We start from the raw sequence: 55,738 nt of genomic DNA, 5'->3' as shown, positions 1-55,738 counted from the left end.
GAACACCGGAGGGCCGGTGGCGGACCCGATCAGGCCGAGCACGTCGGATTCGGTCCAGACGTCCGACGAATCGTGGTAACCGGAGATCAGCACGACGGTGGGTTCGCCCGCCTCGGCAGTGCCGTGGCACGTCAGGTAGACGCTGCGCCCGCCGATGTCGACCGAGCGGGCGAAGTCAGCGGAGTCGCCGGCATCCGATGCGCAGGCCGCAACGACGGCCAGCACGGCCAACAGTGCCGCGCAAGAGCGCAGCAGCGCCATCGCTCGGCTCAGCTCCTGAACCCGGGACCGCGGCGGCGCAGGTAACGCTCGAACTCCGCGGCCAGCGCGTCACCGTCGATCTTGCCGAGCGCCTCGGTCATGTCGACCTCGGCGTCGCCGCGCTCCTCGAGCGACTGCACGTACTCGGCGATCTCCTCGTCCTCACCGGTCATCTCGGTGACCGCCAGCTCCCACTCCTCGGCCTCCGTCGGCAGGTTGGCGAGCGGCACCTCGATGTCGAGCACGTCCTCGACGCGCCGGAGCAGTGCGACGGTGGCCTTCGGGTTCGGCGGCTGCGACACGTAGTGCGGAACCGCGGCCCAGAACGTCACCGCGGGGATTCCGGCAGCCACGCAGGCGTCCTGGAACACCCCGGCGATGCCCGTCGGCCCTTCGTAGCGGGTTTCCTCAAGGCCGAAGAACTTGGCCGACTCGGGGGAGTAGGCGGCGCCGGAGACCGGAACGGGCCGGGTGTGCGGCGTGTCGGCCAGCAGTGCCCCGAGGATCACCACGGTGTCCACGTTCAGCTTGTCGGCGATCGCCAGCAGCTCCGCGCAGAACGTCCTCCACCGCATGTTGGGCTCGACGCCGTGCATCAACACGATGTCGCGCTCGCTGCCAGGCGGGCGGCAGTGCGATATGCGCATCGACGGCCACACCAGCTCACGGGTGACGCCGTCGATCTGACGGATCACGGGGCGGTTCACCTGATAGTCGTAATAGGCCTCGTCATCGATCTCCACGAGCGTCTCGGCCTCCCAGATGGCGTCGAGGTGCTCGAGCGCGTCACTGGCGGCGTCACCGGCGTCGTTCCAGCCCTCGAAGGCCGCCACGATGATCGTGTCGTGCAGTTTGGGCAGGTCTGTCACCAGGCCAGCGTAAGCCCTGCGTGGCACACGCGAGCGTCATCTCCACGCGGGTTGGGTTCCGCGGTCACTTGGTGGTGGGCGATGGCGCAATGGGTACCCAGCTGCACGATGCCGACCTCACCCTCGACGACAACCGGCGCTGACGCGGTTGAGACGAAACACGTTCGGCTGCAATCTCGTTAACCTTGGTAACTATGACATTGCCGACAAGATCCCCGAGCTGGTGCTCAAGGGCGCCGCGGTCGCCATGCGGGTCGGGTCGAGCTGGGCGTCCAGATGTCGGGTGACGACGTAGACTTTTCTGGTCGAGAGGCGTTGCAACGGTTAGTTGGGGGGGCCAGTCCCCTTCCGGTATCCGCCACGCTCGGCAGAGTTAAGGACGCCTTCCGTTATGGAAGGACGCACGTGGACGCCCCGGAGCCAAAGATCTTTGAGCCGAACATCCGCCCCGACTGCACCGATGAACTGACGGCTGTTCTCGGTCAGCGGATCATGGTGATCGACGGCGCGATGGGCACGGCGATCCAGCGGGATCGGCCGGACGAGGCCGGTTACCGCGGCGAACGGTTCATGGAATGGCCGACCGCCCTCCAGGGCAACAACGACCTGCTCAATCTGACGCAGCCGCAGATCATCGAGGGAATCCACAGGGAGTACCTCGAGGCGGGCGCCGACATCCTCGAGACCAACACGTTCAACGCCAACTCGGTCTCGCTCGCCGACTACGACTTGGCGGAGCTGGGCTACGAGCTGAACTACGCAGGCGCTGCCCTGGCCCGCACGGTCTGCGACGAGTTCAGCACCCCGGAGAAGCCCCGCTACGTGGCCGGCGCCATCGGGCCGACGACGCGGACTGCGTCGATCTCGCCGGAAGTCAACGACCCCGGAGCCCGCAACGTCTCCTACGACCAGCTGGTCGCCGCCTACCTCGAAGCTGCCAACGGCCTGGTCGACGGTGGTTCCGACCTCCTCATCATCGAGACGATCTTCGACTCGCTGAACGCCAAGGCGGCGGTGTTCGCCCTCGAGACGCTGTTCGAGGACCGCGGACGCCGCTGGCCGGTGATCATATCGGGCACCATCACCGATGCTTCAGGGCGGACGTTGTCCGGGCAGGTCACCGAAGCATTCTGGAACGCGATCAGGCACGCGAAGCCGATCGCGGTCGGCCTCAACTGCGCCCTTGGCGCGCCGGAGATGAGGCCCTACATCGCCGAGATGGCGCGGATCGCGGACACCTACGTCTCCTGCTACCCGAACGCCGGCCTGCCCAACGCCTTCGGCGAGTACGACGAGTCCCCGGAGGCTCAGGCCGGTTACATCGCCGAGTTCGCCGAGGCCGGCCTGGTGAACCTGGTCGGTGGTTGCTGCGGAACGACGCCGGAGCACATCGCCGAGATCGCCAAGGTCGTCGAGGGCGTGCCGCAGCGCGAGCTACCGGCGATCGCGGTGGCCACCCGGCTCTCGGGCCTGGAGCCGCTCAACATCACCGACGACTCCCTGTTCGTGAACATCGGTGAGCGCACCAACATCACCGGCTCCGCCCGGTTCCGCAACCTGATCAAGGCCGACGACTACGACACCGCGCTGTCGGTCGCCCTGCAGCAGGTCGAGGTCGGTGCGCAGGTCATCGACATCAACATGGACGAGGGCATGATCGACGGCATCGCCGCGATGGACCGGTTCACCAAGCTGATCGCGTCCGAGCCGGACATCAGCCGCGTCCCGGTGATGATCGACTCCTCCAAGTGGGACGTCATCGAGGCGGGCCTGAAGAACGTGCAGGGCAAGCCGATCGTCAACTCGATCTCCATGAAGGAGGGCGAGGAGAAGTTCATCCGCGAGGCACGGCTGTGCCGCAAGTACGGCGCCGCCGTCGTCGTGATGGCCTTCGACGAGCAGGGTCAGGCCGACAACCTGGAGCGCCGCAAGGAGATCTGCGGGCGCGCCTACCGGATCCTGACCGAAGAGGTCGGCTTCCCGGCCGAGGACATCATCTTCGACCCGAACTGCTTTGCGCTGGCGACCGGTATCGAGGAGCACGCGACGTACGGGATCGACTTCATCGAGGCCTGCGCCTGGATCAAGGAGAACCTGCCAGGGGTGCACATCTCCGGCGGTATCTCGAACGTGTCGTTCTCGTTCCGGGGCAACAACCCCGTCCGCGAGGCGATCCACGCGGTGTTCCTGTTCCACGCCATCAAGGCCGGCCTGGACATGGGCATCGTCAACGCGGGTGCACTGGTGCCCTACGACTCGATCGACCCCGAATTGCGGGACCGGATCGAGGACGTCGTCCTGAACCGTTGCGAGGACGCGGCCGAGAGGCTTTTGGAGATCGCCGAGCGGTTCAACAGCTCGGAAGGACCCGGTGACGCAAAGGTTGCGGAGTGGCGATCTCTCCCGGTCCGCGAGCGGATCACACACGCGCTGGTCAAGGGCATCGACGCCGACGTCGATGCGGACACCGAGGAGTTGCGGGCCGAGATCGAGGGTGCAGGTGGTCGTCCGATCGAGGTGATCGAGGGCCCGCTGATGGACGGCATGAACGTCGTCGGTGACCTCTTCGGCGCGGGCAAGATGTTCCTTCCCCAGGTCGTGAAGTCGGCTCGGGTGATGAAGAAGGCCGTTGCGTATCTGCTGCCGTTCATCGAGGCGGAGAAGGAAGAGTCTGGCGCTGCAGCTGGGAAAGAGACCAACGGCACGATCATCATGGCGACGGTGAAGGGCGACGTCCACGACATCGGCAAGAACATCGTCGGGGTCGTCTTGCAGTGCAACAACTACGAAGTGATCGACCTCGGGGTGATGGTGCCTGCCCAGAAGATCCTGGACGCGGCGAAGGAGCACGACGCCGACATCATCGGGCTGTCCGGCCTGATCACCCCGTCCCTGGACGAGATGGTCAACTTCGCCGTCGAGATGGAGCGTCAGGGGCTGGAGATCCCGCTGCTGATCGGTGGCGCGACCACCTCGCGCGCTCATACGGCAGTGAAGGTGTCGCCGCGTCGTACCGGTCCGGTGGTCTGGGTGAAGGATGCTTCCCGCTCGGTGCCGGTCGCTGCTGCACTCCTCGACGACAAGCAGCGGCCAGCCCTGCTGGAGGCCACCGAAAAGGACTACGCCGCCCTGCGCGAACGGCACGCCCAGAAGAGCGAGCGGCCGATGCTGACGCTGGAGAAGGCCCGCGCGAACCGGACGCCGATCGAGTGGGACGGCTACACACCGCCGGTGCCCGCGCAAGGTGCGGGAGTACGAGAATTTCTTGACTACGACTTTGCAGAGCTGCGCGAGTACATCGACTGGCAGCCGTTCTTCAACGCCTGGGAGATGAAGGGCCGCTTCCCCGACATCCTCAACAATCCGGTCTCGGGCGAGACTGCCCGCAAGCTGTACGACGACGCCCAGGAGATGCTCGACACGCTGATCAAGGAGAAGTGGCTGACTGCCAACGGCGTGATCGGGTTCTTCCCGGCGAACGCGGTCGGCGACGACGTCGAGGTCTACACCGACGAGACCCGTACCGCGGTGCTGACCAAGCTGCACAACCTGCGCCAGCAGGGCGAGCACCGGGCCGGCATCCCGAACCGGTCGCTCGGCGACTTCATCGCCCCCAAAGAAACGGGCCTCCGGGACTACGTCGGCGCCTTCGCCGTCACCACCGGGCTCGGCAGCCACGACAAGATCGTCGAGTACAAGGCAGCCAACGACGACTACAGCGCGATCCTGCTGGAATCGCTTGCCGACCGGCTGGCAGAGGCATTCGCCGAACGGATGCACCAACGGGTCCGCAAGGAGTTCTGGGGATTCCAACCCGACGAGCAGCTCGACAACGAGGCTCTCATCGGGGAGAAGTACGTGGGAATCCGCCCTGCCCCCGGTTACCCGGCCTGCCCGGAGCACACCGAGAAGACGACGATCTGGGAGTTGATGGACGTCCAAGAGCGGACCGGCATCGAGCTGACCGAGTCGATGGCGATGTGGCCCGGTGCCGCCGTCAGCGGCTGGTACTTCTCGCACCCGCAGTCGCAGTACTTCGTGGTCGGCCGGGTGTCCCAGGACCAGGTCGCCGACTACGCGAAGCGCAAGGGCTGGACCCTGAAGGAAGCCGAACGCTGGCTCGGCCCCAATCTCGCCTACAACCCGGAGGACTGAGCCGAGACGAAGAGCTCGGCGTTTCGCGCCGCCCACTGCGCCACGGACTGGGCCGGCGTCCCGGTCAGTTCGGTCACCAGTGAATTGGCCTGCTGCGGCGCGCTGACACCTTCGGCAAGCAGGTCGAGATACCAGGCCGCCTGCCCGCCCATCCTGGCTTGAAGCGCGGCCTCCGCATCGCCCCGGCTGCACACCTCGAAGGTGACGTCGACCCCGATGCCGACGCCGATCTGGACGGCGATCTGCGCGCGGGTCAGCGCCTGTGGGCCGGTGAGTTCGTAGGACTGGCCGTAGTGCGACGGGTCGGGCTCGACCAACAGCGCGGCGGCCACCCTGGCGATGTCGTCCATCGAGATCGGCGCCGCAACCACGTCCGGGTACGGCTCGCGGACCGTGTGGGTGGCCTTGATGGCCTCCGACCACATGGCGAAGTTCTCCAAGAACTCGCCTGGTCCGAGCTGGGTGTTGACCACGCCGGACGCGGTGATCGCGTCGGAGTGCTCCTGCCAGTGCGCGCTCCCTGAAAGCGCGACGACGTACTCCACGCCTGCCGTCTTGACCAGCTCTAGCGTGGCATCCAACGTCTGCGGCAACGGCGCCAGATACATCCGCTCCACGCCGGCCAGCGCCGCCCTCAGTGACTCCGGATCGCCGAGGTAACCGATCACGGGTGTCACGGTGTCGGGCAGGTTGGCCTTCGCGGGATTCCTGGTCAGAGCGCGGATGTCGTTGGCGCCCAGGTCGATGAGGTGATCGACCACGCGGCGGCCGATGTTCCCGGTGGCGCCGGTCACGAGAATCGTCATGATTTCACGCTAGCGCGGGCCCATGACAGAATTGGGGCGTGCAAGCGGTGCTCTGGGACATGGACGGCACGCTTGTCGACTCCGAAAAGCTCTGGGACGTATCGATGAACGCGCTCTGCGCGCGTCTCGGCGGCGTATTGAGCCCTGAGGCGCGCGAGGCGACGGTGGGCGGTTCGTCGGAGAGCGTCATGAGGGCCGTCTACGCCGAACTCGGTCTTGAGCCGGAGCCTGCGGCGATGGCCGAATCCGCCGACTGGCTGCACGACTACACCGGTGAGCTGTTCGAGACGGGGCTGCCGTGGCTGCCAGGCGCCCAGGAGCTTCTCGAGAAGCTCGTCGCGGCGGGCGTACCGCTGGCTCTGGTCACCAACACCCGGCGCGACCTCACCGAGCGTGCGCTGAACAGCATTGGCCGCCACTATTTCTCGGCGACCGTGTGTGGGGACGAGGTGGTGCATGCCAAGCCCGCGCCCGACCCGTACCTGCGCGCGGCAGAGTTGCTGGGCTTCGACGCGTCGCAGTGTCTTGCGATCGAGGACTCCGTGACGGGCACCGCTGCGGCCGAGGCGGCCGGGGCCCCGGTTCTGGTGGTACCCAACGACGTCGACGTGCCGGGAGGTCCGTACCGCAGGCACGTGAGTTCGCTGAGCGAACTCGACGTCGACGATCTGCGGGGCATCTTCGCGAGCCTCTCCGGCGAGCGCGACGAACAGCTGGCCTGACCCGGAAAACCACGGCCGGGATACGGCCCTACCGCTCCTTCGACTGTGCAATCGTAGGTGTGACACACGTCACGCAGCGCTGCGGAAGGAAGCCTCATGGCCGGTCAGGGTCCACCCGTCGACGACTCCTCGTCGGTAATCAGTGACGAGGACTTCTCGTCAGGCCGCACCGCCATCCGCATCGCCTCGGTTGCCGCACTCGGCGGCCTGCTGTTCGGGTATGACAGCGCGGTCATCAACGGGGCGGTTTCGTCGATTCAGGAAGAATTCGGCATCGGCAACGCCTCGCTCGGTTTCGCGGTGGCCTCGGCGCTGCTTGGCGCGGCCGCAGGCGCCATGACCGCCGGCCGGATCGCCGACCGCATCGGCCGTATCTCGGTCATGAAGATCGCCGCGGTGTTCTTTCTCATCAGTGCCATCGGGACGGGTTTGGCACCGAATGTGTGGTTGGTCGTCATCTTCCGGGTCGTCGGCGGTATCGGCGTCGGTATCGCGTCGGTGATCGCGCCTGCCTACATCGCCGAGACGTCACCACCACGCATCCGCGGCCGACTGGGCTCCTTGCAGCAGTTGGCGATCGTGTCCGGCATCTTCCTTTCGCTGGCCATCGACTACGTGTTGGCGCAGATCGCAGGCGGCGCAGGCGAGGAGCTGTGGCTTGGCATGGAGGCCTGGCGCTGGATGTTCCTGGTGATGGCGGTGCCCGCGCTGGTGTACGGCGGGTTGGCGTTCACCATTCCGGAGTCGCCGCGCTATCTGGTTGCCAGCCACAAGATTCCGGAAGCCCGCAGGGTGCTGAACATGCTGCTCGGCGAGAAGAACCTCGAGATCACTATCACCAGGATCCGGGAGACGCTGGAGCGCGAGGACAAGCCGTCCTGGCATGACCTCCGCAAGCCGACGGGTGGCCTGTACGGCATCGTCTGGGTGGGCGTGGGCCTGTCGGTCTTCCAGCAGTTCGTCGGTATCAACGTGATCTTCTACTACTCCAACGTCCTCTGGGAGGCCGTCGGATTCGACGAGAGCCAGTCGTTCGTCATCACGGTGATCACTTCGGTGGTCAACATCCTCACCACGCTGATCGCGATCGCACTGATCGACAAGGTGGGCCGTAAGCCGCTGCTGCTGGTCGGCTCGACCGGCATGGCGGTGTCGTTGGCGACGATGGCGGTCATCTTCGGTACCGCGGCGGTCGGCGCGGACGGCAAACCGTTCCTCGAGGGCGCCGCAGGACCGATCGCACTCGTCGCCGCCAACGTGTTCGTCGTCGCGTTCGGCATGTCGTGGGGTCCGGTGGTGTGGGTCCTGCTCGGCGAGATGTTCCCGAACCGGATCCGGGCGGCCGCGCTCGGCCTGGCGGCCGCTGGTCAGTGGGCGGCGAACTGGGCGATCACCGTGTCGTTCCCGCAACTGCGCAATCACCTGGGCCTGGCCTACGGGTTCTACGCGTTGTGCGCTGTCCTGTCGTTCGTGTTCGTCTGGCAGTGGGTGCGCGAAACCAAGGGCGTATCGCTTGAGGACATGCACGCCGAGATCCTGCACGACGAACTGCCAAAGGCCAGCACCTAGTCGCTGTGGCGAAACCGCCGTGACTTCGATGCACGGCACGTGGAACAATCGCCTGCCGTGAAGACCTTCGACGCCCTGTTCGCCGAACTGACCGAGCGGGCCCGCACCCGCCCGGAGGGAAGCGGCACCGTCGCCGCCCTCGATGGCGGGGTGCACGGGCTTGGCAAGAAGATCCTCGAAGAGGCCGGCGAGGTATGGCTGGCGGCCGAACACGAGGGCGATGAGGCGCTGGCCGACGAGATCAGCCAGTTGCTGTACTGGACTCAGGTGCTGATGATCTCGCGCGGGCTTTCACTCGACGACGTGTACGCGAAGCTATGAACGATTCTCTTCGCGCAAGCGGCTCATCGACGAACGGCATGCTGCGGGTCGCCGTCCCGAACAAGGGTGCACTGAGCGAATCGGCCGCCGAGATCCTGTCCGAGGCCGGCTACCGTCGCCGAAGCGACCCCAAGGACCTCACGGTCGTCGATCAGGCCAACAACGTCGAATTCTTCTTCCTGCGGCCCAAGGACATTGCGATCTACGTCGGTTCGGGGCAGCTCGACCTCGGGATCACCGGCCGCGATCTGGCGCAGGATTCCGATGCCCCGGTGACCGAACGGTTGGCGCTCGGGTTCGGCTCGGCGAGCTTCCGCTATGCCGCCCCGGCCGGGCAGAGCTGGACCGTCGAGGACCTGGCGGGCAAGCGGATCGCCACCGCGTATCCGCACCTGGTGCGAAAGGACCTGGCGACCCGCGGGATTGAGGCCAACGTCATCCGACTCGACGGGGCGGTGGAGATCTCCATCCAGCTGGGCGTCGCCGATGCCATCGCCGACGTGGTGGGTTCGGGGCGCACGCTGCGACTGCACGACCTGGTGGCGTTCGGTGACTCCCTGTGCGACTCGGAGGCGGTGCTCATCGAGCGGGCCGAGCCCGACCAGGATGGGGCGGCCGCGCGTGACCAACTCGTCGGACGCGTGCAAGGTGTCGTGTTCGGTCAGCAGTACCTGATGCTCGACTATGACTGTCCGCGAACGGTGCTCGACGCCGCGACCGAGGTCACCCCCGGACTCGAGTCGCCCACCATCGCCCCGCTAGCCGATCCGGCCTGGGTTGCGGTGCGGGCCCTGGTACCCCGCAGGGACGTCAACTCGATCATGGACGAGCTAGCGGCGATCGGCGCGAAGGCGATCCTGGCATCCGACATCAGGTTCTGTCGCTTCTGACCGGCTTGGGTGCTAACTTCCTGCCATGACGCAAGTGCTAGTCATCGTTCTCGCACTACTCATCGGTTTCGTGGCAGGTTTGCGGGCGCTGACCCCGCCTGCCGTGGTGGCGTGGGGCGCGATGCTGAACTGGCTTCCCGTCGACGGCACGTGGGCGGAGTGGGTCGGTCACCCGATCACGGTCACCGTCCTGACCATCCTGCTGGCGGTGGAGCTGGTCACCGATCAGCTGCCGTCCACGCCCAGCCGTACGGTGCCGCCGCAGTTCATCGCGCGGCTCGTCACTGGCGCATTCGCCGGCGCGGTGATCGGTGCCGGCTGGCATCACACCTTCAGCTCGACCGGCGCAGGCGTGGTCGGCGCGGTCCTCGGCACTCTGGCCGGTTACCGGGCGCGTAGCGGTCTCGTCGAACGCAACGGTGGACACGATCTGCCCGTCGCACTGACCGAGGACGCCGTCGCGGTGCTTGGTGGGTTCGCCGTCGTCGCCCTCGCCAGCATCATCTGACTTGCCCACCGTGACACGACAATTCGACGCCATCATCGTCGGTGCAGGCCAGGCAGGCCCGCCACTAGCCGGGCGGCTGACCGCGGCAGGACAGACCGTCGCCGTGATCGAGCGCAAGCTGGTCGGTGGCACCTGCGTCAACTACGGCTGCATTCCGACCAAGACACTGGTCGCCAGCGCGCACACGGCGCACGTCGCCCGCCGAGGAGCCGAGTACGGCATCAACATCGGGGGAGGCACCGGCGATGTCACCGTCGACATGGCAAAGGTCAAGGCGCGCAAGGACGCCATCATGCTCGACGACCGTCACGGCGTTGAGTCATGGCTCGAGGGAATGGACGGTTGCACTTTCATCCGTGGGCACGCCCGCTTCGAGGATCCGCACACCATCCGGGTCGACGACGAGGTGCTGACGGCCGACCGGATCTACCTCAACGTCGGTGGTCGCGCCGTCGTGCCGGACATTCCGGGCCTTGCCGACGTGGACTACCTGACCAACGTGGGCATCCTCGACCTCGACGTGCTGCCCGCGCATCTGGTGATCGTCGGCGGCAGCTACATCGCGCTGGAGTTCGCCCAGATGTACCGCCGGTTCGGCGCCAAGGTCAGTGTCGTCGAGAAGGGTCCGCGGCTGACCTCCCGCGAGGACGAGGACGTGTCGGCCGCGATCAAGGAGATCCTCGAGGCCGAGGGAATCGACATTCACGTCAACGCCACGTCGATGCGGATCGTCAAGCAGGACAACGGGTTCGACCTGTACCCCAGCGACGGAGCCGAACCCGTATCCGGCACGCATCTCCTCGTCGCGACGGGGCGCAGGCCCAACACCGACGACCTCGGCCTCGACGTCGCCGGGGTCGAGACCGACGCGCGGGGCTTCGTCACCGTCGACGACCAGTTGCAGACCAGCGTCGAACACATCTGGGCGATGGGGGACTGCAACGGCAAGGGTGCCTTCACGCACACGTCGTACAACGACTTCGAGATCGTGGCCGCCAACCTGCTCGACGACGATCCGCGCCGGGTCAGCGACCGGGTCACGACCTACGCGTTGTACACCGATCCGCCACTGGGCCGCGCGGGCATGACGGTCGACGAGGTCCGCAAGTCCGGCCGAAAGGCGTTGGTGGGCAAGCGCCCCATGACCCGCGTCGGTCGCGCGGTGGAGAAGGGCGAGACACAGGGGTTCATGAAGGTGGTGGTCGACGCCGACACCGAGGAGATCCTCGGCGCCGCGATCCTCGGCGTCGGCGGTGACGAGGTCATCCAGGACATCCTCGACGTGATGACCGCGAAACTGCCCTACACGGCGATCTCACGGACCATGCACATCCACCCGACCGTCAGCGAGTTGGTGCCGACGATGCTGCAAGAGATGAAGCCGCTGAAATAGGTTGCACCACAGCGCGTCCCGCGACCATCTGACGACTGACCACCGCAACCCGGTGTCCGAGATGCTCGCAGGTTGCGACGTCGGAGGGGTGCACCTGGTCGGGGTTGGCGTCCACGTCGGTCTGCGCGCCCGCACCCAGCCAGAACCCGAGCCGGTTCAGGTCGTTCTCGCTGCCCGCCGCGCTGTTCCAGCCCGCTCCCAAGCCGAGATTGACCCAGTGCATGTGGTGTTGGGCGGCGAACACCGCAAGTGACACCAGCGCGGACAACTTGTCGCCGCTCTTGGCTCCGGAGTTGGTGAAGCCGGCGGCCACCTTGTCCCGCCACGTCCCGTTCTGGCAGCGGCGCCCCGTCTGCTCGGCGAAGGACTGCCATCCGGCTGACACGTTGCCCATGTAGGTGGCGCTGCCGAAGATGATGCCGTCGGCCCGGTCGAGGACGTCCCAGTCGGCGTCGGTCATCGCGTCCACCGCGATCACGCTCACCTTGGCGCCGCCCGTCCCGGCGCCTGCCGCCACCGCAGCTGCGAGGGTGGACGTATGGCCGAAGCCGGAGTGATAGGCGACCGCCAGGACCGGTGTCGCGTGGGAGTGATTGCCGCTCATGTGTTTTCCTTCATCGGTCATAGGTGGGTGGGACACCGGCGATCTCGCGATAGCGTTCGGCCCAGTTGGGCAGCGGGTCGCCGGCGAGGTGGGCTTCCAGGCGGTCGAGGAAGGCCTGAGTACCGGGCCGGAAACCGGTGGCGTTGGGCACGCCGAGGCCGCGGTGGGTGAACCGCAGAAGAGTGCCCGCGTCGCCGTCCGGGTGAAGCTCGTAGCGGACCACGCCGGGCTCGACGATCTGCTGGTGCCATTCGTGTTCCAGCACGTGCGGCGGATCCCAGATCAGAATCCGGCCCGTCATCCGCTTCATGTCCGGCGGCAGTTGCGGGCCCGACGCCACCGTCTCGATGGCGCCGCCTTCGCGCGGCTCGATCGAGGACTTGCCCATCCAGCGGTCACGGTGACTGGGTTCGGTGAGCGCTGACCACACCGCTGCGGGCGGATACGGCAGTCGTCGTTCGAAGCGCAGCACCGCGCGGTCGCCCTCGATGCTGAGTTGCCCTTCGCGGCCGATCATTTCGTCTCCAGATGCGTCGATTGCAGGTGTTGCTCCAGCGCGTCGAGATGGCCTGCCCAGTAGCGGCGATACCGGGAGACCCATTCGTCCATCTCGGCGAGGCCGTCGGCCCGCAGCGCGTAGATGCGGCGCTGTGCGTCCGGCCGGACCTCGACGAGTCCGACCTCACGCAACACCCGCAGGTGCCGGGACACGGTGGGCTGAGTCAGGCCTGGCAGCGTGGAGACCAGTTCGCCTGCCGTGCGTTCGCCCTCGGTGAGCGCATCCAGCAGGGCGCGCCTGCTCGGTTCGGCCACGGCCTCGAAGACGTCCACTCCACTAATATTGCAGATCAGCTATATAGATGCAAGCAAATATAGCGTTTGAATCCCCCGTCGCTTCGCTCGCCCAGAAGATCAGACTTCTACTTGCGACCGGATCCATTCGAGGTTGGCCTGCATGTTCTGCTGCCATTCGGACAGCCGACGCGCAACGATCCTGGCCTCTTTGTCCGGTTGCGCGACGATCGCCGGCGTCAGACCGGACGGTCCGGGTCCCATCCGGCCCCACTGCCGAACCAGCGCGCCGTCGCTGGTCGGCTCCACCTCGAACCCCCAGGTCGCGCCGATGCCGTCGAGCCCGATGACGTTCCACACCCAGCGGCGCTGGTCTTCGACCTCGACGACCTCGCACACCGCCTCCCAGTCGCCGAACGCGTCGTGCTTGCTGCGGCCGCAGAAGCGTGCACCGACCTCGACGTGGTCGGAGCCATCGAGCCATTCGACTGTCTCCAGCTCCGTCGAGCAGCGCGCTGGCAGAGTGATGTCCGTGACGTGTTTCCACAGCGTGGCGACATCGCAGCGGACCCGCTGTGTCACTTCTATCGTTGGCTGATCGCGGTAGCGCACTGTTGCAGCATGCCAAGGATGCGAGTGGGTGCGACTGGAACGACACGAAAGTGAGGCAACCGTGAAGATCGGCGCCATGATCGAGCCGCGGGCGCCTGGCGCAGTGGAGTTCGCCGAGGCCGCAGAACGCATCGGTGTCGACTCGTTGTGGGTGCCCGAGGTGTGGGGCTACGACGCGCTGACCGGATTGGCGTACGTGGCGGCCAAGACGTCGACGATCAAGCTGGGAACGTTTGTGGTGCAGCTGGGTTCGCGCAGTCCCGCGATGCTGGCGACGTCCGCGCTGAGCCTGCAGGAGATGTCTGGCGGCAGATTCCTGTTGGGTGTCGGCACGTCGGGCCCGCGCGTGATGGAGGGCTGGCACGGTGTCCGGTTCCGCAAGCCCGTCGAGACGACCAGGGAGACGATCGAGATCATCCGGATCGTCAGCAGGGGGGACCGGCTCGAACACGACGGCGAGATCTATCCGCTGCCGCTGCCGGACAGCAGCGGCACCGCGCTGCGGCCGCTGGTGAATCCACGCCACGTGCCCGTCTACGTGGCGGCGATGGGGCCGCGCAACCTGCGACTCACCGGTGAGGCGGCCGACGGCTGGCTCGGCAACGCGTTCATCCCCGAGGCTGCAGAGGTGTTCTTCGGTCCGCTCCTCGAAGGCGCCGAGCGCGCAGGCCGCACGTTGGCCGATCTCGACCTCGTCGCGCCGGTCGCCGTCGAGATCCACGACGACGAGGCGTCCGCCGATGCCGCCGCGCGCAGGCACGCCGACGGGTACGCGTTCACCATCGGCGCGATGGGTTCGGGCGGCCGCAATTTCTACAACGACGCGTTCACCAGGCTGGGCTACGGCGACGACGTCGAGAAGGTCGCCTCGCTGTGGCAGGAAGGAAAACGCGACGAAGCCCGCCAAGCCGTGCCGATCGACCTCGGCAGGCTCACGAATCTCGTTGGCACACCGGACGGTATCGCCGAGCGGGTGGGTAAGTACCGCGACGCGGGGATCACGACGCTGCTGGCCAAGTTGGAGGGCGACTACCCGAGCCAGCTGGCGACGCTCGAGCGGCTGCTCGACATCACCGCCGCTGGACCAGCAGTGTCTGCGCCGACGTCCCGATGAAGCCGTCGCGGTCATAGATCTCGGCGGTGGTGACGCCGATGCCGTCCGGTCCGATGGATCCGCGGGAGCGTAGCCCGAAGTCGTTGCCGGACGGTGCCCGGTGCAGGTGCACCGCGGTGTCGGTGTTCATGAACACGAACTCGTCCGGATCCAACGCAGCGCCGACGCCGTTGGCGGTGTCGACCACCATCGTCAGCCGCTGCAGGTCGGTGAGCGGCTCATCGTCGACCAGGGAGACGAGCGGGCTGAGCCACGCCTCGTTGGACTCGCCGGAAGCGGTCACCTGGGTGCGCCAGCTGACCGTCTGCACGTAGCCCGGCGCGCCGAGCCAGTCATGCGCGTGCGGCTCCGCCGCGCCTTCGACCAGCGGGGGATGGCGGTCGGTGACGGCGTCGGCGGTGTCAGTGGTTGCCAACAACCACGCGCTCAACCGGGCCACCGCGCGGTCGGTGCCGTCGGGCCTGGTCGTGAGCATCTCGGCCGCCATCAGGGAAATGCGGGCGCCGGGCCGCTCCACCCAGGCCCGAACCTTCACGGGCGCAACGGGAATGGCGCCGAGGATGTCCAGGACCAAACGGCCTACCCGCTGCGAGGAGCCGCCGGCCAGCTCCTCGATCGCCTTGGTCAGCAACGCCAACGGCGGCGATCCGTGCTGGATCGTGGTGTCCCAGTTGCTGCCGGTGCCCTCGGCGGACGCGAACACCTGAAACTCGCCATCGGCGGGCAGCCGATGGTAGTAGGGGTCGATCACGCCGCCGGCTCCACGGGCTGTGGCCACCCCGGGTACGGCGGCGGCGTGCCACCGAAGACGGGGCAGTGCTCGTGGTGCGCGCACCAGTCGCACGACCGTGACGGCTTGGGCCGGAAGTCTCCCGTCACCCCTGCCGCCTGAATGGCCCGCCACATCGCCATCAACGTCTTCTCGAACCGCAGCAGCTCGTCCAGGTCGGGCGTGTAGTCCAGCACCTGACCGTCGGCCAGATACAGCAGCCGCAACCGGGCGGGCAACACCTCGCGGGACCGCAGCAGCGCCACCGCGTAGAACTTCATCTGGAACATCGCCTTGGCCTCGGCCAGTTCGCGCACTGCCGACGGCGCCCTGCCCGTCTTGTAGTCGACAACGCGCATTTCGCCTGTGGGCGCCACGTCGATCCGGTCGACAAACCCGCGAAGCAGCGTGCCGTCGGACAGCTCGACCTCGACCCGTTGCTCGCAGCTTTGCGGGTCGAACCGCCGCGGATCCTCCAGCCGGTAGTAACCGGAGAGCAGCTTGCGCGCCTCGTCGAGCAGTTCGGCCCGCAACTCCGGTGCGAACTCGGCGGCGAATTCGGGCCTCTCGGTGGCCACCCGCTCCCACGCAGGCTCGACGAGCGTCATCGCGGTCTCGGGTCCGCGGTCGGCGGCGGGCAGTGCGTACAGCTGTTCCAGTGCCGCGTGCACGACGGAGCCGCGCACCTGCGCCGTCGACGACGGCTCTGGCAACCGGTCGATGGCCCGGAACCGGTACAGCAGAGGGCACTGCTTGAAGTCGCTTGCCCGCGACGGCGACAACGCCGGGCGCCTGGCAGGCGCGGCCGGTTCGTCACTCATCGCACTGTCCCTTCCCGGGTCGCTTCGCTCCTGCCCTCCGAACCCAGCCTAGGAGCCTGCTCCGACAACCCGCGCACCCGCTCCGGCGCGTCGGCTGGCAGGCTGTCGTCCGTGCCAGTAACCGGTCCGTTCGTCGTGGGTGACCGCGTGCAGTTGACCGATGCCAAGGGCCGGCACTACACGATGGTGCTCCAGCCGGGCGCGGAGTTCCACACCCACCGAGGCGCGATCGCCGCCGACACCGTGATCGGACTGCCCGAGGGCAGCGTGGTGAAGTCGACCAACGGCGACCAGTTCCTGGTGCTGCGCCCGCTGCTCATCGACTACGTGTTGTCGATGCCACGCGGCGCCCAGGTGATCTACCCCAAGGACGCCGCGCAGATCGTGCACGAGGGCGACGTGTTCCCCGGTGCGCACGTCCTTGAGGCCGGCGCGGGCTCCGGTGCGCTGACGTGCTCGCTGCTTCGTGCGGTCGGTCCCGAGGGCACCGTGACGTCCTACGAGGTGCGCGACGACCACGCCCCGCATGCGGAGCGCAACGTCACCACGTTCTTCGGCGAGCATCCCGCCAACTGGAATCTGCGCATTGCCAACGTCGCCGACTATGACGGGCCGCAGGTGGATCGGGCGGTCCTTGACATGCTCGCGCCGTGGGAGGTGCTCGAGACCGTCGGCGCCGCGCTGGTCCCCGGCGGCGTGCTGATCATCTACGTCGCAACGGTCACGCAGTTGTCGCGGACCGTCGAGGCGCTGCGCGAGCAGCAGTGCTGGACCGAGCCGCGGTCGTGGGAGAGCCTGCAGCGCGGCTGGGACGTCGTCGGGTTGGCGGTGCGGCCGCAGCACTCCATGCGGGGCCACACCGCGTTCCTGATCAGTGTGCGCAAGCTGGCGCCAGGCGCGGTGACACCGACCCCGCTGCGGCGCAAGCGCCAAATACCCGGCGCTTAGTCGTCGGTGCTGCGGCGCAGACTTCAGTCGTCGGCGCTGCTCCGCAGACTTCAGTCGTCGGCGCTGCTCCGCAGACGGCGACGTACCGAGAGCAACTCCAACTCGGGCCGTTCTGCGACCAGTCGCTCGGCCGCATCGAGAACGTCGACGACGTGATTTCGGTCGGCGGCCACGACCCCAACCCCGAGGCCGGCCCTGCGGTGCAGATCCTGGTCGCCCGTCTCGGCGGCGGACACGTCGAACTTGCGCCGAAGTTCGGCGATCACGGGCCGGATCGCGGACCGCTTCTGCTTGAGCGATCGCACGTCACCGAGGAGCACGTCGAACTCCAGCCAGCCGATCCACACGGTGAATCAGCTCGACGGTTTGGGTGCGGTGGTGCCTGCCAGCGGCAGAAGTTGATCGGCGGTGCGCTGGGTCAACTGCCAGGCGTCGTGGAGCGGGGTGAATTCCATCGGATAGGTGAACGGCTTGACGGCCGGATCCGCGGTGCTGAGCGTGACGTTGGCCAACACGTTGCCGGGTTGGGCCGACCAGGCGAGGTCGGTCGCCGCAACGTTGAGCGGCACGAAGCCGTTGGCCTTGAGCGCTTCGCCGAAGTTGGTCAGTACGGGCTGGTCGTCGACCGTCGCGTACTGCACGAGGCCGACCTTCTGCTCAACCGGAATCGAAGTGTCGGCCAGGCGGTAGAGCACGCCGGTCAACGCATCCGGCGACGGCAGCGGGGCGGCCGACGGAGCGGCGGCGACCGTGGTCGGCTGGTGGCTCGGCGACTGCGCGGGTGGCGGGGTCTGCGCACACCCAGCAACCCCGAGCGCCGCCACGGTCGTGACGGCGCTCAGGATTACGGCTGGGGTGCTGCGCACCGGATGGGTTTAGCCCGCGGAGCTCAGCAGCGCCAAGGCGGACTGCTTGGAGATCTGATAGCCGCTGGGGCTCGGGCCTGCGACGAATGTCACTGGCTGCGAGTTGGTGCCGCCGGTGGCTGCCGTCGCGGTGACGTTCGCGGTCACGTTTACGCCGTCAGAGTCGATGTCGGCGATGACGAAGGTCAGCGGGAACTTGCCGTCTGCCGCGGCGTTTCGGTACGCGCGATCCGCGGCGATGCCTTCGATGCGGCCGATGCCACCCTCGATGTAGCTGGCCTTCGCTCCGGAGAACGAGCCGCCTGAGGCGAGGCCCTGAAGGGTTTGCAGCAGCTGGGGCTGCAGTTCCGGCGCAGGGGCCTGCGGGAACGGGATGTCCCACACGACCGGCTGGATCGCCGGAGCGGCCGGCGAGGCGCTCGCTGCAATGGAAGTCACACCACCCGCGGCTGCGGCTACCACAGCGGCTGCTGCCATGCCGGTAACGAGGGTTTTGAAGATCACGGCTGTCCTTTCAACGGGGCCAACTAAACACGAGGTTAACAGTGTTGCTGGTGTGTCGAATTCCTACACCGCACACAATGACTGAATCGCCGGTAGCGTTGAAGTTGTTACTGCACCAACTTCCGGTGCGGGAAGGGGCGCAACATGAGTGAGTCCGAACATTCGGGAGCCTACCGAGAAGATCGTGACACTCCAATGTCGAGCGATGACGCTGCCGAACTCGAGGAACTTCGCCGTGAGGCGGCGGCGCTGCGTGAACAGCTTGAGCAGGCAGTAGGTGCCAACAGCGGGCTGCGAACCGCCCGCGACGTGCACCAGCTCGAAGCCAGGATCGACTCGCTCGCGTCTCGCAACGCGAAGCTGATGGACACGCTGAAGGAGGCGCGCCAGCAGCTGCTCGCGCTCCGCGAGGAGGTCGACCGGCTCGGTCAGCCGCCCAGCGGTTACGGCGTGCTCCTCGGCACGCACGAGGACGACACGGTCGACGTGTTCACCTCTGGCCGAAAGATGCGCCTGACCTGCTCGCCGAACATCGAGGTCGGCGAACTCAAGCAGGGCCAGACCGTCCGCCTGAACGAAGCGCTGACCGTGGTCGAAGCCGGCAACTTCGAAGCCGTCGGCGAGATCAGCACGTTGCGCGAGATCCTCGCCGACGGTCATCGCGCGCTGGTCGTCGGGCACGCCGACGAGGAGCGCATCGTCTGGCTTGCCGAGCCCTTGGTCTTGGTCGAGGACACTCCGTCCCAGGTGGACGAAGGCGTCGACGACGACCTGCGGCCGCGCAAGCTGCGCCCAGGTGACTCGCTGCTGGTCGACACCAAGGCCGGGTACGCGTTCGAACGCATCCCCAAGGCCGAGGTCGAGGACCTGGTGCTCGAAGAGGTTCCCGACGTCAGCTACGAGGACATCGGCGGGCTGACGCGGCAGATCGAGCAGATCCGCGACGCCGTCGAACTGCCGTTCCTGCACAAGGACCTGTACCGCGAGTACTCGCTGCGGCCGCCGAAGGGTGTGCTGCTCTACGGTCCTCCCGGTTGCGGTAAGACATTGATCGCCAAGGCCGTGGCCAACTCACTGGCCAAGAAGATGGCCGAGGTTCGTGGCGAGGACGCCCGCGAGGCGAAGTCGTACTTCCTCAACATCAAGGGCCCGGAGCTGCTGAACAAGTTCGTCGGCGAGACGGAGCGCCACATCCGGCTGATCTTCCAGAGGGCGCGGGAGAAGGCCTCCGAGGGCACCCCCGTGATCGTGTTCTTCGACGAGATGGACTCGATCTTCCGTACCCGCGGGACTGGCGTCAGCTCCGACGTGGAGACCACCGTGGTCCCGCAGCTGCTTTCGGAGATCGACGGCGTCGAGGGCCTCGAGAACGTCATCGTCATCGGTGCCTCCAACCGCGAGGACATGATCGATCCGGCGATCCTGCGGCCCGGCCGCCTGGACGTCAAGATCAAGATCGAGCGACCGGATGCCGAGTCGGCACAGGACATCTTCAGCAAGTACCTCGTCGAGAACTTGCCCTTGCACTCCGATGATTTGGGCGAGTTCGGCGGTGACCGCGCGCTGACCATCAAGACGATGATCGAGAAGGTCGTCGACCGAATGTACGCCGAAATCGACGACAACCGGTTCCTGGAGGTCACCTACGCCAACGGTGACAAGGAAGTCATGTACTTCAAGGACTTCAACTCCGGTGCAATGATCCAGAACGTCGTCGACCGCGCGAAGAAGAACGCGATCAAGGCCGTCCTGGAAAGTGGTCAGCACGGTCTGCGCATCCAGCACCTGCTTGACTCGATCGTCGACGAATTCGCCGAGAACGAGGACCTGCCGAACACGACGAATCCCGATGACTGGGCTCGTATCTCGGGCAAGAAGGGCGAGCGGATCGTCTACATCCGCACGCTCGTCACCGGCAAGAGTTCGAGTGCCAGCCGGGCCATCGACACCGAGTCGAACCTGGGGCAGTACCTCTAAGCGGCTGCGACGGTGTCGCGGTTCGTGCGTGGGCGTGTGATGGCTTGATACGTGCTGTTCCACAGCCATTCGACGGGTCCGCGGGCGAAGCGCCGTAGCCACAGATGCGCGATCGTCATCGTCACAGCTGCGACGACGAGGTAGATCGCGACGGTGGCGGGCACCCGCTGTTCGGCGGGCACCATGGCGGCAAGGCCCAGGCCCCAGCCGTAGCACAGTGCCGAGGCGACCAGGTTCTGAAACACGTAGCACGACAACGCCATCCGGCCGACTTCCTTCAGTCGACGGCCGGATGCCGAGCTGGTGGCTGGGGCGGCGGGGGTAGAACTCGGCCACCACGGCAAGGATCGCCAGCGCGACGATCGGCGCGGCGCCGTACCGGGCGAGCAGCAGACCGCCGCCGCCTGCTCCGCTCACCTCGAGTGCGACGTCGATGGGCAACGCCACTCCGAAGCCGGCCAGCATCAGCCGCCGGCGCAGGCGCGTGCCCCGCTCCTCGAGCACACCGGCGTGAAAGAGCCCGGCTCCCACCAGGAACAGGGCGATCGACAACGGGAAGATGAACAAGGTCTCAAGACGGAACAGCAAGACGTGGTCCAGGCGGAAGAGCACCAGATCCCACCAAGAGCCGTCGGCATACGGATTGGGGTCGAGCGCCGCGGGAGAGCGGCGCCGCGGGGGAGCGTGAACAGCGTGACGGTGACCAGGGTCAGCAGCGTGACGTGCACCGCGGCCGCCCCGGCGATCACGCGCCGCTGCGTCCGCGGTGAGGTGACCAGCAGGTAGGACACGATCCAGCCCGTGATCGCGTAACCGACCAACACGTCGAACTCGGTCATCAGGACGAAGTGCACGATGCCGTCGAGCAGCAGCAGCATGGCGCGCCAGGGGTAGCTGCCCGGCCAGCGCTGTCCAGCACGGCGGGCCGAGCGCTGTTGCAGCGCAAGGCCTATGCCGAACATGACTGTGAGCAGCCCGAGGAACTTGCCCTGAGTCATCAACTGCAACCCGATCTCGACCCCTCGCCAACCCGAGTCGGGTGTGCCGTTGATGTACCCGATGAGCCCCTCGGGATGGGTGAAGATCCAGATGTTGGTGCCCAACGTGCCAAGGATCGCGATGCCGCGCAGCACGTCGAGCGACGCGAGTCGAGAGGAGCTCATGTTCGCCGACCGTACCAATACGATCGTATTGGTAGGGCTATCATGGGGTGATGGGCGAGTCGTATGAGCGCATGGCGGACGCGGTGTTGCGCGCTCTGGTCGCCGATGGTTTCGAGGGCGTCTCGGTGCGCAGAGTCGCTGCGCTGGCGGGAGTCTCGATCGGCGCAGTGCAACACCACTTCCCGACCAAGGACGCCATGCTCGCCGCGGCGATGGACCTCGCTGCCGACCGGTTCCGGGCCCGGCTCGCCGAGCGCATCGGCCCCGACATGCCAGCCGCCGAGCAGCTGGCCGAACTGGCTGCGGCACTGATCAGCGCCGACGACCGCGACATCAGCGTCACCTGGCTGCTACGGCTGGCGCGCGCGGCAGTCGACGAGCCCACGGCGGCACGGCACCGCGCCGACTGGCTGGCCATCGAGGACCTCTTGCGTCGCACCATCGCCGTCGCAGCACCTGATCTCGACGACCGCGCCGCGGCAGTCGAACTACTCGCGTTGCTCGACGGTCTCGCGTGCTCGGTGGCCGTCGAACCGGACCGGGTCAGCGGTGCCTACGCCGAGTCGATTGCGCGCACCCACGTCGCGCGGATGCTGGCGAGGCCCTAGGGCCTTCGAGTTTGGCGCATTAGCATGGGCACTGACTTTCGGTGATGGGACCGCCGTTTGTCCACAGTCCGGCTTTCATCCACAGGCGTGGATACGGCGGGTAGTCGCGGTCGGTGCGGGCCGGTAAATTCGAAAGCATGTTCGACCTTCTCGACGAGGCTTCCCGTACCTCCGGGGCCGCCGCGACCCTGGCGTGGGCACGGGTCGAGAACGCCGCCTGCGCACGCCGGCTGGCCGGGATGGTCGCCATGCTCGACGCCCTCCACGCCGCATCGGGATCGGCCAACCGGGACCAGTGGTTCCTGGACAACTGGGGTGCAGTCAGCGCCGAGATCGGTGCGACCCAACAACTCACGCCGGGATACGCCTCGCACCTGCTGTTGATCGGCACTGCACTGCGCGACCGGCTGCCCAAGATCGCCGCGCTGTTCGCCGACGGGCTGATCGGGTACCGCCTGGTCTCGACCATCGTGCACCGGACCGCACTGATCAAGGCTCCCGACGCGATGCGTGCCGTCGACGCGGCACTGGCCGTTCTGGTCCAGGGATGGGGGCCGATGTCGTTGGACCGGACCGACCAGGCCATCGACGCACTGATCGCCAAGCACGACCCGTACGCGGTGCGCCGCATGCAGGAGAGCGCCCGCGGTCGCGGCATCGACGTCTACCTCGACGACGCCTCCGGGCTGGCCACGCTATGGGGCACCCTGTTCGCCACCGACGCCGAGGCGCTCGACCAACGGCTGGACGCGCTGGCCTGCACGGTGTGCGACGACGATCCCCGCACGCGCGATCAACGCCGCTCCGACGCGATGGGGGCCCTGGCGCACGGGCAGGACCGCTTGGCCTGCCTGTGCGGCAATGAGCACTGCTTCGCGGGTGCAGCCGAGCCGAGCACGGTCGTCGTGTACGTCGTTGCGCACGCCGACTCCGTCACCTTGCCCCCGGCCGCCTCGCAGCCAGACCTGCCCCACGAGCCTTCCGGGCCACACCAGCCCGACCCGCCCGACCTGCCCGACGATGGTGTCACCCCAGCAGATCCGGCCACAGCACCTGACAACCCGCAGGCGGCTGCGGACGCGGCCGCGCAGCACGCTTCCCTGGACGGTGAGACACCGCCCATGTTCAGCAAGCCTCTGCGGGAGATGACGCTGGCCGAGGTCATCGCCGAGAGCAACGCCGACCCCGGCGAACCCCTGGCCACCCCGCCCGGTGTGATCATCGGCGGGCCGCTGCTGCCTGGACCCGTCGTGGCCCGCGCCGCCCTGCACGCCAAAGTCGTGCCGATCGTGCACCCGGGCAACGCCCCACCCGAACCCCGCTACACACCCTCCAGGGCGTTAGCCGACTTCGTCCGCTCGCGCGACCTGACGTGTCGCTTCCCGCACTGCAACGTGCCCGCGGACCGGTGCGACCTGGACCATACGATTCCGTATCCGCATGGGCCCACGTGCGCGTCGAACCTCAAGTGCCTGTGCAGGTTTCATCATTTGTTGAAAACCTTCTGGGGCGGGCCACGGGGTTGGCGTGACCGACAGCTACCCGACGGCGATGTCGTCTGGACCTCGCCATCGGGGCAGAGTGACACCACCCGGCCGGGCAGCCGATTGCTGTTCCCCAGCCTGTGTCTGCCCACCGCGCCAGTCACCGTCACCGACACCGATGCCCCCGTGGCGCACACCGCGGGGCTGACCATGCCGCGGCGCAAGACCACCCGCACCCAAGACCGCCGCCAACGGATCGACGACGAACGCCGACGCAACGAAGCCGAGAACGAAGCCGCGGCGCTCGACGCGATACCACCATTCTGAGCCGGCTAGGTGCTGACCCCGCGCTCCTCGAGGGTCAGGTAGGCGTCGCGGCCGGCCAGGCTCACCGCCACGTCGGCGATCAGCGGGTCGAAGAAGCGTTGCCGGTACAGCGGGTCGGTGCTGGTGCTGACCGTGAAGTAGAGGCCGGACAGCACGGCCACGATCAGCGACATGTGCACGATCGTCTGTGGCACCGGCACGTGAACGCCGAACCACGTTCCGGCGCAGGGTGGTTGGCCCACCGAACACACCTGCTCGGCCGACCACAGCACCGCGACGTCGTCGGGCACGGCGATCACGCCGAGCGCAAGGAAGAACGCAAACACGCCCGTGGTGAAGAACACCACCTGGATTGCTTGCGACACCACCATCACCGCGACGACGTTGAACTGCTCGCCCTTCGAAAGGGGAGTGCGGGCGGGTTCCTGGTCGACGCACCCGGCCAGTGGCGTACCGGCGAGCAGCGCTCGCGGATCGCTGCGCTCGGCCCGGTCCTCGCGCAGCGCGCGCACCTCGTCGCGGATGGTGGTCACGACGAAGAGCAGTGCGATCAATGCGAGGAATCCAATTACTTGCCACAGTCGTTGGCGCGTCATCCGCGCGGCCAACTGCCACAGCTCGCCGGTGAAGAAGACCACCACGGTCAACATCAGCAGGGGCAGCGCGCGGCTCATCATTGAACCCACCGCGCCGAGTTGTACCCACGCGAACCGGAACGCCCACAACGCGATCGAGCCGAAGCCGACGTAGGTCAGCCAGATCGCGAGCAGGGTGATGACCACGAAGATCGGCGCCTCCGCGGCCGCCGCGGCCGACCACCCGTCGACCGTCACCGGCGTCACCACCACGAAGATCGCCATCACCAGCAGGGCGGCGGTGCGGCGGCCCGCCTTGCCGAGTCGCGTTCCGCTGTGGTGCAGCACGTACAGCACGAAGGGCGCAACGGCCAGCACCGCGGCGATGACGCCCAAACGCACGGCGTACCCGTAGTCGGGGGCGTCACCGGTGATCTCCGCGAGCAGCATGGTCGCCGCGGTGAGCGCGCCGACGCCACTGACCACTGGTGCGGACCGGACGATCAGGTCGCGGGAGCGGACCCGTCGGGTCAGGACCAGCGGCAACCCACGACCGAGAAACCAGTCGTGGATCTGCTGCATGTCGGACACCGCTGACATTGTGGTGGACTTGAGCCGCTATGGCGAGGGGACGGACGTCGAGATGGGGCATATCGGCCCGCTCGGCATTCGTCGCGGCCAGTGTCGTGTTCGTCGTCCTCGCCGTCGCAGGCACCGGCCTTGCCGTCGTGCTCTACCGCACGATGCTGTCCGGAGTGGACAGCGCCGCAGCGGGCCGGATCAGTGACATCGCCGAGGCCGTCCAGACTGCGGGACCCGAAGGGGTCGAGCCCGAAATGCTGCAGACCGATCAGCGCATCGTCGCCATCCAGATCATCAAGGCCGACGGCAGCGTGGTGCGCCGGTCGTCGTCGGCGCCGGACTTCCCGCTGCTCCCGCTCGCAGGCGTCAGCGGCGGTCCGCACATCGGAATTCCGGAACAGACCTCGCCATTCGGCCGGATCAGGTTCAGCGCGCTCACCGTTGACCGCCCCGACGCCCCGTACACCATCCTGGTTGGCGAGGGCAGCGCGACGATCGCGTCAACGGTGCGCACCGTGGTTGCCGCGCTGGCATTGGCCGCACCCTTCGTCATCGCCGTATCCGGCGCTGCCACATACCTTTTGGTTCGGCGCTCGATGAGGTCGGTCGACGACATCCGGTCCCGCGTCGCCGACATCACCGCATCGGACCTCACCGAGCGGGTTCCAGTGCCCGACAGCCGCGACGAGATCGCGGCGCTCGCCGTGACCATGAACGAGATGCTGGCCAGGATCGAGGCGGGCCACGCCGCACGACAGCGCTTCGTCGGCGACGCATCACACGAACTGCGCAGCCCGTTGACCACGATCATCTCGGCACTCGAGGTCACGGTCACGCATCCCGAGCTACTCGGCGCGGACCTGGTCACCGGCACGCTGATCCCCGAGGCGCACCGGATGAAGGCGCTCATCGACGATCTGATGCTGCTCGCCCGTGCCGATGAGCGGGGGCTCACGGTGGCCACCGACGACGTCGACCTCGACGACGTCGCGTCCGCCGAGGTGGAACGACTGCGCCGCAAGACCTCGCTCGAGGTGCGCTCCGACATCACCCCGGCCCGCCTCACCGGGGACGCCGATGCGCTGTCCCGGGTGCTGCGCAACCTGCTCGACAACGCGGCGCGGCACGCGGGGTCGCGCGTCGAGGTCGACGTGCGCCCCGCGGGCGGCTTCGTCCGGGTCGGGGTTGCCGACGACGGGCCGGGCATCCCCGAGGTCGACCGTTCGCGGGTGTTCGACCGCTTCGTCAGGCTCGATCCAGACCGCTCGCGCGACGCGGGCGGTACCGGGCTGGGCCTTGCGATCGTGCGGGAGATCGTGGTGGCGCACGGCGGCACGGTGTCGATCGGCGATCGCGTCGGTGGCGGAACGGTGGTCAGGCTTCAGTTGCCGTTGGCGGCTGTTCCCGACTCGAGTCTGTAACCGATCCCTCGGACGGTCTGAATGGTGTTGGTGCCGAACGGAATGTCGATCTTGCGGCGCACGTAACCCACGTACACCTCGACCACGTTGTCGGCGCCCTCGTAGTGCGCGTCCCAGACGTTGTGCAGGATCTCGGTCTTGGTGACGACGGTGTCCTTGTTGCGCATCAGGTATTCGAGGAGGCCGTATTCGCGTGGGGTCAGCGTGATCGGCGTCGCGTCCCGTTCGACGATCCGGCGGCCGGGATCCAGTGACAACGAGCCCGCCGTCAGGAGCGGCGGGCGTTGCGGCGCTGGCCGGCGCACCAGGGCGCGCAGCCGGGCCACCAGCACGAGGAACGAGAACGGCTTGGTGAGGTAGTCGTCGGCGCCGAGATCAAAGGCATCGGTCTGGTCGTACTCGCCGTCCTTGGCGGTCAGCATGAGCACGGGGGTCCAGACGTCCCGGGCACGCATGCGGCGCAGGACCTCATAACCGCTCAGGCCGGGCAGCATGATGTCGAGCACGATCACGTCGAAGTCGTTCTCGACCGCCTGCGACAGCCCGTCGACACCGTTGGAAGACCCGACGACTGCGCAGCCCTCCGCGCGCAGACCGATGGCAAGGGTCGATGCGAGGAGGGGTTCGTCCTCGACTACCAGGACCTTCATGTCGGGACGATTCTTCCATCAAATCACTGCGGCAGCGTGCCCGCCCGGTAGCGGTCGCGCGCCAGCAGCGTCAGCTTGAGGTCGTCGATGAGCGGATCGAGGAACCGCCCGCGGTACTCGCCGTCGACGACGGCCCGTGCGCTGACGTACATGAACGTGAGCGCGGCGAGGAAGAGAGCGACCTGGATCAGTGCCTGCGGCACCGGGATCGTCATGCCGAGCAACGTCCCGTCGCTGGGGCCGTTGCGCGTCCACATCGCAAGGAGTTCCGGGCTGAGCACGATCAGACCGAGAACCAGGAAGATACCGGCGGTGACGATCGCGACCATCAGGATCTGCGTGATCTGCGACGCCGCAAGCACGAAGACGACGTTGAACCGCTCCAGCCGGGTCAGCGCGACCGATCCCGTCGCGGACTCCAGCGTCGACTCGACGCGTTTGAGCAGGCCGGAGACGACGAACGTGGCCGCGATCAGGATCAGGAACGCCAGCGCCAGCCACAGCCGTTCGCGGCTGATCGTCGACGCCATGGCCCAGACGGGGGCGTTGAAGAACACCAACACGGTCAGCAGCACCACCGGTAGCGCACCCACCAGCAGGTCGCCCACCGCCGCCAGCTGCGACAGCGTCAGCTTGGCGGCCCACCCGAGCACCGAGCCGACACCGGATGCCGTCGCCGCCAACACGATTGCGACGACCACGCCGGTGACGACGACGACCTCGAAGTCTCGCTGGATGACCGCGGACGCCACGTCGACGGCCACCGACACCGCTGCGCTGATCGTCTGCGCCCTGTTGGTCACCATCCTGGCGACGAACCATCCGGCGAGAACCGCCAGCGGTATCGCGAGGACGAGGATCACGAGCACCACCCACTCCTTGGCGGTGGGTTCGCCGTCGACGTCGATCCTCGCCGAGCCGGTCAGCAGGTAGATGGCCGTCGTGCAGAGCGCCACCGTCGCGAACCCCGCCAGTGCGGGCGCCGACCGGGGCCACACCGCCCGCAGCCGTGCGCGCTGCGTGACCACCGATGGCAGGCCGCGGTCGAGGAACCAGCGCTCGGCGGCGCGTCGCGCGGCTATTTCGGACGGGGTCATCGACGGTCCTCCACCAGGTTTCGCGGTCAATCGTGAAAGGCGCGCCGGTCGGGCGAGGCCGTCAGCTGAATGGCCGCGCGCCACAGCAGAAGTCCCGTTTGCACGCCGATCGCAATGGACATCATCGAGATCAGCGTGGCCGTGAACACCGCGGAGCTGTGCGTGCCGAGAAGCTGCGTGATGCCCATGAACCCCAATGACCCGGGAACCAGCAGCCAGAAACCGGGCACCACCAGCGACATCGTCGGCGGTGTGTTGGGGCGGTGGGATATCGCCAGCGCGAACAGGATTAGCGTCATGCCGCCGCCGAACCCGCTGGCGTAGCTGCCGAGCAGTTCATTGCCGACCCATTGGCCCCCGTAGGCGACGTAGAGCATCAGCACCATCCACGGCAGGAACTTCGCAGGGGGAGCGAAGTTCAGCCAAATGCCGAGTCCGTACACCAGCACCCCGAGGAACGGCGCCCACGGGCCGAGCCGGTTCAACTGGGTCGTGACGAGGCTGGCATCGGGGATGCCCGCGATCTGCGCCGCGATGAGGATGCCGAAGGCCAACTGGGCGATCTGCATGAAGCCCGCCACCAACCGGCTGGCCCCGGAAACCACGTGGTTGGTCGCCAGCTCGATGACCGCAAGCGTGATCGCGGCGCCAGGGAGGAAGGTGGCGAGCGGCGCCGCGAGCGCGCGCAGGCTGTCGGTCCCGACGTGCCATCGGCTCTCGAACCTGAACACGATGTACGCGACAAGGAACGCGCAGACGGTCGGGAGCATGTAGCCGATGGCCTCGTTGCGTCGGCCGATCACGCTCAGGACGCCGACGAGCAGGCCAAGGGCCGCGGCACCGTAGAGACTCCACGGTGTCGGTTGCAGGATCAGTGCAAGCCCGACGCTCTGCACCGCATAGCCGATGACCGTGATCCACACCGGAAATCGCTTGTCCACATTACGAATTCGGTCGATCTCTGCCATGCCATCCGCGGGGCTGACCGTTCCCGACGGTGCTCGTGCCACCAACTTGGCCAGCGGGAAGGACTGGTCGTAGCGCACGTTGAAATCGGGGTTGGCGATGTAGATGCCCTCGCCAGAGGCGCTGCCGACCTGCACGTAGTTGGGGAGCGCCAGGAACTCGTGGTCGAGGCCGTACGCGCGCGCCGTCTGTTCCATCACCCGGTGCACCATCGTGACCGGATAGTTCGCCGCGGACATGGCAGCACCGAGCGCGGCCACGAACTGGGGCGCGGCTACGTCGGGTTGCTCGGACGGCACGGTCGCAGGCTACTGCGGTGCGTCGCCTAGGCTGACCATATGCAACGGATCATCGGAACGGAGGTCGAGTACGGCATCTCCTCGCCGTCCGACCCGACCGCGAATCCGATCCTCACGTCGACCCAAGCCGTGCTGGCGTACGCGGCGGCCGCGGGGATCCAGCGCGCCAAGCGCACCAGGTGGGACTACGAGGTCGAGTCGCCGCTGCGTGACGCCCGCGGGTTCGATCTGAGCCGGGCGACGGGCCCGCCGCCGGTCGTCGACGCCGACGAGGTCGGTGCGGCCAACATGATCCTCACCAACGGGGCGCGGCTCTACGTCGACCACGCCCACCCGGAGTACTCCGCGCCCGAGGTCACCGACCCGATCGACGCCGTGATCTGGGACAAGGCAGGCGAACGCGTCATGGAGGCCGCGGCGCGCCACGTCGCGAGCGTGCCCGGTGCCGTCAAACTGCAGCTGTACAAGAACAACGTCGACGGCAAGGGCGCCTCGTACGGGACGCACGAGAACTACCTGATGTCGCGTCAGACCCCGTTCTCGTCGATCATCGCCGGCCTGACGCCGTTCCTGGTGTCGCGCCAGGTGATCACGGGGTCGGGGCGGGTCGGCATCGGCCCCGGGGGCGACGAGCCCGGATTCCAGCTGTCGCAGCGCGCGGACTACATCGAGGTCGAGGTCGGCCTGGAGACCACGCTGAAACGCGGCATCATCAACACCCGCGACGAGCCGCATGCCGACGCCGACAAGTACCGTCGACTGCACGTCATCATCGGCGACGCCAACCTCGCTGAGACGTCGACCTACCTCAAGGTGGGCACCACGGCCCTGGTGCTCGACCTCATCGAGGAGGGCTTCGACCTCGCGGATCTGGCATTGGCACGGCCGGTGCACGCCGTTCACGTGGTGAGCCGGGATCCGTCGCTTCGAGCGACGGTGGCGATGGCCGACGGACGTGAGCTGACTGCGCTTGCGCTGCAACGCATTTACCTCGACCGGGTGGCCAAGCTCGTCGACAGCCGTGACCCGGATCCTGCCGCCGCCAGGGTGGTCGAGACGTGGGCGGAAGTGCTCGACCTGCTCGAGCGCGACCCGATGGAGTGCGCCGAGATCCTCGACTGGCCTGCCAAGCTGCGATTGCTCGAGGGCTTCCGGCGTCGGGAGAACCTGAGTTGGTCGGCGCCACGCCTGCACCTGGTCGACCTGCAGTACTCCGACGTCCGGCTGGACAAGGGCCTCTACAACCGCCTGGTGGCGCGCGGCTCGATGAAGCGGCTCGTCACCGAACAACAGGTGCTGGATGCGGTCGACAACCCGCCGACCGACACGCGTGCGTACTTCCGCGGTGAATGCCTCCGGCGGTTCGGCGCGGACATCGCCGCGGCGAGTTGGGACTCGGTGATCTTCGACCTCGGCGGCGACTCGCTGGTGCGGATTCCCACGCTGGAACCGCTGCGGGGAAGCAAGGCCCACGTCGGTGCGTTGCTCGATTCGGTGCACAGCGCCGCGGAACTCGTGGAACAGCTGACGAACTGACGCTCCGGGGGCGAGCGAAGCGACGGGGGATCGCTCCCGGGGGCGAGCGAAGCGACGGGGGATGGCAGACGCCGATCCCAGGCAATTCGGCCCTCGAACGGTAGTGTGGAACCAACCGGCGGGCTGTTAGTCCACCGATGACGAGCAGGAGGCGGCGATGGCTCAGGAGCAGACTCACCGTGGCGGTGGTGGCGGCGACGACGACGATCCCACCGGCACCACTGCGGCTGGGCAGGAGCGTCGCGAGAAGCTCACGGAGGAGACCGACGATCTGCTCGACGAGATCGACGACGTACTCGAGGAGAATGCCGAGGACTTCGTGCGTGCATACGTCCAAAAGGGCGGACAGTGATCTGGCCGCATAGCGACAAGCTGGCCTTCAACCAATCGATTTCCCCGACGTCTGCGATGGATTCCTCGTCCTTCTCGGAGATGCTGCGCCGACAGGCGCCGCACCTGCTCCCGGCAGGTAGCACGGTCGGGTCCGATGGCGTGCCGCCGAGTCCGACGAATGCGCTGCCGCACGGCACCACGATCGTGGCGGTCAAGTTCCCCGGCGGCGTGCTGATCGCCGGTGACCGCCGGTCGACGCAGGGCAACATGATCGCCGGCCGCGACGTCCAGAAGGTCTACGTCACGGACGACTACACGGCCACCGGCATCGCAGGGACGGCCGCGATCGCCGTCGAGTTCGCCCGGCTGTACGCCGTCGAGCTCGAGCACTACGAAAAGCTCGAAGGCGTGCCACTGACGTTCGCAGGCAAGGTGAACCGGCTGGCCATCATGGTGCGCGGCAACCTCGGGGCGGCGCTGCAGGGTTTCATCGCATTGCCGCTGCTGGTGGGTTATGACCTCGATGATTCCGACTCGCAGGCCGCGGGACGGATCGTGTCGTTCGATGCCGCTGGCGGCTGGAACCTCGAGGTCGAGGGCTATCAGTCGGTCGGATCGGGTTCCATCTTCGCGAAGTCGTCGATCAAGAAGCTGTACAGCCGGGTGACCGACGCCGAGTCTGCGCTGCGGGTGGCCGTCGAAGCGCTCTACGACGCGGCGGACGACGACTCGGCCACAGGCGGTCCGGATCTGGTCCGCGGGATCTATCCGACGGCCGTGGTCATCGGTGCCGAGGGGGCTGAGGAGATCCCCGAACAGCGCATCGCCGCATTGGCCCGCGAGGTCATCGAAACTCGTTCGCGCGCTGATACGTCCGGTCCGCACGACGGGAAGGCCGAGCTGTGAGCTTCCCGTACTTCATCTCGCCCGAGCAGGCGATGCGCGAGCGTTCGGAGCTCGCACGCAAGGGCATCGCCAGGGGGCGCAGCGTCGTCGCCCTCGCATACGCCGACGGCGTGCTGTTCGTCGCAGAGAACCCATCGCGTTCACTGCAGAAGGTCAGCGAGATCTACGACCGGATCGGCTTCGCGGCCGTCGGCCGGTTCAACGAGTTCGACAACCTGCGCCGCGGCGGCATCCAGTACGCCGACACCCGCGGCTACGCCTACGACCGCCGCGACGTCAGCGGTCGCCAATTGGCCAACCAGTACGCGCAGGCTCTCGGCACGATCTTCACCGAGCAGGCCAAGCCCTACGAGGTCGAGTTGTGCGTGGCCGAGGTGGCCCACTTCGGCGAGGTCAAGTCGCCCGAGCTGTACCGCATCACGTATGACGGGTCGATCGCCGACGAGCCGCACTTCGTGGTGATGGGTGGCACCACCGAGCCGATCATCACTGCGCTCAACGACTCCTTCACGGAGAACGCCAGCCTGAGCGAGGCGGTGAAGATCGCCGTGGACGCGCTCCGGGTCGGCATCGCCAGCAATGGATCGGCGCCAGGTACCGAACTTCGGACGTTGGACACCTCGACGCTCGAGGTCGCCATCCTCGATGCCAGTAGGCCGCGGCGCGCCTTCCGGCGGATCCCGGCGTCCGCGCTGGAATCGCTTCTGCCGGTGGTGGAGTCGGAGTCCAAGCCGGAATCGGACGCCGGCTAGTACCGCGGGCGTCCGCGAATACCCGAAGTCGCGGTGTCCGAGGTGGGACCATCTTCCGATGGACCACGTCGACCCCGAGAGCGTCGCCTTCTCTGACGCGTCCCGCGGCCGCGGTTACCACCGAGGCGAAGTTGATGCGTTCGTCGACCGCGTCGAGGCATCGCTGCGAAATCCGACGGCACCGGGTGGGGTCACGCCAGCGGATCTTCGCGGTGTGGCGTTCTCAAAGCCGCCGATTGGACAGCTGGGTTACCACGAAGGCGAGGTCGATGCGTTTCTGGACCGGGTCAAGACGGAACTGAGCGGCCGCGTACCGGGCAAGGGCCCGGAGGAATCGTTCCGTTGTCTGCTCTATCGGTTTGCCAGCTCAGACCAGCAGACACCGGTCCTCGCGATCGACGTGGGCACGGATTCGATCCGGGTGACCGACCTGAACGGCGATGCGCTGATCGCCTCGGCTTTCCTCGCGGAGGTGACCGCAAAACCGGCACAGTACGGCGGGATTGCCGGTTTGGTCCTGGACGGACCCGGTTTGCAAGGTTTGACCATTCAGCCGCACCCGGCACCGGGTGAATGGCGTAAGCCGCCCAAGTCGAGGAAGCCCGCTTACCTTGCCCAAGAGGCGGACTGGCTCTTGCTCGCCGAGAAATTCGGTTTGGCGTCGGATCTGGTCGAAGAATGGGCGCCGCAGACCTTCCTCGAACACGTCGGCCGCTTTTCCGAGGAGATCGGGACGCGCGCCCCCACGACCTGGCGAACGCCTCTGATGCTTGGGGTGATCCTGGTCGTGCCCGGGTGCATTTACTGGATTCCCGTCGTCATCCTGATCGGCGTTCTCGCGCTGATCGTGGCGGCGGTGGCTTGGCGCTTGAAGTGGGAGATTTGACGTGCGGCTCAGGCAATCAGGGCGTTGACTCAGGCAATAAGAGCGTTGACTCAGCCAATCAGGGCATTGACGACGGCCTCCGGCTCGGTGCGGTCGCGGAACAACGTCCACAGCAGGTCCGCCAACTCGTCCGGGTTCAGGATCGACACCGATAGGTTCCCGAACCGATCGGGGTCCTCGACCAGCGCGCTATGGAGGTCGCCCCGGTCGATGAGCCCGCCGATGGTCACCGTGCCTGCGTAGACCCCGATCGGCGCCAATGCGGTATGCAAGGTCAGCGCGTAGTTGCGCAGTACCGCCGACGCCAGCGCCAGGCCGCCCAGCGGGGGCATCGGGACCACGCTGCTCAAACCGCCCGCGAACAACAGCCCGCCGTCGCCCCGTTCCCGCAGTTCGGGTAGGAGCAGCGAGGCGAAGTCCACTGCGGGCACCACGTCGTGCAGCGCGGTCTCGGCACCCGCGGCGTCGAGGTCGAGGATGTCGGCCAATGGAAGGCCTGCGGCAGGTCCGTAGTAACCGACGTCGATGCGGCCGAAGCGGTCACGGACCGCGTCGACCGCCGATCGCAGCGCACCGGGATCGGCGGCGTCGGCGACGAATGCCGCGGCCTCCACGCCCGCGTCGGCCAGCGATTTCAGGTAGTCGGCGTGCCGCGTTGAGCTGCGGGAGACCACTGCGACGGCATAGCCCTCGGAGCCGAACCGGTGAGCGACCGACATGCCGAGGCCGGGGCCGACGCCGATGACGAGGAGGACGGGACGAGGAGAAGTTGAGGTCATACTCAACTTAGTACCAGAACTTGAGGTTGAGCTCAACTTAGGTAGGATCGGGCCATGCCACAGGCCATGCGTGCCGACGCCGCGCGCAACCGCGATCGCCTGGTCGCGGCGGCTGCCGAGCTGTTCGGCGAGCGTGGCGTGGACGTGCCCCTCGACGAGGTCGCGCGCAGCGCCGGCGTCAGCATCGGCACGCTGTACAACCACTTCCCGAATCGCGGAGCGCTTCTCGACGCGGTGTTGCCGGAGCGGTTGGCGGAATTCGACCGGCTTGCGACAACGGCCCTGGCCGACCCCGACGCGTGGCGCGGCTTCACGGGGTTCCTCGACGGCATGTTCGTCATGCAGGCGCGCGACCGTGCATTCAACGACGCGATCTCGCGTAGCCCCGTCGGCGTGGTCGACGTGGCCGCCGAGTGCGGGCGTGCAGGGGGAGTGATGGACGCCGTGACGGAACGCGCCAGGCACGCAGGGGTGCTGCGGCGCGACTTCGGGCCCAACGACCTGGCCACGCTGGTCTGGGCGATGTCGAAGGTGATCTCGATGTCCGACGGCGACGACGCAGTGTGGCGCCGTCACCTCGGGTTCGTGCTGGACGGGCTGCGCACCACCTGACGGCGCGCCGCTTGGCTACTCCGGTTGCTCCGCTTCGTCGTCGTCCCTGCCGGTGACGATCTCCTTGACCTTCTCGACCGAGTGGGTGGCGATGTCGATCGAGCTCTGGACGATGCCGCTTACGCCGCCGCTGACGTCCCCCGTGATGATGTGACCAGCGCTTTCGACGATGTCCGCTGAGCGCTCGACGGCGTTCGTCGCGATGTCCCTTGCCGATTCGACGGCATCCTTCGGGTTGAAGCCCATGAGATTCCCCTTGTGTCGGTCCCTACGGCGACTCTATCCCCCAGAGATCATCCCGCGACCTGGATGTGCTCGCGGTCGCCGGTGATGACGGCCAGGATGGTGCGCCACGAATCGGAGTCTGGACGGTCGATGACGTCGGTGTGCGCCCGCGGTCCTGCCATCGGTCTGCCGTCGTCGTAATGACCGGTGGCCAAACGGATCACACCGGGCATCTCGTCGGGGTCGGCGCCGTGCGGTCCACCGGGCAGGCCTTGGACGAGTTCGATGACGTCGCCGGGCGCCGTCATGGAGAACCGCAGCACGTTCGGGTTGCGGTTGTGCCAATCACCGGGACCGTCGACGCCGACACCTGCGCCCGCGGCAGCGACGTAGAGCGTGCGGTCGGCGGTCATACCAAGCGCCTCGGCCGTGCCGAGGATGGAGCCGCCGTAGGAATGTCCGACGTACGTCACGGCCACCTGACGGCCGGTTGCGTCGACCGTGCGGTCGACGTCGACACTGAACTCCGCCAACCTCGGCGCCATCTCCAGCGCGAAGTGCGGATCGGCGGCCTCGGCGAGTGCGGCAACCACGTTGCCGCCGTGCGGGAACGGACCCCCGAGGTAGGTGATGGCCGCCACCTCGCCGTGGGTCGCCGCGACGAAGCGCCTCGCGGTGTCGGTGTTCGCGGCCGACCCCTCGACGGTGGTGTTCATGCCGGGTACCAGTACTGCGACGCTCCTTGCGGTTTCGAGGTCTCCGTTCAGTTCCACCAGCGTGGACCGGGCCGGATCGAACGCCAGGATCTGCCGATCGACGCGCTGTCCGCTGCCTGCCGGGTCGTCGACCTCGCGCAGCAGATCGAGGTAGAAGCCGATGCGACGCAAGGCGTCTGGACCGGTGCCGGTCTCGTCCCTGACGGCCTGTGCGATGTTCATGCGGTTGGCCGCGAACCGCATGTCCCACGGCACTCCGTTGGTGTTACCGACGATCGATGGCGCCTCCTCGATCAGACGGGTGCGCTGGGATGCCGTCATCGCCGCGATCTGGTCGGCAATCCGGTCACCGTCCATCGTCGGCCAGTCGGCCACCACGTCGGCCTCCATGGAAGCACCAGCGTCGATGTCCCGCGCGGCGTCGGCATCCGCCTCGCCCAACCGGTCCAGCGCCGCGCCGATCTCCTCGGCCAGGGCCGCCACGCCTACCGCCGCATGATCGGCTACGGGCGCTACGGAGCCATCGTCGGCGACGACGAACCCCAGATCGTTGGCGTCTGCCACCCTGGCCAGCAGCTCGGCCCGTGCCGCGGCGATGCGGTCGCAGCCGGCGCGGGCCGCCGCCGCGGCCGTGCCAAGCGTGCCCGCGACCGCGTCGGCCTCTTCGACCAGGCTGCGCATCCGCACCGATGCCGCGTCGGCCGTGCGCCCGCGCCAGTCCGGTGGCGATGAGGCCGTCGAGGCTTTGGCGCGCACCGTGTCTGCCGCGGCGTCCCACCCGGCAGCGAGCTCGCGCAAGGCCTCGGGACGCCACGCCAGCGCCTGTGCGATGGTCGGGCGGGTCACGGCGGGTCGATGCGCCCGGCGTTGCGGTGCTCCGCGCGCTCGAAGGCGTCGGCGGACAGGTGCGCCGCCATCGCCCATCCGCGCATGTTGGCAACGACGTCGTCGAGCCTCGCGGCGATGAGAACCGGTGCCGCGATGCCGCCGACTGCCGACCCACGCAGTTCGTCGGCATCTAGTGCGGGCCAACGCATCTCAGCCGCCGAGTCGGCCGCTGACATGACATGATCGGCGACCCCGCGTAGCTGGGTCAGATCAACCTCGAGAATTTCCCCCATGCCTCACGCTGACAGAGTCGCGGGCAGGCGCGCTGAATTCATCCACAGGCTTCGGGGGTCGCCAGCCGACGAACGCAAGCCACAGACCCATCACCGTCAGCAGCCCGAAGAAGATCCGCGCAGCGATCAGTAGCGCGGAGTTGGTCGTGGTCGCGTCCGCACCGGTCTGGATTGCCGAAGGAAATGCCATCAGCGTCAATCCGCGCAGGGCCACGAACCAACCGAACAACGAGATGAGGACGGCGGCGACACTCGACCAGTACTGGTGGAAGGCGATGACGAGGAGCCCGCAGACCAGCATCACGGCGCCGAGGATCCAGGGCAGCACCGCGTTGGCGAAGAGGTCGTTCACCAGGCCCGTCAGATCAGGCAAGCGGATCGCGACGATCACAGTGGCCAGCGCGACGAAAGGTCCTATCACGCGGGCGAATGCCCGCGTGCGCTGCAACGATTCTGGGGTGGGGTCGGGCATCTCGTCACTCTCCTATTAATAAACCGACGGACGGTCTATTGAATAAGGTAAGCTCGGCGACGAACGGATGTCAACGGCAGGAGGTATGAGACCTTGGCGCGTCAGGTCAAGCCCGATGAGTACGCCGCACGCCGCCGCGAGATTCTCGACGCCGCCATTGAGTTGTTGCGCGACAAGGGCTACGAGCGGATGACGATCGAGGACGTCCTGGTGAAGACGGGCATGTCCAAGGGCGCGCTGTATCACTACTTTCGGTCGAAGTACGCCCTGTTGGAGGGCGTCGTCGCAGCGATGGGCGACGGCGCCCTGCGAGAGCTGCGGGCCGTCGTCGAGGATCCGAAGCTCAGTGCGATCGACAAGCTGCACGCCTACTTCCGGACCGAACACGCGTGGAAGTCCGAGAACGTCACCACGGTGTCGACGGTCATGCGACTGCCCCGCGAGGACGATGCTCTGCTGCGGCAGAAGCTGTCGAAGGAGTCGATGCGGACCACCGCACCCCTGCTGGAAGCGATCATCCGGCAGGGCTGCGACGAGGGCGTCTTCGACACCGGCCATCCGCACGAGGCGTCGCTGATCATCACCGGAATGGGCATTCACCTGGCCGATGCATTCATCGATGCGATCGCGGCCGACGGCAACGTCGGCGCGGACATCAGCGGGCCGCACATCCGACGCGTGCTCGCCGCGTACGTCGACTCCTTCGAACGGATCCTGGGCGCACCGTCGGGCTCGTTGAACGTCAATTGAATTGGGCAGGTCACCGCGCTTGACCCAGAACGCCACCGCCGCCACCGCGGCCACCACGACGAACGCCAGCCCGAGGTCCCGGCGACAAACATTTGCGGAGTGCCTTGCGGGTGTCAATACGTGGGGACGAGGCAACCCGTAAGCTCGTTGACGTGCAGCGACGAATCATGGGCATCGAGACCGAATTCGGTGTGACGTGCACGTTCCATGGCCACCGGCGGTTGAGCCCGGACGAGGTCGCCCGCTACCTGTTCCGTCGGGTGGTGTCGTGGGGCCGCAGCTCCAACGTGTTCCTCCGCAACGGTGCGCGGCTCTACCTGGACGTCGGATCACACCCCGAGTACGCGACGGCCGAGTGCGACAGCCTCGTTCAGTTGGTCACCCACGACCGCGCAGGCGAGCGCGTTCTCGAGGACCTGCTGATCGACGCTGAGCAGAGGCTGGCCGACGAGGGCATCGGCGGCGACATCTACCTGTTCAAGAACAACACCGACTCGGCGGGCAACTCCTACGGCTGCCACGAGAACTACCTCATCGTGCGGGCCGGCGAGTTCTCCCGGATCTCCGACGTGCTGCTGCCGTTCCTGGTCACCCGCCAGTTGATCTGCGGCGCTGGCAAGGTGCTGCAGACGCCCAAGGCCGCGACGTTCTGCCTGAGTCAGCGGGCCGAACACATCTGGGAGGGCGTGTCGTCGGCGACGACGCGATCGCGTCCCATCATCAACACCCGCGACGAACCGCACGCCGACGCCGAGAAGTACCGGCGCCTGCACGTCATCGTCGGTGACTCGAACATGTGCGAGTCCAGCACGATGCTGAAGGTTGGCACCGCCGCACTGGTGCTGGAGATGATCGAAGCGGGTGTCCCGTTCCGCGACTTCTCACTGGACAACCCGATCCGCGCCATCCGCGAGGTCAGCCACGATCTGACCGGCCGCCGTCCCGTGCGGCTGGCTGGCGGGCGGCAGGCCAGCGCCCTCGACATTCAACGCGAGTACTACAGCCGGGCCGTCGAACATCTGCAGACCAGGGAGCCCAACGCGCAGATCGAGCAGGTCGTCGATCTGTGGGGCCGCCAGCTCGACGCCGTGGAGGCCCAGGACTTCGCCAAGGTCGACACCGAGATCGACTGGGTGATCAAGCGCAAGCTGTTCCAGCGCTACCAGGATCGCTACGACATGGAGTTGTCCGACCCCAAGATCGCCCAGCTCGATCTCGCATACCACGACATCAAGCGTGGCCGCGGTGTGTTCGACCTGCTTCAGCGCAAGGGGTTGGCCGCACGCATCACTACCGACGAGGAGATCGAGGCCGCGGTCAACGAGCCGCCGCAGACGACCCGCGCCAAGCTGCGTGGCGAGTTCATCAGTGCTGCGCAGGCGGCGGGCCGTGACTTCACCGTCGATTGGGTGCACCTCAAGCTCAACGACCAGGCTCAGCGAACGGTGTTGTGCAAGGACCCGTTCCGGTCGGTGGACGAAAGGGTCAAGCGGCTCATCGCGAGCATGTGAGCCGTCCGGTCATCCCGAATCGCGGATTACCAGCGTCGGGCTGAGCCGCTCCGATTCGGGACTTCCGCCACCGAGCACGTCGATGAGCAGATCGACGCCGCGCCTGCCCATCTCGTGCATGGGGGAGTGCACCGTGGTCAACGGCGTCGGCAGCTCGGCAGCGAGCGGGGTGTCGTTGTAACCGATCAGGGATATGTCGTCGGGTACCCGCAGGCCCCGGTCGCGGAGCACGCCGAGCGCCCCGATCGCGGCGAAGTCGTTGGTCGCGAAGATCGCATCCGGATACGGCTCGGTGGCCAGAAGCTTCTCGGCGCCTTCACGACCGCCTGCGGCGTCGAACGGGCCCCACGCGATGCGTTCTTCAGGCACGTGAAACCCCGCCTCGGCGAATGCGTCGACCGCGCCCTTGGTGCGCTCGATGGCGGTCGACGCGAAGGGCAGGCCGGCGAGTATGGCGAGGTCGCGCCTGCCCGTATCGAGCAGGCGGCGCCCGACGAGCTGCCCACCGAGTAAGTCGTCGCAGGTGACCGATACGTAGTTGGCGCTGCGGCGCGAAACCAGCACGAACGGAACGCCGCGGGCTGAGATGTCCGCGAGCAGTGGGTCGTCGTGGTGGGCATCGCCGAAGATGATCCCCTCGACGCGACGCTGCAGCATCATCTCCGTGCGGAGCGCCTTGTTGGCGGGGTCGTCGAGCGAGTTCGTGACGAACGTCGAGTACCCGTTCTCGGTCGCCGCCTCCTCGATCCCCTCGTAGATGGTCGCGAGCACGAAGTCCTGCAGTCGCGGCACCAGCACGCCGACCAGCCCGGACCTGGCAGTGCGCAGGCTGGCGGCGTGCGGATTGGGGCGATACGCCCTCGATGCCGCGTACTCCCTGATCCGCGCGACCGTCTGCGCCGACGCCCATCGCAGGGCCTCGGCGTCCCCGGCGTTCAACACGCGCGACACCGTCGACACGCTGACCCCGACTCCGTCGGCGATCATCCGCAACGTCACGGGGGCCAGGCGGCCCTCGGCTGCTGCGCCCGTGTCCGTCATCGCCCCTCCTCGAACTTCGGCGGGTCTGCTCTGACGCTCCCGTAGCGAAACCCTATCGGCGCGCGTCTGCCGAAACATCAACGTTCCGCAGATTTTACCCAATCGTTTGACCCAAAGGTTTGCGTCAAACGATTGGGAGATGTCTACTGACGTGAGAGCTGCACCACGTTCGCGGCCACTGCGAATCGAAATGACCCCTGCAGAACGGTTGAGCTGATGCCTCGCGTCGTTGTCCTCGCCACCGGCGGCACGATCTCGTCGCGGCGCACCAACGGTTCGGTCACGGCCGTCGATGACGCCGCCACCCTCGTGGCCGGCGTCGAGGTGCGCGACGACATTGCCGTCGAGCACCACGACGTGCTGCGGATCGGCTCCTATCGGATGTCGTTCGCCGATCAACGGACGCTCGCCGACGAGGTGACCCGCCAGCTGGATCGTGGTGACGTCGACGGCGTGGTGATCACCCACGGCACCGACACCATGGAAGAGACGGCGATCCTGCTCGACCTCATCCACGAGGATGCCAAACCCGTCGTGCTCACCGGCGCGCAGCGTGCAGCCGACATCGCCGACACCGACGGCCCGCGCAACCTGCGCGACGCGATCACGGTCGCCGCCGACCCAGCCGCCCGCGGGCACGGCACGATGGTGGTGTTCGGTGGTGCGATTCTCGCGGCTCGCGGGGTACGCAAGTCGCACACCGTCGAGCTCGCGGCGTTCACCAACCCGGCGGGCACCATCGGCGACGTCTTCACGGGATCGGCGCGCCTGCACGGTCTCCCAGTCCGGCCTACGGCGCTGGCTCTTCCCGATGCCCGATTCGACGCGGTCCGGATCGACGTCGTCGCCGCGTATCCCGGTGGCGACGACGCGCTGCTGCGGGCCGCCGTCGCGGCCGGGGCCCGTGGAATCGTGCTTGCCGCAATGGGAATCGGCAACGCATCGCCGGGAGTCGCCGAAGGCATCGCCGAAATCACCAGTGCCGGGGTGGTGGTCGCGCTGTCGACCCGCGTCGCGGCCGGACCGATTCTGCCGGTCTACGGCGACGGCGGCGGCGCCGATCTGGTGGCGGCGGGCGCGGTTCCGGTCACCCTGCCCGCATCGCAAGCCCGTATCGCGTTGGCGCTGCTGCTGTCATCGGACCGGCCGCCGGGCGACGTCGCCGCCGCCCTCGACGTGTACGCGTAACCCGCAATATCCGCTGTTCGGAACGAATCTCGAGAGGAATGATCCACGTGACCAAGGCAAACGGCAAGGAAATCTTCGTGGCCTTCGGCGTCGACGTCGACGCGGTTGGCGGCTGGCTGGGCTCCTACGGGGGCGAGGACTCGCCGGGTGACATCAGCCGCGGAGTGTTCGCAGGTGAGGTCGGAGTGCCACGGATCAACCGGCTCTTCGACCGCTATGGGCTGACCACCACGTGGTTCTGGCCTGGGCACTCCGTCGAGACGTTCCCCGAGCAGTTCGAACAGGTGGTCGCCGCGGGACACGAGATCGGTGTGCACGGCTACAGCCACGAGAATCCGATCGCGATGAGCCGCGAGCAGGAATCCGAGATCCTGGACCACTGCATCGATCTCATCTCGACGAAGACGGGTCGGCGGCCCACCGGATATGTCGCGCCGTGGTGGGAGTTCAGCAGGGTCACCAACGAGCTGCTGATCGAGCGGGGGATCAAGTACGACCACTCGCTGATGCACCGCGACTTCGAGCCCTACTACGTCCGGGTCGGCGACTCTTGGACACCGATCAACTACGACCAGCCGGCGGCCACCTGGATGAAGCCGCTGATCCGAGGCCAGGAAACCGATCTGGTGGAGATCCCGGCGAGCTGGTACCTCGACGACCTGCCGCCGATGATGTTCATCAAGACCAGCCCGAACAGCCACGGCTTCGTCAACCCGAGGCACATCGAGGAGATGTGGCGCGATCAGTTCGACTGGGTCTACCGCGAAAGCGATTACGCGGTATTCACGTTCACGATCCACCCGGACGTGTCGGGACGGCCACAGGTGCTGCTGATGCTCGAGCGTCTCATCGAGCACATCAACAAGCACGAGGGCGTCACCTGGACCACCTTCGACGCAATCGCCGACGACTTCCTGGCGCGCCGGCCGCGCACCCCGAAGGCGTAGGGGACTCGGTCATGACCACCTCACCAGATCCGCTCTCCGACACCGACGATTCCCCGTCGCTACGCTCGCCCCGAGAGACCCCGTCGCTCCGGCGAGTGAGCGTCCGCGAAACCCGGCGCGCCACCAGCATTGCGTTCTTCGCGTGGACCATCGCCGTGTACGACTTCATCCTCTTCGGCACCCTGCTGCCGCGGATCGGCGAAGCGTTCCACTGGAGCACCAGCCATGCCCTGCTCGTCTCCACGTTGGTCAGCGTCGGCACCGCGATCGTGGTGCTCGGCGTCGGTCCCATGGTCGACCGGCTGGGCCGCCGCAAGGGGATGATCATCTCGGTGGCGGGCACCGCGGCGTCATCGGCGGCCACTGCGGCAACGACCGGGGCGGCCTCCCTCATCGGGGTCCGCTCGATCAGCGGTCTCGGCCTTGCCGAGCAGTCCGTCAACGCCACCTATCTCAACGAGCTGTATGCCGTCACCGAGGACGAAAAGATCCGCCGCAACCGCGGTTTCGTGTACTCGATGGTGCAGACCGGCTGGCCGATCGGCGCGCTGCTTGCCGCCGCGTTCGTCGCCGTCGTCACCGCGATCTTCGGTGCCGACTCGTGGCGGCTGGCGTTCCTGCTGGCCACCATTCCTGCCGTGCTCGTTGCGCTGCTGTGCCGAACCCTGCGGGAGAGTCCGCAATTCGAGCTGCAGCAACGGGTCCGGGCGCTTCGCAAGAGCGGTGACGTCGCCGGTGCCGCCAGCCTGGCTGCCGCATACGACGTCGACAACCACACCGCGGCACCGTTCAAGCGGATCTTCCACGGCGTGCACCTGCGCAACACGATCGTGCTTTCGGTGGCGTGGTTGTTCAATTGGTTTGCGATCCAGACATTTTCGGTGCTCGGTACCACCGTGCTGGAGACCGGCAAGGGTATCGACGCGTCCAACACCCTGTTGATGGTGGTGGTGTCCAACCTGGTGGGTGCGATGGGATATCTGGCCCACGGCTGGGCCGGTGATCGGTTCGGCAGACGTAACACCATCGCGGTCGGCTGGCTGGCCTCCGGGGTGTTCTTCGCCGCGATGCTGCTCGGCCCCGCCAACCCGGCCTACGTCATCGTCACCTACATGATGGGCCTGTTCTTCCTGCTCGGTCCGTACGCCGCGATCATGTTCTTCCAGGCCGAGTGCTTCAGCGTCGACTGCCGGGCCACCGGCAGCTCGTTCATCGGCGCGATGAGCCAACCGGGTGCCATCATCGCCGGTTTCATCCTCACCGGGCTGACTGCGGCGTCGGTGGGTTACTCGACTGCCGCATTGCTGGTCGGGGCGGTCGGTGCCGTCGTCTCGGCCGTCGTGGTGATGTTCGCGCACACCGTGAGCTCCGAAGTTGCCCCGGCATGACCCCCGTCGCGATCGTCACCGGCGCGGCGTCCGGCATCGGCGCCGCCACGGCGGTTGCGTTGGCGCGCGCCGGCTACCGCGTCGGCATCGGCAGCTACTCCGGTGATCCGCACGACCCCGGCAAAACCCTTGCCGCCGTTGAAGAGAGCGGCGGTGAGGCGGTGGTGATCGAGGTGGACGTGCGCGACACCGCTTCGGTGGCGGCGTTCGTCGACGCGGCGGTGACGCGCTGGGGCCGGCTGGACACCGCGATCGCCAACGCGGGCATCCTGCGCGCGGCACCGTTCGCGGCGATGACCGACGAGCAGTGGGACGACGTACTGCAGGTCGATTTGCACGGGGTGATGCGCACCGCACGCGCGGCGGTGCCGCACCTCGGTTCAGGCGGCTCGATCGTCGCGGTGTCCTCGATCGCAGGCGGTGTGTACGGGTGGGGTGAGCACGCGCACTACGCCACCGCGAAGGCCGGCGTGATCGGCCTGGTGCGCAGTCTGGCCGTCGAGTTCGGGCCCTGCGGCATCCGCGCGAACGCGATCATCCCCGGCCTCATCGAGACCCCGCAGTCGCTGGATGAGGTGAACTCACTGGGCCCGGATGGTCTGCGGGCCGCCGGTGACTACATTCCGGCGGGACGAGTCGGGCGTCCGGAGGAAATCGCCTCGGTGGCAGCGTTTTTGGCCAGTGACGGCGCGTCCTACGTCAATGGCCAGGCGATCATCGTCGATGGCGCGTTGACCGTTGCGATGCGGGACTGACCGATGAGCATCCCGCAGAGCACCCTGCTCGCAGGCCGCACCGCGCTGGTCACCGGCGCGGCCAGCGGTATCGGCCGGACGATCGCCGTGCACTTCCTGGCCGCAGGTGCCCGGGTGGTTTTGGCCGACCGGGCCGAATCGGTCGTCGGCGCCGCAGCCGACATCGGTGCCGCGGCGGGACTGTTGTTCGACGCCACCGACGAGCAGCAGGTGGCCGACACCGTCGCCGAGGCCGCCGCGGTACTTGGTCGCATCGACGTCCTCGTCACCTCGCACGGCATCCTCACCCAATCGCGGCTGGTACAGATGCCGCTGGCGCAGTGGCGGGAGACGCTCGACGTCGACCTGGCCAGCGTGTTCCTGCTGAACCGCGCGGTGCTGCCGGGAATGCTGGCGGCAGGCGATGGGCGCATCATCAACGTCGCATCACAGCTCGGAATCAAGGGAGGGGCGTCACTGGCGCACTACGCAGCAGCCAAGGCCGGTGTCATCGCGATGTCCAAGTCGCTTGCGCTCGAGGTTTCTTCGCAGGGAGTGCTGGTCAACGCGATCGCCCCCGGGCCCATCGAAACGCCGCTGCTTGACGGGATCGAGGAGGACTGGAAGGTCGCGAAGCGCGCCGAGCTCCCGCTGGGGAGGTTCGGTACCGCCGACGAAGTCGCACCCACCGCCGTCCTGCTGGCATCCAAGCCAGGCGGCAACCTGTTCGTCGGGCAGGTCCTCGGGCCCAACTCCGGTGACGTGATGCCCTGATGTGCGGAGCGTGTGGCGCGGGTCCCGACGAGCCGATGGCAGCGCAGGTCGCCGGGCCGCGTCGTCGCGCCGCCATCGCTGCGGCCGCGACGCAACTAAGTCCCCGGCTGCGGATCCGGGTCGCCTCGCGAGCCTGGACCGTGGCCGAACGCACCGGACGCGTCACGGTCTGCCGCACCTTCGGAGAACTGCTCGACGTGCTTGCCCGGTCCGGGGTGCCGCGCGCGGTCGCCGAACCCGATCTGCTGGGCGCCGCTGCGGCGACCGCCCTCAACTCATGATCGGTAGCCGGTCCGTCGGTGTGTGCTCGTCGGTATGACCAGGTTGTTCGCGCCACGAGAGGCGTGCCCGTCCGTGCGCTGGGTGCAGGCCGCCACGCTGCACAGCGCAACGGCCACCACACAGATGTGCACGATTCGGTGGATGCGAGTGCCCTCCTGTTCGGGGGCAGATGCGTCGCACGCGGACGGTGGTTTCAGCTTGCCACGCTCGCCGGCCCACTCGGTGCGCATGTTTCGACCCCCTTGGCCCTACGCTGTTTCGGTGGGGATCTCCAAAGTCGAACGCTTGATGAACCTCGTCATTGCACTCCTGTCCACCCGCACCTTCATCACCGCCGAACGGATCCGCGCGACGGTCTACGGGTACGCCGACAGCCCCAGTGACGAGGCTTTCTCGCGGATGTTCGAACGCGACAAGAACGAGTTGCGCGATCTCGGCATCCCGCTCGAGACCGGTCGGGTGTCGTCGCTGGACCCAACCGAGGGCTACCGGATCAACCAGGAGTCCTACGCGCTGCCGCCGGTCGAGTTGACGGCCGACGAGGCCGCTGCGGTAGCGGTGGCCACCCAACTGTGGCAGTCCCCTGAGCTCGTCACCGCCACCCAGGGAGCGCTGCTCAAGCTGCGGGCGGCGGGTGTCGACGTCGACACTCCCGAGGCGGGCGCGACCATCTCGACGGCTGCGGCCATGCCAGGCCTTCGCGGCTCGGAGGAGGTGTTGGGAATTCTGTTGGCGGCCATCGACTCCGGGCAGGCCGTGCAGTTCCAGCACCGCCCGTCGCGCAGCGACCCGTTCATCACCAGGACCGTCGAGCCGTGGGGTGTGGTCACCCACCGCGGCCGGTGGTACCTCGTCGGCCATGACCGCGACCGCAACGCCACCCGCACCTTCAGGCTGTCGCGGATCGGTTCGGAGGTGGCCACGGTCGGTCCGCGCGACGCGGTGCGGCGCCCCGACGGCGTCGACCTCCGCGAGATCGTGCATGGGGCAGTGGCCGAGTGGCCGCCAAGCGCGCAGGCCAGGGTGTGGGTGGCCGAGGGTCGCGCCACCGCACTGCGGCGGCAGGCGGCGGTCACGGTGTCGCGCACGCTGGCAGGCCGGGCGGGCGACGAGATCGCCGTCGACATCGGCAGGCAGGACCGACTGGCCCGCGAAATCGCCGGGTACGGCGCCGACGCGCTGGTGCTCGACCCGCAGTCGTTGCGTGACGACGTGGTGTCCAGGCTCCGCGCACAGGCGGACGGAGCAAGCGCATGAGTAGCGTTTCCACGCGGTTGGTCCGGCTGCTCAACATGGTGCCATACTTCCAGGCCAACCCCAGGATCACGTTCGACGAGGCAGCCACCGACCTCGGCGTCAGCGTCAAGCAATTGCGCGAAGACCTCGAACAGCTGTGGCTGTGCGGACTTCCGGGATACAGCCCAGGCGACCTGATCGACTTCGAAATGTCCGGCAAGACAATCGAAGTGACCTTCTCGGCGGGCATGGACCACCCGCTGCGGCTGACGTCGCCCGAGGCGACGGGCATCTCGGTGGCGTTGCGGGCATTGCTCGACGTGCCGGGCATGGTCGATCCCGAAGCCGCAAGGAGTGCGATCGCCAAGATCGAGTCGGCCGCGGGAACGGCCAAGGAGGGCGCAGGGACGGCGGTCGACGAACCCGCGCCCGTGGAGAGCCACGCGGCCGCAGCGGTGCGGGCCGCGGTGCGCGACGGCCGGGCGCTGAGCATCGACTACTACTCCGCATCGCACGACACGCTGTCGACCAGGATCGTCGACCCGATCCGGGTGGTGTTGGTCGGCGACAACAGCTACCTCGAGGCGTGGTGCCGCTCGGCCGAGGCGGTGCGACTGTTCCGGTTCGACCGCATCGTCGACGCGCACGTGCTCGACGAACCGTCGACGCCCCCCGAGCCGGCCGTGCAGGCCGGACCGGACACCTCACTGTTCGACGCCGATCCGTCGCTTCCCTCGGCGACGCTCCTGATCGACCGGAGCGCGTCCTGGATGTTCGACTACTACCCGCTGCGCGTCGTGCGGGAACTGGCCGACGGCGCGTGCGAAGCGGCCATGACCTTCGCCTCCGACGAGTGGATGGCGCGTTTCGTGCTGGGCTTCGGCTCCGCGGTGCGGGTTCTTGAGCCGCAATCGCTGGCAGATCGGGTGCGTGACGTGGCCGTGGCGGCACTTGCGGCCTACGAGGGCAGCGCCGTCGAAGTCGACGGGTAGACTTCTCACTGACTTCTGGAGGTGACCGAATTGGGTGGTCTACAACCCTGGCATTGGTTGATCGTGATCGCCGTGTTCGTGCTGTTGTTCGGGGCCAAGAAGCTCCCGGACGCGGCGCGCTCATTGGGCAAGTCGATGCGCATCTTCAAGTCCGAGATCAAGGAGATGCAGGCCGACTCGAAGCCGGAAGAGGCGGCACCGGCCAAGCCGATCGCCTCGGAGCGAGTCGATACGGCACCCCCGGCGCCCGCGCCGGAGCAGTCCTCCGACAAGCACCCCGCCTGACACACGCCTCCACCGACCGCGGCACGCTGCCGCGTCGCTGAGTGGCGTCCACTGACGAGCCCGTGCAGACCCCCGGAATCTTCAAGAAGTTCGACCCGCGCCGTCGACGGTCGCGGGCCAATCCCGACGGCACGATGTCGCTGGTCGACCATCTGCAAGAGCTCCGCAATCGGCTGCTGATCGCGGTCGCCGCGATCGTCGTCACCACGACGCTCGGCTTCTTCTGGTACACGCACGGCGCATTTGGCTTTCCCAGCCTCGGCGACTGGCTGCGCGGTCCGTACTGCTCGTTGCCTGCCTCGGCGCGGGCCACAATCGCCCCTGACGGGGAATGCCGGCTGCTGGCCACGGCGCCTTTCGACCAGTTCATGCTGCGGCTCAAGGTCGCGCTCACCGCGGGCGTCGTGCTGGCCTGCCCGGTCTGGCTGCATCAGCTGTGGGCGTTCATCACCCCGGGCCTGTACAAGAAGGAACGCCGGTTCGCGTCGGTGTTCGTCGGCTTCGGGGCGATCTTGTTCATCGGCGGCACCGTGCTGGCCTACGTGGTGATGGCGAAGGCGTTGAGCTTCCTGCTGACGGTTGGCAGCGACGTCCAGATCACCGCGCTCTCGGGCGATCAGTACTTCGGTTTCCTGATCAACCTGCTGCTGGTGTTCGGTATCAGCTTCGAGTTCCCGCTGCTGATCATCATGCTGAATCTGGTCGGCATGCTCTCCTACGAGCGGCTGAAGGGCTGGCGGCGCGGGCTGATCTTCGGCCTCTTCGTGTTCGCCGCGCTGGCGACTCCCGGCTCGGACCCGTTCTCGATGCTGGCGCTGTCGCTCGCGCTGACACTGCTGCTGGAGCTGGCCATCCAGGTGGCGAGGTTCAACGACCGACGCAAGGCCCGCCGCGCCGCGCTAGACGTGCCGGACGACGAGGCCGCCCCGATCGGTGAGGCCGAGCCCGTCGATGCGCCGACCGCGGTACCCACTCCGTCTCGGCTGACGGTCGATGACCAAGCCACCTGACCTGACACCCGAGCTGAGCCGCTTCGCCGGAGAGCTACCGTTCGCCCTCGACGGATTCCAGCTGCGGGCGTGCACGGCACTCGAGGCCGGGCACGGTGTGTTGGTCTGCGCGCCGACGGGAGCGGGAAAGACGGTGGTCGGCGAGTTCGCCGTGCACCTGGCTCTTGCCGCAGGCCGAAAGTGCTTCTACACCACACCGATCAAGGCCTTGAGCAATCAGAAGCACACCGACCTGGTGCGCCGTTACGGTGCCGAGAGCGTCGGTCTGCTCACCGGTGACCAGTCGATCAACGGAGGCGCGCCCGTCGTGGTCATGACCACCGAGGTGTTGCGCAACATGCTGTACGCGAATTCATCTGCCTTGCAGGGGCTTTCACACGTGGTGATGGACGAGGTGCACTTTCTGGCCGACCGCATGCGCGGCGCGGTGTGGGAGGAGGTGATCCTGCACCTGTCCGAAGAGGTGCGGCTGGTCAGCCTTTCGGCGACGGTGAGCAACGCCGAGGAGTTCGGCGGCTGGATCCAGACCGTGCGGGGCGATACCACCGTCGTGGTCGACGAGCACCGGCCGGTGCCGCTGTGGCAGCACATGATGGTCGGCAACCGGCTGTTCGACCTGTTCGAGGGCGATCAGACGGTGGGCAGTCCCGTGCTGGTGGATGCCGAACTGCTGCGCCACATCTCACTGCGCAAGGAGGCCGACCGGCTGTCCGACTGGCAGCCGCGTGGGCGGGGTCGGCCCGGCCGTCGGGATCATGGGGGCGGCAGGCCGACGATGTACCGGCCGCCCGCCCGCCCCGAGGTGATCGGCACGTTGGACCGGGAGGGTCTGCTTCCCGCGATCACGTTCATCTTCTCGCGGGCCGGTTGCGACGCCGCGGTCAAGCAATGCCTGCGCTCGCCCCTGCGGCTGACCAACGACGAGGAACGGGCCCGCATCGCCGAGGTGATCGACCGGCGCTGCGCGGAGTTGCCGGAGGCCGACCTCGTCGTGCTTGGCTACTACGAATGGCGCGAGGGTCTGCTGCGCGGGTTGGCCGCCCACCACGCCGGGCTGCTGCCGGTGTTCCGGCACACCGTCGAGGAACTCTTCACCGCCGGTTTGGTGAAGGCGGTGTTCGCCACCGAGACACTGGCGTTGGGCATCAACATGCCCGCACGCACCGTCGTGTTGGAACGCCTGGTGAAGTACAACGGCGAAGAGCACGCGCCCCTGACGCCGGGGGAGTACACGCAGTTGACCGGCCGAGCGGGACGCCGGGGCATCGACGTCGAAGGCCACGCCGTCGTGCTATGGCAGCCCAATGACGCCTCGGTCGATCCCGCCGACGTCGCGGGTCTGGCTTCGACCCGGACGTTTCCGCTGCGCAGTTCGTTCGCACCGTCGTACAACATGACGATCAACCTGCTCCAGCACATGGGCCCGGAGCAGGCGCACCGACTCCTGGAGCGTTCCTTCGCCCAGTATCAAGCCGACAAGTCGGTGGTCAGCCTGGTCAAGGGGGTGGAGCGCGGCGAGCGAATGCTCGCCCAGATCGCCAAGGAGCTCGGCGGACCCGATGCGCCGATCCTGGAGTACGCGCGGCTGCGGGCGGCGATCTCCCTGCGAGAACGCTCACAGGCCCGGGCCTCGCGGGTGCAGCGCCGCAGGGCCACCAACGATGCGCTGACCGCGTTGCGCCGCGGCGACATCATCACGATCGGCCAAGGCAAGCGGGGTGGATTGGCCGTGGTGCTCGAGCCCGCCACCGACGACGACGAGCCGCGGCCCCTTGTCTTGACCGAACACCGTTGGGCGGGAAGGATTTCCTCGGCCGACTACACCGGGGGGTCGGCGAAGTTGGGAACCATGACGTTGCCCAAGCGCATCGAGCACCGCCAACCGCGGGTGCGCCGTGACCTCGCCTCGGCTCTGCTGTCGGCGGCGGCCGGCCTCGACGTGCCGTCGCGCAAGCGCAGCGGAGCCGCCGAGGATCCCGACATCGATCCCGAATTGCTCGTGATGCGGGAGAAGATGCGAAATCATCCCGGCCATCACGCATCCGACCGGGAGGCGCTGGTGCGGACGGCCGAGCGCTACCTGCGGATCGAACGCGACAACGAACAGATTCAGCAGAAGGTGGCAGCGGCCACCAACTCGCTTGCCCGGACCTTCGACCGAATCGTGCTGCTGCTCACCGAACGTCGCTTCATCGACGATCACGACGGCGATCTGACGGCAACCGACGACGGCAGGGTGCTCGCGCGGATCTACAGCGAGAGCGACCTGTTGGTGGCCGAATGCCTCCGGCATGGCGCGTGGGACGGTCTGCAGTCAGCCGAACTGGCGGCCGTGGTGTCGTCGGTGTTGTACGAGTCACGCGGCGACACAGCCGGTCCGGCACCGGGCGCCGACGTCGCGACGGCCGCAGTGCGCCGTGCGCTGGCCCAGACCCGCCGTTTGTGGACCGACATCAAGGCCGACGAACAGCGTCATCGCCTGCCGCCCAGTCGCGAACCCGATCCCGGGTTCGTCGCCGCCGTGTATCGCTGGGCGACCTCCGGCGACCTGACGTCCGCGCTGGCCGCGTCCGACGCGACGGGTACCGGAACCCCGTTGTCCGCCGGTGATTTCGTGCGGTGGTGCCGCCAGGTGCTCGACCTGCTCGACCAGGTCCGCATCGCCGCGCCGACATCGGCCCTACGGACGGCCGCGAAACGTGCCATCGGCGACATTCGGCGCGGCGTCGTGGCAGTTGACGCAGGGTAGAGTTTGGCCCAACGCTTCGGTTATAGCGAATGAGGACCAAGGAGAGACGATGAGCGGACCGCAGGGACCCGACCCGACGCAGCCGTGGGCGGGTCAGCAGCCGCAGGGTGACGAGCCCGCATGGCAGCAGCCTTCGGCTCCCGACCAGCCCACCACCGAGGCACCGGCCTGGGGTGCGCCGCCACCTGCGTACACGCCGCAGCAGTACCCGCAGTACCCGCAGCAGGATCAGGGAGCGCAGCAGCCGCCGACCTACACCCCGCCGCAGTACCCGCAGGGCGACCAGTACGGCCAGCCCACCGCGTACAGCCCGGCGTCGTACCAGCCGCCAGGTCAGTACGGCCAGCCGCCGCCTCAGTACGGCCAGCAGCCCGGTCAGCCCGGCCAGTACGGCCAGCAGCCGGGCCAATACGGCCAGCAGCCAGGTCAGTACGGCCAGCAGCCAGGCCAGTACGGCGGACAGTATGGCCAGCAGCCGGGCCAGGAGTTCTCGCCGTACGGCTCGTCGACCACCGACGCGAAATCCAAGAAGTCGGTTGGCCTCATCCTCGGGGTGGTCGGCGGGCTCGCCGTCGTCATCATCGCCGTCGTCGGGGTGCTCGGCTTCTGGAAGCCCGGCTTCTTCGTCACCACCAAACTCGACGTCGGTGCCGCCCAGACGGGTGTGTCGCAGATCCTGTCCGACGAGGCCAACGGTTACGGCGCGAAGAACGTCAAGGACGTCAAGTGCAACAACGGTTCCAGCCCGACGGTGAAGAAGGGTGACACCTTCGACTGTGAGGTCAGCATCGACGGCACCAAGCGTCAGGTCACCGTGACGTTCCAGGACGACAGCGGTACCTACGAGGTCGGCAGGCCGAAGTAGCTTCCTAAGGAAGCTTGTCGAGCGCCTTCTGTAGGCGCTCGATCGACGACGTCACGCCGTACTCACCCGCCAACTCGGCGACCCTGCGCGGTTCACGCGCTGTCAGCGGCAGCATGTCCGATCCGGTCGACAGCGTGACAGGTGCGTCGTGGGCCACCAGGACCACCGGCTCGGCCGCCGCGATGTAGTCGGTCGCCGCCAGCAATTTCTTGCGCTGCGCGCCGGGCAACCCGGACGACGTGTCGTCGGCCGCGGCCAGGATCGCCTCCAGCGAGCCGTAGCGGGCCAACAGCGTCGCCGCGGTCTTCTCACCGACGCCAGGAACGCCAGGCAGGCCGTCGGACGGGTCACCGCGCAACAGTGCGAGCTCGGCATACGCGGTCCCGGCACGGTCGATCGGCACGCCGTACTGCTCGGCCACCTCGGCAGGCCCGAAGAGCGTCGCCTTGGCCAGCCCGCGGCCGATGTAGAGGACCCGGACGGGCACGTGCTCGTCGCCGACGAGCTGCAAGAGGTCGCGGTCGCCGCTGACCACCACGACGGGATCGCGGCGTTCCTGGGTCGCCAGGGTGCCGAGAACGTCGTCGGCCTCGAAGCCGGGAGCGCCCGCGGTGGCGATGCCGAACGCGTCCAAAATGGCCATGATCATGTCGACCTGGGGGCTGAGGTCGTCGGGAACCACTTCGACGTCCGGTGCCGCACCGGTGCTCTCCTGCTCCACGCGGTGCGCCTTGTACGACGGGATCAGGTCGACCCGCCACTGCGGCCGCCAGTCCAGATCGAGGCACACCACCAGGCGCGTTGGACGGTGGCGTGTGATCAGCGTGGCCACGGCGTCCAGGAATCCGCGAAGGGCGTTGACCGGCCTGCCGTCGGGGGCGGTGATCGACGACGGAACGCCGAAGAACGAGCGGAACCACATGCTGGCCCCGTCGAGTAGCAGGACGGGACCGTCGGTGTGTTCGTGAATATCGCCCGGCATTCGAGTGACAGTAGCGTTAGGTATGAGCTTCACCATCGATCACATCGACCACGTCGTGTTGAACTCCCACGACGTCGAGGCCACCGCCGACTGGTACGTGCGGGTGCTGGGGATGAGACGCGAGGTGTTCGGCGGCGGCCGGATCGCCCTGGCGTTCGGCGAACAGAAGATCAACGTGCGGCCCACCGGTGCGCCGAACTGGGTGACGGGCGCGGTGGATGCGCCAGGCTCGCTCGACCTGTGCTTCATCGCCGACGTCGACCCCGACGCGATCGGGGCGCACCTGCGGGACTGCGGCGTCGAGATCACCGAGGGTCCGGTCCCGAAGACGGGTGCGCAGGGCCCGATGACGTCGCACTACTGCCGTGACCCCGACGGCAACCTGGTCGAGGTCGCCAGCTACTGGCGGGCCGATTAGCCTCGTCGGCATGAGTAGCCTCCGATTCGGCACCGACGTGTACGCGCAACGACTGAAGGCTGCTGCGGAGGCGACGGCGGCGGCAGGCCTGGCGGGCCTGGTCATCACGCCCGGTTACGACTTGCGCTATCTGCTCGGCTCGCGGGCCCAGACCTTCGAGCGGCTGACGGCGCTGGTGGTCTCCGCGTCCGGGGAGCCCACCATCGTGGTGCCGCGGATGGAACTGGCCGCGCTGAAGGAGTCGGCAGTACCCGAACTCGGTCTCTCCGTGCGTGATTGGGTCGACGGCGAGGATCCGTACCGGCTGGTGGCCGACGCGCTCGGCGGGGCATCGGGTCCGATCGCTACGGCCGTCACCGATTCGATGCCCGCACTTCATCTGCTGCCGTTGGCCGACGTGCTCGGCGTCGTGCCCGTGCTCGCCACCGACGTGCTGCGCCGGCTGCGAATGATCAAGGACGCGGCCGAGATCGACGCGCTGCGCAAGGCGGGGGCCGCAATCGACCGCGTGCACGCACGGGTGCCCGAGTTCCTGGTGCCGGGCCGGACCGAGGCCGACGTCGCCGCCGACATCG

59 protein-coding genes and 2 pseudogenes (2 of these 61 only partly in view) are annotated in these 55,738 nt (G+C 67.5%); 36 read left to right on the top strand and 25 right to left on the bottom strand.

Features of this window, described 5'->3' with window-relative positions; genetic code table 11:
- Positions 1-261 carry the 5' end (the start) of an alpha/beta fold hydrolase gene (locus tag HNP02_RS06890; RefSeq protein WP_184436400.1) on the bottom strand. Its footprint begins 684 nt before the window's first position, so only the first 261 of its 945 coding nucleotides appear in the window; its start codon is at positions 259-261; the stop codon falls past the left edge of the window.
- Between the two features lie 8 nt (positions 262-269).
- Positions 270-1,133, bottom strand: a complete 864-nt coding sequence (locus HNP02_RS06885; protein WP_184436600.1) for a PAC2 family protein — start codon at positions 1,131-1,133, stop codon at positions 270-272.
- Between the two features lie 86 nt (positions 1,134-1,219).
- Here HNP02_RS06885 and HNP02_RS43980 point away from each other — a divergent pair.
- Positions 1,220-1,386 (top strand): annotated as a pseudogene (locus HNP02_RS43980) (homocysteine S-methyltransferase family protein); the annotation flags it as partial.
- Positions 1,387-1,622: 236 nt separating this feature from the next.
- On the top strand, positions 1,623-5,285 hold the full coding sequence (metH, locus tag HNP02_RS06880) for a methionine synthase (protein WP_255506305.1): 3,663 nt from the start codon (positions 1,623-1,625) through the stop codon (positions 5,283-5,285).
- On the opposite strand, the gene HNP02_RS06875 is transcribed toward metH, so the two are convergent.
- Entirely contained in the window at positions 5,267-6,091 is an 825-nt protein-coding gene (locus HNP02_RS06875) for an SDR family oxidoreductase (RefSeq protein ID WP_184436389.1), read from the bottom strand. The two genes, metH and HNP02_RS06875, sit on opposite strands and share 19 nt — an antisense overlap.
- A 38-nt stretch (positions 6,092-6,129) precedes the next feature.
- Here HNP02_RS06875 and HNP02_RS06870 point away from each other — a divergent pair, with 38 nt between their 5' ends.
- The 6 genes from HNP02_RS06870 (at position 6,130) to HNP02_RS06845 (ending at position 11,494) form a co-directional block, all read left to right on the top strand.
- A complete protein-coding gene (locus tag HNP02_RS06870; protein WP_184436387.1) occupies positions 6,130-6,813 on the top strand; it encodes an HAD family phosphatase in 684 nt (227 codons plus the stop codon).
- Positions 6,814-6,909: 96 nt separating this feature from the next.
- Positions 6,910-8,382 carry a sugar porter family MFS transporter gene (locus HNP02_RS06865; protein ID WP_184436385.1) on the top strand — a complete coding sequence of 491 codons (1,473 nt, stop codon included), beginning with the start codon at positions 6,910-6,912 and terminating at the stop codon, positions 8,380-8,382.
- Positions 8,383-8,421: 39 nt separating this feature from the next.
- Positions 8,422-8,703, top strand: coding sequence for a phosphoribosyl-ATP diphosphatase (locus HNP02_RS06860; RefSeq protein ID WP_184436383.1), 282 nt, complete (start codon positions 8,422-8,424; stop codon positions 8,701-8,703).
- Between the two features lie 38 nt (positions 8,704-8,741).
- Positions 8,742-9,593: an ATP phosphoribosyltransferase gene (gene hisG / locus HNP02_RS06855; protein ID WP_184436598.1), complete on the top strand. Its 852-nt coding sequence runs from the start codon at positions 8,742-8,744 to the stop codon at positions 9,591-9,593.
- Positions 9,594-9,618: 25 nt separating this feature from the next.
- A complete protein-coding gene (locus tag HNP02_RS06850; RefSeq protein WP_184436381.1) occupies positions 9,619-10,101 on the top strand; it encodes a DUF4126 family protein in 483 nt (160 codons plus the stop codon).
- Positions 10,102-10,111: 10 nt separating this feature from the next.
- Positions 10,112-11,494 (top strand): FAD-containing oxidoreductase, encoded by a 1,383-nt coding sequence (locus tag HNP02_RS06845; protein WP_184436379.1) that lies wholly within the window; start codon positions 10,112-10,114, stop codon positions 11,492-11,494.
- On the opposite strand, the gene HNP02_RS06840 is transcribed toward HNP02_RS06845, so the two are convergent.
- From HNP02_RS06840 to HNP02_RS06825, 4 genes are all read right to left on the bottom strand, one after another.
- Entirely contained in the window at positions 11,445-12,098 is a 654-nt protein-coding gene (locus HNP02_RS06840; protein WP_184436377.1) for a flavodoxin family protein, read from the bottom strand. The two genes, HNP02_RS06845 and HNP02_RS06840, sit on opposite strands and share 50 nt — an antisense overlap.
- 10 nt (positions 12,099-12,108) lie before the next feature.
- Positions 12,109-12,615: an SRPBCC family protein gene (locus HNP02_RS06835; protein WP_184436375.1), complete on the bottom strand. Its 507-nt coding sequence runs from the start codon at positions 12,613-12,615 to the stop codon at positions 12,109-12,111.
- Complete coding sequence (locus HNP02_RS06830) at positions 12,612-12,929, bottom strand: helix-turn-helix transcriptional regulator (protein ID WP_184436373.1); 318 nt, start codon at positions 12,927-12,929, stop codon at positions 12,612-12,614. The genes HNP02_RS06835 and HNP02_RS06830 overlap by 4 nt, the downstream gene beginning before the upstream one ends.
- An 81-nt stretch (positions 12,930-13,010) precedes the next feature.
- Positions 13,011-13,472, bottom strand: a complete 462-nt coding sequence (locus HNP02_RS06825) for an SRPBCC family protein (protein ID WP_309241440.1) — start codon at positions 13,470-13,472, stop codon at positions 13,011-13,013.
- 58 nt (positions 13,473-13,530) lie between these two features.
- Between HNP02_RS06825 and HNP02_RS06820 the strand changes: the two genes are divergently transcribed.
- On the top strand, positions 13,531-14,616 hold the full coding sequence (locus HNP02_RS06820; RefSeq protein ID WP_309241439.1) for an LLM class flavin-dependent oxidoreductase: 1,086 nt from the start codon (positions 13,531-13,533) through the stop codon (positions 14,614-14,616).
- Here HNP02_RS06820 and HNP02_RS06815 read toward each other — a convergent pair.
- Positions 14,573-15,367, bottom strand: a complete 795-nt coding sequence (locus HNP02_RS06815) for a thioesterase family protein (RefSeq protein ID WP_184436369.1) — start codon at positions 15,365-15,367, stop codon at positions 14,573-14,575. The two genes, HNP02_RS06820 and HNP02_RS06815, sit on opposite strands and share 44 nt — an antisense overlap.
- Positions 15,364-16,206 carry a RecB family exonuclease gene (locus HNP02_RS06810; protein WP_184436367.1) on the bottom strand — a complete coding sequence of 281 codons (843 nt, stop codon included), beginning with the start codon at positions 16,204-16,206 and terminating at the stop codon, positions 15,364-15,366. The genes HNP02_RS06815 and HNP02_RS06810 overlap by 4 nt, the downstream gene beginning before the upstream one ends.
- A 111-nt stretch (positions 16,207-16,317) precedes the next feature.
- Between HNP02_RS06810 and HNP02_RS06805 the strand changes: the two genes are divergently transcribed.
- Entirely contained in the window at positions 16,318-17,154 is an 837-nt protein-coding gene (locus HNP02_RS06805; protein WP_184436365.1) for a tRNA (adenine-N1)-methyltransferase, read from the top strand.
- Positions 17,155-17,204: 50 nt separating this feature from the next.
- On the opposite strand, the gene HNP02_RS06800 is transcribed toward HNP02_RS06805, so the two are convergent.
- From HNP02_RS06800 to HNP02_RS06790, 3 genes are read right to left on the bottom strand one after another with little or no spacing between them, the layout of a single operon-like run.
- Positions 17,205-17,501: a DUF503 domain-containing protein gene (locus tag HNP02_RS06800; protein ID WP_184436363.1), complete on the bottom strand. Its 297-nt coding sequence runs from the start codon at positions 17,499-17,501 to the stop codon at positions 17,205-17,207.
- A 6-nt stretch (positions 17,502-17,507) separates the two neighbouring features.
- Positions 17,508-18,020, bottom strand: a complete 513-nt coding sequence (locus HNP02_RS06795) for a hypothetical protein (RefSeq protein ID WP_184436361.1) — start codon at positions 18,018-18,020, stop codon at positions 17,508-17,510.
- A gap of 9 nt (positions 18,021-18,029) precedes the next feature.
- Positions 18,030-18,524, bottom strand: coding sequence for a hypothetical protein (locus HNP02_RS06790; protein WP_184436359.1), 495 nt, complete (start codon positions 18,522-18,524; stop codon positions 18,030-18,032).
- Between the two features lie 144 nt (positions 18,525-18,668).
- On the opposite strand from HNP02_RS06790, the gene arc reads away from it, so the two are divergent.
- On the top strand, positions 18,669-20,501 hold the full coding sequence (gene arc / locus HNP02_RS06785) for a proteasome ATPase (RefSeq protein ID WP_184436357.1): 1,833 nt from the start codon (positions 18,669-18,671) through the stop codon (positions 20,499-20,501).
- Here arc and HNP02_RS06780 read toward each other — a convergent pair.
- Positions 20,498-21,664 (bottom strand): annotated as a pseudogene (locus HNP02_RS06780) (DUF418 domain-containing protein). The gene arc and the pseudogene HNP02_RS06780 overlap by 4 nt on opposite strands.
- Before the next feature lie 50 nt (positions 21,665-21,714).
- Here HNP02_RS06780 and HNP02_RS06775 point away from each other — a divergent pair.
- Positions 21,715-22,272 (top strand): TetR/AcrR family transcriptional regulator, encoded by a 558-nt coding sequence (locus tag HNP02_RS06775; protein WP_255506240.1) that lies wholly within the window; start codon positions 21,715-21,717, stop codon positions 22,270-22,272.
- Positions 22,273-22,409: 137 nt separating this feature from the next.
- The gene (locus HNP02_RS06770) at positions 22,410-24,083 is read left to right on the top strand and encodes an HNH endonuclease signature motif containing protein (protein ID WP_184436347.1); all 1,674 of its coding nucleotides are present in this window, start codon (positions 22,410-22,412) and stop codon (positions 24,081-24,083) included.
- 5 nt (positions 24,084-24,088) lie between these two features.
- Here HNP02_RS06770 and HNP02_RS06765 read toward each other — a convergent pair whose 3' ends face one another.
- Positions 24,089-25,258, bottom strand: a complete 1,170-nt coding sequence (locus HNP02_RS06765; protein ID WP_184436345.1) for a hypothetical protein — start codon at positions 25,256-25,258, stop codon at positions 24,089-24,091.
- A gap of 20 nt (positions 25,259-25,278) precedes the next feature.
- Between HNP02_RS06765 and HNP02_RS06760 the strand changes: the two genes are divergently transcribed.
- Positions 25,279-26,661 (top strand): cell wall metabolism sensor histidine kinase WalK, encoded by a 1,383-nt coding sequence (locus HNP02_RS06760; RefSeq protein ID WP_184436343.1) that lies wholly within the window; start codon positions 25,279-25,281, stop codon positions 26,659-26,661.
- Here the strand turns inward: HNP02_RS06760 and HNP02_RS06755 are convergent.
- The 3 genes from HNP02_RS06755 to HNP02_RS06745 are packed head-to-tail and all read right to left on the bottom strand — an operon-like array spanning position 26,622 to position 29,673.
- On the bottom strand, positions 26,622-27,311 hold the full coding sequence (locus HNP02_RS06755; protein WP_184436341.1) for a response regulator transcription factor: 690 nt from the start codon (positions 27,309-27,311) through the stop codon (positions 26,622-26,624). The genes HNP02_RS06760 and HNP02_RS06755 overlap by 40 nt on opposite strands.
- A gap of 23 nt (positions 27,312-27,334) precedes the next feature.
- Positions 27,335-28,408: a hypothetical protein gene (locus HNP02_RS06750; protein WP_184436338.1), complete on the bottom strand. Its 1,074-nt coding sequence runs from the start codon at positions 28,406-28,408 to the stop codon at positions 27,335-27,337.
- Positions 28,409-28,434: 26 nt separating this feature from the next.
- Complete coding sequence (locus HNP02_RS06745) at positions 28,435-29,673, bottom strand: threonine/serine exporter ThrE family protein (protein ID WP_184436336.1); 1,239 nt, start codon at positions 29,671-29,673, stop codon at positions 28,435-28,437.
- A gap of 39 nt (positions 29,674-29,712) precedes the next feature.
- On the opposite strand from HNP02_RS06745, the gene dop reads away from it, so the two are divergent.
- The 5 genes from dop to HNP02_RS43550 all read left to right on the top strand — a co-directional run bounded on the left by dop (position 29,713) and on the right by HNP02_RS43550 (position 34,086).
- Positions 29,713-31,209: a depupylase/deamidase Dop gene (dop, locus tag HNP02_RS06740; RefSeq protein ID WP_184436334.1), complete on the top strand. Its 1,497-nt coding sequence runs from the start codon at positions 29,713-29,715 to the stop codon at positions 31,207-31,209.
- A 157-nt stretch (positions 31,210-31,366) separates the two neighbouring features.
- Positions 31,367-31,561, top strand: a complete 195-nt coding sequence (locus HNP02_RS06735; RefSeq protein WP_149372677.1) for a ubiquitin-like protein Pup — start codon at positions 31,367-31,369, stop codon at positions 31,559-31,561.
- Complete coding sequence (gene prcB, locus HNP02_RS06730) at positions 31,558-32,448, top strand: proteasome subunit beta (RefSeq protein WP_184436332.1); 891 nt, start codon at positions 31,558-31,560, stop codon at positions 32,446-32,448. The genes HNP02_RS06735 and prcB overlap by 4 nt, the downstream gene beginning before the upstream one ends.
- Positions 32,445-33,200 (top strand): proteasome subunit alpha, encoded by a 756-nt coding sequence (gene prcA, locus HNP02_RS06725; protein ID WP_184436330.1) that lies wholly within the window; start codon positions 32,445-32,447, stop codon positions 33,198-33,200. Before prcB ends, prcA begins: the two co-directional genes overlap by 4 nt.
- 58 nt (positions 33,201-33,258) lie before the next feature.
- Positions 33,259-34,086 carry a DivIVA domain-containing protein gene (locus HNP02_RS43550; RefSeq protein WP_184436328.1) on the top strand — a complete coding sequence of 276 codons (828 nt, stop codon included), beginning with the start codon at positions 33,259-33,261 and terminating at the stop codon, positions 34,084-34,086.
- Positions 34,087-34,136: 50 nt separating this feature from the next.
- Here HNP02_RS43550 and HNP02_RS06715 read toward each other — a convergent pair whose 3' ends face one another.
- Complete coding sequence (locus HNP02_RS06715) at positions 34,137-34,865, bottom strand: SDR family NAD(P)-dependent oxidoreductase (RefSeq protein ID WP_184436326.1); 729 nt, start codon at positions 34,863-34,865, stop codon at positions 34,137-34,139.
- Between the two features lie 54 nt (positions 34,866-34,919).
- Here HNP02_RS06715 and HNP02_RS06710 point away from each other — a divergent pair, with 54 nt between their 5' ends.
- Positions 34,920-35,477 (top strand): TetR/AcrR family transcriptional regulator, encoded by a 558-nt coding sequence (locus HNP02_RS06710; protein ID WP_184436324.1) that lies wholly within the window; start codon positions 34,920-34,922, stop codon positions 35,475-35,477.
- A gap of 15 nt (positions 35,478-35,492) precedes the next feature.
- On the opposite strand, the gene HNP02_RS06705 is transcribed toward HNP02_RS06710, so the two are convergent.
- From HNP02_RS06705 to HNP02_RS06690, 4 genes are read right to left on the bottom strand one after another with little or no spacing between them, the layout of a single operon-like run.
- Positions 35,493-35,723 (bottom strand): hypothetical protein, encoded by a 231-nt coding sequence (locus HNP02_RS06705; RefSeq protein WP_184436322.1) that lies wholly within the window; start codon positions 35,721-35,723, stop codon positions 35,493-35,495.
- A 47-nt stretch (positions 35,724-35,770) separates the two neighbouring features.
- Positions 35,771-37,264 carry an alpha/beta hydrolase gene (locus HNP02_RS06700; RefSeq protein WP_184436320.1) on the bottom strand — a complete coding sequence of 498 codons (1,494 nt, stop codon included), beginning with the start codon at positions 37,262-37,264 and terminating at the stop codon, positions 35,771-35,773.
- Entirely contained in the window at positions 37,261-37,482 is a 222-nt protein-coding gene (locus HNP02_RS06695) for a hypothetical protein (protein WP_184436318.1), read from the bottom strand. Before HNP02_RS06695 ends, HNP02_RS06700 begins: the two co-directional genes overlap by 4 nt.
- Before the next feature lie 34 nt (positions 37,483-37,516).
- On the bottom strand, positions 37,517-38,011 hold the full coding sequence (locus tag HNP02_RS06690; RefSeq protein WP_255506239.1) for a hypothetical protein: 495 nt from the start codon (positions 38,009-38,011) through the stop codon (positions 37,517-37,519).
- A gap of 93 nt (positions 38,012-38,104) precedes the next feature.
- Between HNP02_RS06690 and HNP02_RS06685 the strand changes: the two genes are divergently transcribed.
- Together HNP02_RS06685 and pafA are read left to right on the top strand one after the other, a co-directional pair.
- Positions 38,105-38,761, top strand: a complete 657-nt coding sequence (locus tag HNP02_RS06685; protein WP_184436316.1) for a TetR/AcrR family transcriptional regulator — start codon at positions 38,105-38,107, stop codon at positions 38,759-38,761.
- A gap of 152 nt (positions 38,762-38,913) precedes the next feature.
- Complete coding sequence (pafA, locus tag HNP02_RS06680) at positions 38,914-40,272, top strand: Pup--protein ligase (protein WP_184436314.1); 1,359 nt, start codon at positions 38,914-38,916, stop codon at positions 40,270-40,272.
- A gap of 9 nt (positions 40,273-40,281) precedes the next feature.
- On the opposite strand, the gene HNP02_RS06675 is transcribed toward pafA, so the two are convergent.
- On the bottom strand, positions 40,282-41,313 hold the full coding sequence (locus HNP02_RS06675; RefSeq protein ID WP_255506238.1) for a LacI family DNA-binding transcriptional regulator: 1,032 nt from the start codon (positions 41,311-41,313) through the stop codon (positions 40,282-40,284).
- Positions 41,314-41,529: 216 nt separating this feature from the next.
- On the opposite strand from HNP02_RS06675, the gene HNP02_RS06670 reads away from it, so the two are divergent.
- From HNP02_RS06670 to HNP02_RS06645, 6 genes are read left to right on the top strand one after another with little or no spacing between them, the layout of a single operon-like run.
- A complete protein-coding gene (locus HNP02_RS06670) occupies positions 41,530-42,501 on the top strand; it encodes an asparaginase (RefSeq protein WP_184436313.1) in 972 nt (323 codons plus the stop codon).
- A 47-nt stretch (positions 42,502-42,548) separates the two neighbouring features.
- Positions 42,549-43,448, top strand: coding sequence for a polysaccharide deacetylase (locus HNP02_RS06665; RefSeq protein WP_309241438.1), 900 nt, complete (start codon positions 42,549-42,551; stop codon positions 43,446-43,448).
- Between the two features lie 11 nt (positions 43,449-43,459).
- On the top strand, positions 43,460-44,836 hold the full coding sequence (locus tag HNP02_RS06660) for an MFS transporter (RefSeq protein WP_184436309.1): 1,377 nt from the start codon (positions 43,460-43,462) through the stop codon (positions 44,834-44,836).
- Positions 44,833-45,591, top strand: a complete 759-nt coding sequence (locus tag HNP02_RS06655) for an SDR family NAD(P)-dependent oxidoreductase (protein WP_184436307.1) — start codon at positions 44,833-44,835, stop codon at positions 45,589-45,591. The genes HNP02_RS06660 and HNP02_RS06655 overlap by 4 nt, the downstream gene beginning before the upstream one ends.
- A gap of 3 nt (positions 45,592-45,594) precedes the next feature.
- The gene (locus HNP02_RS06650; RefSeq protein ID WP_184436305.1) at positions 45,595-46,344 is read left to right on the top strand and encodes an SDR family NAD(P)-dependent oxidoreductase; all 750 of its coding nucleotides are present in this window, start codon (positions 45,595-45,597) and stop codon (positions 46,342-46,344) included.
- 35 nt (positions 46,345-46,379) lie between these two features.
- On the top strand, positions 46,380-46,625 hold the full coding sequence (locus HNP02_RS06645; protein ID WP_184436303.1) for a hypothetical protein: 246 nt from the start codon (positions 46,380-46,382) through the stop codon (positions 46,623-46,625).
- Here the strand turns inward: HNP02_RS06645 and HNP02_RS06640 are convergent.
- Positions 46,620-46,856 (bottom strand): hypothetical protein, encoded by a 237-nt coding sequence (locus tag HNP02_RS06640; RefSeq protein WP_184436301.1) that lies wholly within the window; start codon positions 46,854-46,856, stop codon positions 46,620-46,622. The two genes, HNP02_RS06645 and HNP02_RS06640, sit on opposite strands and share 6 nt — an antisense overlap.
- A 31-nt stretch (positions 46,857-46,887) precedes the next feature.
- Between HNP02_RS06640 and HNP02_RS06635 the strand changes: the two genes are divergently transcribed.
- The 6 genes from HNP02_RS06635 (at position 46,888) to HNP02_RS06610 (ending at position 53,763) form a co-directional block, all read left to right on the top strand.
- Positions 46,888-47,883 (top strand): YafY family protein, encoded by a 996-nt coding sequence (locus HNP02_RS06635; protein WP_184436299.1) that lies wholly within the window; start codon positions 46,888-46,890, stop codon positions 47,881-47,883.
- A complete protein-coding gene (locus HNP02_RS06630; protein WP_184436297.1) occupies positions 47,880-48,854 on the top strand; it encodes a YafY family protein in 975 nt (324 codons plus the stop codon). Before HNP02_RS06635 ends, HNP02_RS06630 begins: the two co-directional genes overlap by 4 nt.
- A gap of 30 nt (positions 48,855-48,884) precedes the next feature.
- Entirely contained in the window at positions 48,885-49,139 is a 255-nt protein-coding gene (gene tatA / locus HNP02_RS06625; protein ID WP_184436590.1) for a Sec-independent protein translocase subunit TatA, read from the top strand.
- A 62-nt stretch (positions 49,140-49,201) separates the two neighbouring features.
- Complete coding sequence (gene tatC / locus HNP02_RS06620; RefSeq protein WP_184436588.1) at positions 49,202-50,149, top strand: twin-arginine translocase subunit TatC; 948 nt, start codon at positions 49,202-49,204, stop codon at positions 50,147-50,149.
- A complete protein-coding gene (locus tag HNP02_RS06615) occupies positions 50,133-52,898 on the top strand; it encodes an RNA helicase (protein WP_184436295.1) in 2,766 nt (921 codons plus the stop codon). Before tatC ends, HNP02_RS06615 begins: the two co-directional genes overlap by 17 nt.
- Positions 52,899-52,947: 49 nt before the next feature.
- Positions 52,948-53,763: a DUF4333 domain-containing protein gene (locus HNP02_RS06610; protein ID WP_184436293.1), complete on the top strand. Its 816-nt coding sequence runs from the start codon at positions 52,948-52,950 to the stop codon at positions 53,761-53,763.
- A 4-nt stretch (positions 53,764-53,767) separates the two neighbouring features.
- Here the strand turns inward: HNP02_RS06610 and HNP02_RS06605 are convergent, their stop codons facing one another.
- Positions 53,768-54,745 (bottom strand): 5'-3' exonuclease, encoded by a 978-nt coding sequence (locus tag HNP02_RS06605; protein WP_184436291.1) that lies wholly within the window; start codon positions 54,743-54,745, stop codon positions 53,768-53,770.
- A 22-nt stretch (positions 54,746-54,767) separates the two neighbouring features.
- On the opposite strand from HNP02_RS06605, the gene HNP02_RS06600 reads away from it, so the two are divergent.
- Entirely contained in the window at positions 54,768-55,163 is a 396-nt protein-coding gene (locus tag HNP02_RS06600) for a VOC family protein (RefSeq protein WP_184436289.1), read from the top strand.
- Positions 55,164-55,173: 10 nt separating this feature from the next.
- A protein-coding gene (locus tag HNP02_RS06595) for a Xaa-Pro peptidase family protein (protein ID WP_184436287.1) crosses the window boundary here: on the top strand, positions 55,174-55,738 show its 5' portion. It continues 560 nt past the right edge of the window; 565 of the gene's 1,125 nt are visible here — the first part of the coding sequence; its start codon is at positions 55,174-55,176; the stop codon falls past the right edge of the window.

The sequence above is a fragment of the Mycobacterium sp. AZCC_0083 genome, from assembly GCF_014202335.1.
GTDB lineage: Bacteria > Actinomycetota > Actinomycetes > Mycobacteriales > Mycobacteriaceae > Mycobacterium.
Note: the sequence above shows the minus strand (reverse complement) of the source record. Positions and strands in the feature narration are given on the sequence as shown.

Bases quoted from the DNA above. Each gene is read 5' to 3' on its own strand.
- HNP02_RS06735 (WP_149372677.1), top strand. From the start codon at position 31,367: ATGGCTCAGGAGCAGACTCACCGTGGCGGTGGTGGCGGCGACGACGAC.
- HNP02_RS06760 (WP_184436343.1), top strand. From the start codon at position 25,279: ATGGCGAGGGGACGGACGTCGAGATGGGGCATATCGGCCCGCTCGGCA.
- HNP02_RS06875 (WP_184436389.1), bottom strand. From the start codon at position 6,091: ATGACGATTCTCGTGACCGGCGCCACCGGGAACATCGGCCGCCGCGTG.
- HNP02_RS06630 (WP_184436297.1), top strand. From the start codon at position 47,880: ATGAGTAGCGTTTCCACGCGGTTGGTCCGGCTGCTCAACATGGTGCCA.
- HNP02_RS06605 (WP_184436291.1), bottom strand. From the start codon at position 54,745: ATGCCGGGCGATATTCACGAACACACCGACGGTCCCGTCCTGCTACTC.
- HNP02_RS06810 (WP_184436367.1), bottom strand. From the start codon at position 16,206: ATGAGTGACGAACCGGCCGCGCCTGCCAGGCGCCCGGCGTTGTCGCCG.
- HNP02_RS06610 (WP_184436293.1), top strand. From the start codon at position 52,948: ATGAGCGGACCGCAGGGACCCGACCCGACGCAGCCGTGGGCGGGTCAG.
- HNP02_RS06615 (WP_184436295.1), top strand. From the start codon at position 50,133: ATGACCAAGCCACCTGACCTGACACCCGAGCTGAGCCGCTTCGCCGGA.
- HNP02_RS06750 (WP_184436338.1), bottom strand. From the start codon at position 28,408: ATGACCCCGTCCGAAATAGCCGCGCGACGCGCCGCCGAGCGCTGGTTC.
- HNP02_RS06835 (WP_184436375.1), bottom strand. From the start codon at position 12,615: ATGATCGGCCGCGAAGGGCAACTCAGCATCGAGGGCGACCGCGCGGTG.
- HNP02_RS06840 (WP_184436377.1), bottom strand. From the start codon at position 12,098: ATGAGCGGCAATCACTCCCACGCGACACCGGTCCTGGCGGTCGCCTAT.
- HNP02_RS06675 (WP_255506238.1), bottom strand. From the start codon at position 41,313: ATGACGGACACGGGCGCAGCAGCCGAGGGCCGCCTGGCCCCCGTGACG.
- dop (WP_184436334.1), top strand. From the start codon at position 29,713: ATGCAACGGATCATCGGAACGGAGGTCGAGTACGGCATCTCCTCGCCG.
- HNP02_RS06600 (WP_184436289.1), top strand. From the start codon at position 54,768: ATGAGCTTCACCATCGATCACATCGACCACGTCGTGTTGAACTCCCAC.
- HNP02_RS06645 (WP_184436303.1), top strand. From the start codon at position 46,380: ATGGCAGCGCAGGTCGCCGGGCCGCGTCGTCGCGCCGCCATCGCTGCG.
- HNP02_RS06765 (WP_184436345.1), bottom strand. From the start codon at position 25,258: ATGTCAGCGGTGTCCGACATGCAGCAGATCCACGACTGGTTTCTCGGT.
- HNP02_RS06655 (WP_184436307.1), top strand. From the start codon at position 44,833: ATGACCCCCGTCGCGATCGTCACCGGCGCGGCGTCCGGCATCGGCGCC.
- HNP02_RS06640 (WP_184436301.1), bottom strand. From the start codon at position 46,856: ATGCGCACCGAGTGGGCCGGCGAGCGTGGCAAGCTGAAACCACCGTCC.
- HNP02_RS06660 (WP_184436309.1), top strand. From the start codon at position 43,460: ATGACCACCTCACCAGATCCGCTCTCCGACACCGACGATTCCCCGTCG.
- HNP02_RS06670 (WP_184436313.1), top strand. From the start codon at position 41,530: ATGCCTCGCGTCGTTGTCCTCGCCACCGGCGGCACGATCTCGTCGCGG.
- HNP02_RS06865 (WP_184436385.1), top strand. From the start codon at position 6,910: ATGGCCGGTCAGGGTCCACCCGTCGACGACTCCTCGTCGGTAATCAGT.
- HNP02_RS06690 (WP_255506239.1), bottom strand. From the start codon at position 38,011: ATGCCCGACCCCACCCCAGAATCGTTGCAGCGCACGCGGGCATTCGCC.
- HNP02_RS06775 (WP_255506240.1), top strand. From the start codon at position 21,715: ATGGGCGAGTCGTATGAGCGCATGGCGGACGCGGTGTTGCGCGCTCTG.
- HNP02_RS06650 (WP_184436305.1), top strand. From the start codon at position 45,595: ATGAGCATCCCGCAGAGCACCCTGCTCGCAGGCCGCACCGCGCTGGTC.
- HNP02_RS06715 (WP_184436326.1), bottom strand. From the start codon at position 34,865: ATGACCTCAACTTCTCCTCGTCCCGTCCTCCTCGTCATCGGCGTCGGC.
- HNP02_RS06710 (WP_184436324.1), top strand. From the start codon at position 34,920: ATGCCACAGGCCATGCGTGCCGACGCCGCGCGCAACCGCGATCGCCTG.
- hisG (WP_184436598.1), top strand. From the start codon at position 8,742: ATGCTGCGGGTCGCCGTCCCGAACAAGGGTGCACTGAGCGAATCGGCC.
- HNP02_RS06755 (WP_184436341.1), bottom strand. From the start codon at position 27,311: ATGAAGGTCCTGGTAGTCGAGGACGAACCCCTCCTCGCATCGACCCTT.
- HNP02_RS06850 (WP_184436381.1), top strand. From the start codon at position 9,619: ATGACGCAAGTGCTAGTCATCGTTCTCGCACTACTCATCGGTTTCGTG.
- HNP02_RS06705 (WP_184436322.1), bottom strand. From the start codon at position 35,723: ATGGGCTTCAACCCGAAGGATGCCGTCGAATCGGCAAGGGACATCGCG.
- HNP02_RS06770 (WP_184436347.1), top strand. From the start codon at position 22,410: ATGTTCGACCTTCTCGACGAGGCTTCCCGTACCTCCGGGGCCGCCGCG.
- arc (WP_184436357.1), top strand. From the start codon at position 18,669: ATGAGTGAGTCCGAACATTCGGGAGCCTACCGAGAAGATCGTGACACT.
- HNP02_RS06695 (WP_184436318.1), bottom strand. From the start codon at position 37,482: ATGTCAGCGGCCGACTCGGCGGCTGAGATGCGTTGGCCCGCACTAGAT.
- metH (WP_255506305.1), top strand. From the start codon at position 1,623: ATGGTGATCGACGGCGCGATGGGCACGGCGATCCAGCGGGATCGGCCG.
- HNP02_RS43550 (WP_184436328.1), top strand. From the start codon at position 33,259: ATGGACCACGTCGACCCCGAGAGCGTCGCCTTCTCTGACGCGTCCCGC.